Genomic DNA, 56118 nt, shown 5'->3' with positions numbered 1-56118 from the left:
CCGACCGCCGCCAGCGCCTGCTCACCCTGACGCCGGAGGGGGAGACGCTTGTCCGTTCCATCTCCGAGGCGCAGAATGCGAGGATGCGCAGGGTGTTCATGGAGGCGGGGGCCGAGGCCGTGCAGGGGTTCAAGACCGTGCTGGCGGGCATGGTCGACGAAGGCGGGCGCGATGCGGTGCTGGCGCTGGTCAACGACCAGGGGCAGACGTGAGCGACCGGGAGAACATCGCGGATCCCGAGGTTCCCGCGCCCGTCGTCCCGCCCGCTCCCGCACCGTCCGAGGGGCCGAACGCCCATATTCTCGTGGTCGACGACGACGAGCGGATCCGCACCCTTCTGAAACGCTACCTCACCCGTTCCGGCTTCTACGTCACCGCGGCGCGCGACGCGGCGCAGGCGCGCCGCCTGCTGGCCGGGCTTGAATTCGACCTGCTGGTGGTCGACGTGATGATGCCGGGCGAGGACGGCCTCAGCTTCACCCGCGACGTGCGCCCCCGGATCCCCACCCCGATCCTGCTGCTCACCGCGCGCGGCGAGGCCGAGGACCGCATCGCCGGGCTTGAACAGGGGGCCGACGACTATCTCGCCAAACCGTTCGAGCCGCGGGAGCTGCTGCTGCGCATCGGCGCCATCCTGCGCCGCACCCAGCCCCCCGCGCCACGGCCCGAGGGGCCGCGCAGCCTCAGCCTCGGCGCGGTGCGTTATGACGTGACCCGGGGGGAGCTGTGGCGCGGCGACGCGCCGATCCGCCTGACGTCGACCGAGGCGGCGCTGATGCGGATCTTCGCCCGCACGCCCCACATGCCGGTGGACCGCCTGACCCTGCTGGCCGAGATGGACGACGCGCAGGAACGCGCCGTGGACGTGCAGGTCACCCGCCTGCGCCGCAAGATCGAGGCCGATCCCCGCGCGCCGCGCTATCTGCAGACGGTGCGCGGCTCCGGCTACATGCTGGCGCCCGACTGACGCTCGAGAGAGGACGGGAGAGAGAGTGGGGGCCGGGGCAGGTTCCTCTCTCCGATGTCCGACCCCAGTCGAGGACATCGGAGAGAGACCTGACCCGGGGGGGTCGACGACACGCATCTCCAACACGGAGACTTTCCGCCGAGCCCGGGCAATCCGGAGCCTGGGGCGCAAGCGCCGCGCACAGCTCCGAACTGACGCCGCCACTGATCCGATGGCCGCGATCCGAAAAGGACAGGAGGCGACGAATCGGGCGACAGTGGGGCGCGATCCGTTCATCCGGCCTGATCCAGGCCGAAACCCTCGCGCCGCGACGGCTTGTCGCCCGACCCGCGGGGCGAACGGTGGGCGTCGCGGCCAAGTGGAAACAATCCGTCTCGAATGGCGACCCAAACCGGACGCCGCGGCGCCCGCCGCCGCCTCCCGAATCCGAAACGCCCCGGCCGCTGCGCACCGGCCTCCGGGTCGCCGAAACCCGGCCCGCTCCGCCGCTATTTTTCGCTGGCGCCGCGAATCATCTTCAGTCACCATATCTCGTAGTGGGGACGCCCAACCCCCCCACCACAACGCATCCTCTCAGCCCCTTGCGGGGCAATCCCGCCAGGGGCTCCACAATTCGGAGGAGCACGAGGCATGGACGCGCTCGAGCACGATCTTTCCACGGAAGACCTGCATCCGATCGACCTGATCGAGACCCTGGCGGAGCGCCGGGACTGGGATTTCGACCGGGTGGCCGACGACCAGATCGCCATGGCCGTAGAGGGCAACTGGCGAACCTATTCCCTGTCTCTGGCCTGGTCGGCCCATGACGACATGCTGCGGCTTGTCTCGACCTTCGACATGGACCCGCCCGAGGCGCGCCTGCCGGAGCTCTACAAGATCCTCGACAAGGCCAATGACCAGCTCTGGGGCGGGGCGTTCTCGTTCTGGGCCGAACACAAGCTGATGGTCTATCGCTACGGCCTGGTCATGGCCGGCGGCGGCTGCGCCACGGCGGGGCAGGTGGAGGCGATGATGAAGGCGGCCATCGACGCCTCGGAACGCTTCTACCCGGCGTTCCAGCTGGTGTGCTGGGGCGACAGTCCGGCGGAGGAGGCGCTGGAAATCGCCATCTCCGGGGCCTACGGTCGCGCCTGACCGGCCCCCGTCCCATCGCCGCCCGGGCGGAGGCCCGATCCATCCGGCCGGGCGGCAAGGGGAACCACCGAATGACCGACGCCGACGCGCCCGACCTCTCATCCCGCCTGCCCAAGGGGCTCGTCCTGCTCGGCTGCGGCAAGATGGGCGGGGCGATGCTGGACGGCTGGCTCGCCGGCGGCCTCGCGCCCGCCGCCGTGACCGTGATCGACCCCAACCCCTCGGACCGTCTGAAGGCGCTGGAAGCGCAGGGGCTGAAGCTGAACCCGGCCTCGATCCCCGAAGCCTCCGTCTGCCTGCTCGCGGTGAAGCCGCAGATGATGGAGGCGGCCGCGCCCCAGGTCGCGGCGCTCGCCTCGGGAGGAACCCTCTACATCTCCATCGCGGCCGGCACCCCGATCCGGACCTTCGAAAAGATGTTCGGCGCGGTCCCGATCGTGCGCGCGATGCCCAACACCCCCGCCGCCGTCGGCCGCGGCATCACCGCGGTGATCGGCAACGCCCACGCCTCGTCCTCCGACGTGGACCTGGCCGAGGCCCTGCTGTCGGCCATCGGCGTCACCGTGCGGCTCACGGAAGAGGGCCAGATCGACGCCGTCACCGGCGTCTCCGGCTCCGGCCCCGCCTATGTCTTCCACATGATCGAGGCGATGGCCGCCGCCGGCGTCGCGCAAGGGTTGCCGGAGGCGCTGGCCATGCAGCTCGCCCGCGCCACCGTCTGCGGGGCCGGCGAACTCGCCTTCCAGTCGGACGAGACCGCCGCCCAGCTGCGCATCAACGTCACCTCCCCCAACGGCACCACCGCCGCGGCGCTGGCGGTGCTGATGGACGAAACCACCGGCATGACCCAGCTGATGACCCGCGGCGTCGCCGCCGCCGCCGACCGGTCCCGCGAACTCGCGGGCTGAGCACCTTGTCCCTGCGCCCCCCCTCCCCGATATGCCGAGGGGGGGGCGTTTCGAAGGGGCGAGGACATGAGCGAGCACGACGCGCCGAGCCGGACCGAGGCCGAGGAAGCCGCCCTGCGTGCGGCGATCGAGACCGCCGCGCGCGCCTATTTCGACAGCCGCCGCGCCCGCGTCGACCCGTTCGTCGCCCGCTGGTTCCACCTGCGCGGCACGCTCCGCCTGCACCGCGCGGCGCTGGGCTGGGACATCGCCCGCGCCCCCGCCAACATCGCGCTCGCCCCGATCCACGTGCTCGCCCGTCTGGGCGGCGGCGGCCTCCGCCGCCTCGGCGCGCGGCGCGCGGGCGACTGGCTGGGCTCGCGCAACCTCGCGCTGCGCACCGACGTCGCCCGGGCGGTGGAGCGCGCGGTGATCGCCGACCTCCTGGAACTTCCCTGGCAAGGCGACGCCGCCGCGCCCTCACGGCGCGACGCGCTCGCCGAAGCGATCCTCGCCGATCCGGACGTCCGCGCCGCGCTGCCCGCGCTCGCCGTCGCCAGGGCCGCACGCGGGGGCGACGACCTCGACGAATATGTCGGGACCCGGTCCGCGGTGGCCGAGATGACCGCCGCCCTCACCACCATGGGCGCCGGCGCCGCCGTCTTCTCCAAGCTCACCCCCGGCGCGATCTCGCTGGGCCCGGCCCTCGCCGCCACCCTCGCCCATAACGCCGCCGTCGCCGCCTTCCCGCTCGGCGGGGCCGCGGGGTCGCTGTGGTATTCCGCCTTCCCCGCCGCCGCGTCCCCGGCGCTGGTCGGCGCCTCCACCGTCGCGCTCGCCGGGGCGGGGGCGCTGCTCGCCGCCTTCGCCGGCGTCGTCGCCGACCCGGTCCAGTCCAAGCTCGGCATCCATCGCCGCCGCCTGCTGCGCCTGATCGACTCCATGGAATCCGAGTTCCTGGCCAAGTCCGGTCCCGGCTTCGCGGCCCGCGAACATTACCTCGCCCGGCTCTTCGACCTGTCGGACGCTGCGGCCGCCGCGCTCCGCCTCGCGCGAGGCTGACGCAAGGTCAGAAATTTATGGTGCACTGCACAAAACTCTTGACGTGCGTGTTGCGTTGCACCATATGTCGGTCATGCCAAGGGGCGCGAGGAACAGCGCCCGACCGCGCAGGAAACACCTCAAGGAGCGACCCTCATGTTCGACAAGTTTTATGGTTTCGACGCCGACAAGATGTCCGAGATGTTCAAGACCGCCGACTTCACCAAGTTCTTCGAATCCGCCAAGATGCCCGTCTTCGACATGAAGTCGGTGGCCGAGGCGCAGAAGAAGAACATGGAAGCGCTCGTGGAGGCCAACAAGGCCGCCGCCGCCGGCTACCAGGAGATCTTCAAGCGCCAGGTCGCCATGTTCGAAGAGAACATGTCCGCCGTGCAGGCGCAGTTCACCGACCTGAAGATGGAGCAGCCGACCCCGGAGAGCTTCAAGTCCCAGGTCGAGCAGATGAAGACCGGCTACGAGAAGGCGCTCGCCTCGCTGACCGAGCTGACCGACACCGCCAAGAAAGCCAACACCGAGGCCTTCGAGATCATCAAGACCCGTATCGAAGACTCGATCGAAGAGCTCAAGGCGATGGCCGCCAAGGCCGAATGACCCCTCCGGCGCAGGCCTGATCGCCCGCGCCGACGCCCATCCGAAGACCGTCGGGCGGGAGCGCTCCGCCTCCCCGTGAGCCCCCGCCCGGCCTGGCCGCCTGCGTCCTCCCTCGCAGGCGGCCTCTTCGACTCAAGGCCCGGCCCGCGGGGTCCTCGCAGACCGCGACGGCCGGTGGGCGACGCCGCCGCGGCTTGCCCGCGCGCGCTCCGTCCCGGCATAAGGGTCTCCCGAACGTTCCCACGGGAGATCCTTATGTCCGACGCCGCCAGCCCCGAGATCAGCTTCGACGATTTCATGAAGATCGACATCCGCGTCGGCCGCATCACCCGCGCCGAGCCGTTTCCGGAGGCGCGCAAGCCCGCGATAAAGCTCTGGGTCGATTTCGGACCCGAGATCGGGGAGCGCAAAAGCTCCGCCCAGATCACCGCGCATTACACGCCCGAAGGGTTGGTCGGCCGCCAGGTGATGGGCGTGGTCAATTTTCCGCCCCGCCAGATCGGCCCGGTGCGGTCCGAGGTTCTGATCCTCGGCGCCCATGACGCCGCCGGCGTGGTCCTGATCGCCCCCGACCACGAGGTCCCGCTCGGCGCCCGCATGTCGTAGGGCGGGTGCAAACCCGCCTTCCCGGGCGCCCCCGCCCTCAATCCTCGCCCAGATACGCCCGCCGCACTTCCGGATCCGCCCGGATCTCCGCCACCGGCCCCGAGGCGATCACCCGCCCCGCGACCAGCACCGACACCCGGTCGGCCAGCCGGAACACCGCGTCCATGTCGTGTTCCACAAGCAGGATCGGAGCCTCGGCCTTCAGCGTCTCCAGCAGGTCGGCCAGCGCGCCGGAGCCCTCGGCGCCCAGTCCCGCCATCGGCTCGTCGAGCAGCAGCGCGCGCGGCCCCAGCGCCAGCGCGCAGGCGACCTCGACCAGCCGGCGTTCCCCGTGGGAGAGCTCCGCGGTCGGAACTTCGCCCCGCGCGCCCATGCCGACCCGCGCCAGCGCCGCATCCGCCGCCGCGATCAGCCCCCGGTCGCGGCCCACCTGACGCCAGAAGCGGAAGGACGACCCCTGCCGCGCCTGCGCCGCCAGCATCACGTTGCGCCGCGCCGACAGCGGCGGGGCCAGCGACGAGACCTGGAACGACCGCCCCAATCCCAGTCGCGCCCGCTCGGCCACGCCCAAGCCCGTCACATCCCGCCCGCCCAGCCGCACCCGTCCCGCATCCGGGGCGATCCAGCCGGCGATCTGGCCGATCAGCGTGGATTTGCCGGCCCCGTTCGGCCCGATCAGCGCATGGATCTCTCCGGGGCGAAGATCCAGGCTCACGCCGTCCGTGGCGGTCAGCCCGCCGAACGCCTTGCAAAGCCCCTCGACCGCGAGCGCCGGCTCACCCATGCCGCGCCCTCCCGGCCAGCGCGCCCATGATCCCGCCGCGGGCGAACAGCACCACGCCCAGCAGGGCGAGGCCCAGAATCAACGGCCACCGCTCCGTCGCCCCGCCCACGAAGGTCTCCAGCGCCACATAGGCCGCGGCTCCCGCCACCGGCCCGACCAGCCGCCCGACGCCGCCGAGGATGACGAAGACGATCAGCTCCCCCGACAGGTGCCAGGACAGCATCGAGGGGCTCACGAACCCGTTCAGGTCCGCATAAAGCGCCCCTGCCCAGCCGGTGATCACCGCCGAGATCACGAAGGCCGTCAGCCGCACCGGAAACGGGTCGATCCCCGCGGTCGCCAGCCGCACCGGGTTCAGCCGCGCCATGGTCAGCGCCGCCCCGAACCGGGACCCGAGCAGCCGCCCCGAGACCCCCAGCGCGATCAGCAGCGCCCCGAAAGCCAGCCCGAAGAAGCTGAGCGGGTCATAGGGATCCAGCCCCGGAAACCCGTTCTTGACGTAGATCGAAAGCCCGTCGGCCCCGCCATAAGCCGGCCAGGAGATCGCGAACCAGAAGATCATCTGCGCGAAGGCCAGCGTGATCATGATGAAATAGACGCCTGAGGTCCGCAGACTCAGCGCCCCGATCCCCGCGGCGACCACCCCGCTGACCCCGGCGGCCACCGCCCAGATCGGCAGCATCCGGTCCGTCCCCTCCATCCCGAAGGGCCAGGTCAGGATCGGCTCGTAGTTCCCCGCATGCCAGGCGATGATCCCGCAGGCGTAGCCGCCGATCCCGAAGAACGCCGCATGCCCGAAGCTCACCATCCCCCCGAACCCCAGCGCCAGGTTCAGCCCCACCCCCGCCAGCCCGAGGATCGCGATCCGCGAGGCGAGGTTGACGTAATACGGCTCCCCCGCCGCCGCCGCCCAGACCGCGACCCCCGCCAGCGCCGCCAGCAGCGCGAGGCTCACGAAAATCTCGCGACGGTCAGCCATTCGCGGGAAACAGCCCCTGCGGCCGCCACACCAGCACGCCCGCCATCAGCACGTAGATCAGCATCGAGGCGAGCGCCGCACCGACCCCCGACGCCTCCGACGGCGGCATGACATGCGAAAACCCCATCGGCAGCAGCACCCGTCCCATCGTGTCCACGACGCCCACCAGCAGCGCCCCCACGAAGGCGCCTTTCACCGAGCCGATGCCCCCGATCACGATCACCACGAAGGCGAGGATCAGCACCGGCTCGCCCATTCCCACCTGCACCGACTGCAACGCCCCGACCATGGCGCCGGCGAACCCCGCCAGCCCCGCGCCCAGCGCGAAGACCAGCGTGTAGAGCGTGCGGATATCGACGCCGAGCGCCCCGATCATCTCCCGGTCGCTCTCCCCCGCCCGGATCCGCATGCCGAGCCTTGTGCGCGAGATCAGCCCCCACAGCAGCACCGCCGCCCCGATCCCCGCCCCGATGATCGCCAGCCGGTAAACCGGGTAGGCCGCCCCGCCCGGCAGCGCCACGGCGCCCGACAGCGCCGCCGGCGCGTCCAGCCACATCGGCTGCGGCCCGAAGATCCAGCGCGCACCTTCCGAAAACACCAGAATCAGCGCGAAGGTCGCCAGCACCTGATCGAGATGATCGCGGTCATAGAGCCGGCGCAGCACCAGCACCTCGACCACCGCCCCGGCCGCCGCCGCCGCCAGCGCCCCGACGCCGAGCCCCAGCCAGAACGACCCCGTCGTTCCCGCCACCCAGGCGCAGACGAACGCCCCGGTCATGTACAACGACCCATGGGCGAGGTTGATCAGCCCCATCACCCCGAAGACCAGCGTCAGCCCGGCAGCGGTCAGGAACAGCATCACGCCCAGCTGCACGCCGTTGAGTATCTGCTCCACCAGCAGCGCCAGCGTCATTCGGGCCTCATCGGAAAGGTTGGAGGGTCGTCAGGCGGGTCCCGCCCGCGCGTCCCCGCGAAGGGGGGGGTGGGGAGCGCCCGGCCGAAGCCGGCCGCCCCCGGTTCAGCTCACATCTGGCACTCGGCCGCGTAGGCGTCGCCATGGTCCTTCAGCGCCACGCCCAGCAGCTTGTTGGTCGGCTTGCCGTTCGGCCCGGCCACCACCTCGCGCACGTAAATATCCTGGATCGGGTGATGGTTCGGCCCGAACTTGAAGGTTCCGCGGATCGAGTCGAACTCCGCCGCCTCCAGCGCCGCCCGGAACCCGTCCGGATCCGTCGCCGGGTCGGCCTTGTCCAGCGCCGCCAGGATCAGCCGCGCGGTGTCGTAGCCCTGACCCGCATAGATCGTCGGCACCCGGCCGAACTTCTCCTCGAACGCCGCCACGAAGGATTTGGAGGCCGGCACGTCCAGGTCATGCGTCCACTCGGCGGTGTTCTTCACCCCGATCGCCGCATCGCCGACCGCGCCCAGAATGATCTCGTCGAAGGAGAAGGCCGGGCCGTAGACCGGGATGTCCACCCCCGCCGCCGCGTACTGCTTCATGAAGGCGATGCCCATGCCGCCCGGCAGGAAGAAGAACACCGAGTCGGCGCCCGAGGCGCGGATCTGCGCGATCTCCGCCGCGTAGTCGGTCTGGCCGAGCTGGGTGTAGACCTCCGCCGCCGGCTCGCCTTCGTAGAGGCGCTTGAACCCGGTCAGGCTGTCCTTGCCCGCGGGATAGTTGGGCGCGAGGATGAAGGGCGCCTTCAGCCCCTGCTCCTTCATGTAGGCGCCCATCGCCTCGTGCAGGTTGTCGTTCTGGTAGGCGACGTTGAAATAGTTCTCATGGCAGCCCTTGCCGGCCAGCGCCGACGGGCCGGCGTTCGGCGAGATGTAGAACACCCCCTGCCGCACCGCACCGGGCGCCACCGCCATGGCGAGGTTGGACCAGATGATCCCGGTCAGGATCTGCACCTTGTCCTTCTGGATCAGCTCGTCGGAAAGGCTCTTGGCCACGTCCGGCTTCTGCGCGTCGTCCTTCTCGATCACCGTCACGTCGTCGCGCCCGGCCTGCTCGATGGCCAGCATGAAGGCGTCGCGGGTGTCGATGCCCAGATGCGAGCCGCCCCCGGTCAGCGTGGTGATCAGGCCGATCCTGGTTTCCGCGAGCGCCGGAGCGGCGGCGAGGATGGCCGCGACGGCGGCGGCGACGAGCGTTTTCATGAGGTGCGGCTCCCTGCAGCGATGGTTCATGGGAGATGACACCAAAAATCGGGGCGGGGAAAGCCGGGGTCGCGCGCTTGTCGCGGCGCGAGGCCCAACTCTTTCGCACGGCGCCCGACGCGTCGTAGGGCGGGTGCGAACCCGCCGCCCTCCCTCGCCTCCCGCCGCCACCCCTTACGCCCTGGGATGCGCCGCCGCATGCACCTCGATCAACCGTGCCTCGTCGAGCCCCGCATAGACCTGGGTGGTGGAGAGCGAAGCATGCCCCAGCAGTTCCTGAATCGCCCTCAGATCCCCGCCCGCCGCCAGCAGATGGGTGGCGAAGGAGTGGCGCAGGGCATGGGGCGTGGCGCTCGCCGGCAGGCCCAATCGGGCGCGGGCGGAGGCCATGCGAAGCTGCAGCAACCGCGGCGAAAGCGGCCCGCCGCGCGCGCCTCGGAACAGCGCGTCCCCCGGCTCCAGCCCCCACGGGCACAGCGCCAGATAGGCGTCGACGGCGGCCCGCGCGACCGGCAGCACCGGGACCAGACGTTCCTTGCCGCCCTTGCCGGTGATCCGCAGAACCTCGGCCAAAGGCGCGTCGCGACGGGTCAGCGACAGCGCCTCCGAAATCCGCAGCCCCGATCCGTAAAGCAAGGTCAGCGCAGCGGAATCCCGCGCCGCGATCCAGTCCGGCGCGTCCGCGGCCTCCGCCTCGCCGATCACGGCGCGGGCCTCGTCGGCGGTGATCGGGCGGGGCAGGCGGCGCGGGGCGCGCGGGCCGCGGGCGGCGAAAACGGCGGTGTTCTCCAGCCCCTCCGCCTCCGCCAACCATTTGAAAAAGCTGCGAACCGCGGAGAGCTCGCGTTTCAGCGAGCGCGCCGACAGCCCCCGCCCGCGTTCGCCCGCCATCCAGGATCGCAGGTCGGAATGCGCCGTCGCGCCCAGCGATTTCGGGGTGACCTCGCCGCCATGATGGCGCGACAGAAACCCGAGGAACCCCGAGACATCGCGCCGATAGGCGTCCAGCGTCGCCGCCGCCGCCCCCTCCGCCGCCGACAGATGCGCCAGCCACCGGCCCATCAGCGCCAGCACCGCGGGGGGCGCGTGCTCCGCCCCCTCGCCGGGGGCGCGTGGGACGGTCAGACCGGCAGCCACGGCCGCACGGCATGGGCCACCACGCCGCCGAAGAATTCCAGCAGGTCGCCCGCCTGGTCCGGCCCGAACCGGTCGGGATCGAGCGAGCCGAAGGCGATCATCCCCGCCGGCCGCCCCGCGCCGAATTCGAGCCGCACCAGGGCTTCCGAGCCCAGGCGCTCGCCCTCGTCCCCAAACACCTCCGCGGCCTCGGGTCCGGTGCGGCGCAGGACCACGGCGCGCTCCGGCCCGTCCTCCTCCGCGCCCTGGCCCAGATGCCGGGCGAGGTAGCTCGCCACGCCGCCATGCGGCAGCCTGGCGAAGGGTGCGGGCAGGGCCGGATGGTCGGGCCCCTCTTCGCCTTCCACCACGATCCGCAGCGTCTCGACGCCCAGGATCATCGGCACATAGCGCCCAAGCGCCTCGCACAGATGCGGAAAATCCTCGGGCTCCAGCACCGCGAGCGCGGCCCGCTGGATCATCACCGTCACCGCCTGGTTGTCATAGGCGGCCGAAACGACCGAACGATGCGTCTCTTCCAGCCGCCCGAGCCGGTGTTCCAGTCGGTCGACCAGCGCGCCGCGCAGGTCGACGATGTTGCGCCCCTCCGGCGCCCGCTGGCCATGGGCCTGAAGCAGCGCGCGCGCCACCTCGGCGTCGTCGAGCACCGATTCCGGCGCGGCCAGGATCGCCGCCCGCAACGCCTCGGGGCTCAGCGCAGGGGCGTCCGCGGCGTCGGCCGGGCTGGGTGCGGTGGTCATGCGAACCTCCTGGATGGCGTGAGGGCGTGGCGGGCGAGAGCGCCCCGGGTTCAGAGCGTCTGGCCGGTCTTCGCCCAGTCTGCGGTGAAGGTGGCGACCCCGGCGTCGGTCAGCGGGTGCTTGGCCAGCAGCTTCATCACCGAGGGCGGCATCGTCGCCACATCCGCGCCGATCTTGGCCGCGTCCTTGATGTGGTTCATGGTGCGGATCGACGCGGCCAGGATCTCGGTCTCGTAGCCGTAATTGTCGTAGATCTGGCGGATGTCGGCGATCAGCTCGAGCCCGTCGAGCCCGATGTCGTCCAGGCGGCCGATGAAGGGGCTGATGAAGGTCGCGCCGGCCTTGGCCGCCAGCAGCGCCTGGGCGGCGGAGAAGCACAGGGTGACATTGACCATGTGCCCGTCATCGGACAGAGCCTTGCAGGCGCGCAGCCCATCCCAGGTGAGAGGCACCTTGACCGCGATGTTGTCGGCGATCTTCACCAGCTTCTTGCCCTGGGAAATCATCTCGGCGAAGTCCGTCGCGGTGACCTCGGCGCTGACCGGACCGTCGACGATGTCGCAGATCTCCTTGGTCACTTCGATGATGTCACGGCCGGATTTGGCGATCAGCGACGGGTTGGTGGTGACGCCGTCCACGAGCCCGGTGGCGGCGAGCTCGCGGATGTCGGCCGTGTCGGCGGTATCGACGAAGAATTTCATGCTTTTGCGTCCGATCCCTGAAGGGTTTTTCGCGAGGAGGGGCGGCGCACGCCTGGCAGCGTTGGGGCGCCCGGCCCGGATCGAGCGCGACCTTAGCCCAAGGCGGGCGCCTTCGCCATGGCGCCCGCGCGAAGCGGCGTCGGTCGGACGGGGCGGCGTTGCATGACGGACTCAGGTCTCTTCGGCTGGGCGGACGATGGCGCGGGGGTCGAGCCCGGGCCCGACGGCCGCTATCCGCCCGGCGCGCCGGTGGCGGTGCTGGCCCCGGTGCCGCTCGACCGGACGCTGGATTATCTCGCGCCCTCCGGCGGTTGCGGGCCGGGCGACTGGCTGGAGATCATGGTGGGGCCCCGCGCCATGCTGGGCATCTGCTGGGGGCCGGGCTCGGGCGACTATCCGGTTGAAAAGCTGCGCCCCGCCCTGCGCCGGCTCGATCTGCCGCCGCTGGGCGCGCCGACCCGCGCGTTCCTGCAGAAGGCCGCCGACTACACGCTGACCGAGTTCGGCATGATGGGCCGCCTCGCCTCCCGCGCCCCTGGCCTGCGCACGCCCCCGGGCATGCGCCGGGTCTACCGGCGCGGCGATGGCGCGCCCGCGAAAATGACCCCCGCCCGCGCCCGGGTGCTCGACGTGCTCGACGCCCATGGCGGGCTCCCCTTCGCCCCGATGGAGCTGGCGCGCGAGGCGGGGGTCACCTCCTCCGTCCTCAAGGGGCTCGAAACCTGCGGCGCGATCGTGGCGGAGGCTGAGGCCCGCGACGCCCCCTATGCGCGCCTCGACCCCGAAACCCCCGGCCCCGATCTGTCGGAAGGGCAGGAGGCGGCCGCCGCCGCGCTCCGCGCCTCCGTCGCCTCCGGGGCCTATTCCACCACCCTGCTGCGCGGCGTCACCGGCTCCGGCAAGACCGAGGTCTACCTCGAGGCGGTGGCCGAATGCCTGCGGCAGGGGCGCCAGGCGCTGGTGCTGCTGCCCGAGATCGCGCTGACCGCCGCCTTCCTCGCCCGGTTCCAGGTCCGCTTCGGCGCGACTCCCTCCGAATGGCACTCGGCGGTGACGGAGGGCGAGCGGCGGCGCTGCTGGCGGGCCGCGGCCTCCGGCGAGGCGCAGGTGGTCGTCGGCGCCCGCTCGGCCCTGTTCCTGCCCTTCGCCGATCTCGGGCTGATCATCGTCGATGAGGAGCATGACGGCGCCTACAAGCAGGAGGACGGCGCGCTCTACCATGCCCGCGACATGGGGGTGCTCCGCGCCAGCCTGAACGGGGCGACGGTGGTGCTGGCTTCGGCCACGCCCTCGCTGGAGACCTGGGCCAATGCCGAGGCCGGCAAATACGCCCGCCTCGACCTGCCCGAGCGCTTCGGCGTCGCGGTCCTGCCCACCATCCGCACCATCGACATGCGCGAGCATGCGCCCGCCACCGGCCACTGGATCTCCGACCCGCTGGCGGCTGCGGTGGATCTGCGGCTGGCGCGCGGCGAGCAGGCGCTGCTGTTCCTGAACCGCCGCGGCTACGCGCCCCTGACCCTCTGCCGGGCCTGCGGGGAGCCGGTGAGCTGCCCGCATTGCGACGCCTGGCTTGTGGAGCACCGCTGGCGGGACCGCCTGATCTGCCACCAATGCGGATTTGACGCGCCGGTGCCCAAGGAATGCCCGTCCTGCAAGGTCGAGGGAAAGCTGGCCCTGATCGGTCCCGGGGTGGAGCGGCTGGCGGAGGAGGCGGCGGCGCGTTTCCCCAAGGCCCGCATCGCCATCCTCAGCTCCGACATGATGGAGAGCGCGGCGGCCCTGAAGGCCCGCGTGGCGGCGGTGGCGGCGGGGGAGGCGGATCTGGTGATCGGCACCCAGCTGGTCGCCAAGGGCCACAATTTCCCGCTGCTGACATTGGTGGGGGTGGTGGACGCCGACCTCGGCCTGCGGGGCGGCGATCTGCGGGCCGGCGAGCGGACGTTTCAGCTGATGCGCCAGGTGTCGGGGCGTGCGGGCCGCGCGGACCTGCCGGGCGAGGCGTTGCTGCAGACCTACGCGCCCGAGCATCCGGCGATCGAGGCCATCGTCTCGGGCGAGGAGGAGACTTTTTTGCGCGAGGAGGCGGCGCGGCGCCGCGACGCCGGCGCGCCGCCCTACGGGCGCTATGCGGCGGCGATCATCTCGGGGCCGGACGAGGGCCGGGTCTGGCGCACGGCCGAGGCGCTGGCCCGCGAGGCGGCGCTGCTGAATGCGGCGGGGGCCGAGCTGCTGGGCCCGGCGCCCTCGCCGATCTACCGGATCCGCGGGAAGTTCCGCGTGCGGCTGCTGGCCAAGGCGCCCCGAGGGCCCGCTCTGCAACCGGCCCTGCGCGCCTGGCGCGCCTCGGTCCGTCCCGAGGCCGGGGTGATGGTCCGCATCGACATGGATCCGCAGAGCTTTTTGTAGCCGCCCCGCCTCGCCCCGGCGCGCCGTCCCCGCGCGCGTGTCGCGCGCCCGCGGCTGCGCCGCGAAGATGATCTGCGATCATCGGGACGGCTTGGCGCCCGGTTGCGCCGTCGCATCGCAACCGAGCGGCGGCGCGGGTCGGAACGTCCGCGGCCAGGCCTCTCGGGTTTCGCCCTCGACCCCGGTTCAGCGCCGCGCCGGCGGACGGCCGCCACGCTCGCGCGGGTCGGGGCGCGGCTCCCGTCCCCAGGGCGCGGAGCGCTGCGCGAGGACCAGGGCGCAAACGAAAGAGGCCGCCCGAAGGCGGCCCCGTGGGTCTCGTCCGATGCGGCCCAAAGGCCGGAAAAATCAGTGCAGCTTGGCGCCGACCGTCTTGATGCCGGCGTCGATCAGACCGGCCTGCTTCTCGGCGGTCATCGACTTGGCGATGGCCTCGCCCGCCGCTTCGGTCGCCACCTTGATCGCCTCGTCGCGCACCGCGCGCACCGCGCCGTCCTCGGCCGCCTGGATCTGCTCCTCGGCGCCGCGCAGGCGACGCTGGATCGCCAGCTCCAGATCCCGGTGCGCCTGCTCCGCGGCCTCTTCGGCCTCGGTCCGGGCATGGGCCACGATCTCGGCGACCTGGGCCTCTGCCTCTTTCTGCTTGCGCTCGTAGGAGGCGAGCAGGGTCTGCGCCTCCTCTCGCAGGCGGCGGGCCTCGTCCAGCTCGGACTTGATCCGCACCGCGCGCTTGTCGAGCGACGCGGCGATCTTCTTGTGCGCGCCCGCGTACCAGAGCACGCCGAGGAAGACGATGAAGGCGATGCCGACGACGAAGTTGGAATTCTCGAGCATGGATCAGTTCCCCGTGCGGGCGGCGACGGCGGCGTCCACCGCGGCGGCGTCGGCCACGCCCGGCGCCACGGCGTCGGCCAGGGCATGGGCGGTGGAGAGCGCCACTTCGCGGACCGCGACCGTGGCTTCGGCGCGGATCTCGGCGATGCGCGTTTCGGACTCGGCCGTCTTGGCGGCGATCTGGGCGTCGGCCTTGGCGATGGCCGCGTCGATGTCCTTCTGGATCTCGGCGCGGGTGGCGTCGCCGATCCGCTGGGCTTCGGCGCGGGCCTCGGCGAGCGCGGCCTGGTAGGCCTTCTCGGCGTCCTCGGCCCGGCGCTTGAACTCCGCGGCCCGGTCGAGATCATCCTCGATCGCGTCATGCCGCTCTTCGATCACGCCGCCGATGCGCGGCAGCACGATCTTGGAGAACAGCATGTAGAGCACGACGATCGCCACCACGAACCAGAAGATCTGGCTGGGGAAGGTGCTGAAGTCGACCTGCGGCAGGCCGGCGGACCCGTGGTCCCCGCCATGCTCGACGCCCTCGACGATATGAACTTCCTCGGCGGCCTGGGCGGCGCTGATGAACAGACCCATCGGTCTCTCCTGGGCTCAGGCGCCGCGCGCGTCGCGCAAGGGCGCGGGATGCGGCGCGGAGCGGAAACTGGCGCCGCGCGGCCGGAGGGTCCGGCCGCGCGGTGGTTTTCTGGCGGCGCGGCTCGCCCCCGGGACCAGGGTCCCGGCCGGCGGCGCGCCGATCCCGATCAGACCGCGAACAGCAGGAGCAGCGCGACGAGGAACGAGAAGATGCCGAGGGCCTCGGCGAAGGCCATGCCGACGAAGAGCATCGCCTGCTGCTCGGCGGCCGCGGCCGGGTTGCGCAGGGCGCCAGCGAGATAGTTGCTGGCCACCATGCCGACGCCGATGCCGGCGCCGCCGAGGCCGATGGTGGCGAGGCCCGCGCCGATGTACTGGCCCATGTTCGCGATATCGCCTTCCATAGTCCTAAGCTCCTTCGTGGTCTGGAAGTCGTTGAGACCGGGGACGAAAGGCCGCCCGGCCGGTCGTGGAGGAGGCGCCCCGCCTCAGTGCATGTGCAGGGCGTCGTTCAGGTAGACGCAGGTCAGGATCGTGAAGATGTAGGCCTGCACGAAGGCCACCAGCAGCTCCAGCGCGAAGATGCCGGTCATGGCCCCGATGGGGATGATGCCGAAGATGCCCATCGCCGGCACGAAGGCCGCGAACACCTTGAGCACCGCGTGGCCGGCCATCATGTTGCCCGCAAGACGGACGGAATGGCTGAGCGGCCGCACGAAATAGGAGGTGAGCTCGATCGCGAACAGAATCACGCGCAGCACCACGGTCGGCGCGGCGGGGATCCAGAACAGGGTGATGAACTTCGGCCCGTTCTTGACGAAGCCGAGCACGGTGACGGTGGTGAACACCATCAGCGCCAGCACCCCGGTGATCGCGATATGCGAGGTCACGGTGAACGAGGCCGGGATCAGACCCGACACGTTCGAGACCAGGATGAAGACGAACAGCGTGAAGAGGTAAGGGAAGAACTTCAGCCCCTCCTCGCCCAGCACGTCCACCGCCATCTTGCGGATGAAGATGTAGAGGCTTTCGGCCACCGACTGCATCCGGCCCGGCACGATCGTCGCGTTGCGGGTCGGCAGGGCGAGCAGCGCGAACGCGATCAGCACCCCGATGGCCAGCCACAGCGTCTGGTTGGTGACCGTGAACAGGCCCATCCCCTCGTCGCCGAACAGCGGACGAATGACGAACTGGTCCATCGGATGAGCTTGAATACCGCCCGAGCTTGTTTCGCCTGCCACCGTCAGCGTCCCTCGTCCTCTGGCGCCGCGGCGCCGTCGTTCACGTCGGATCCGGCGGCGCCCTGCGGCGCGCCGGCCTTGTTTCGGCGCTGCATGTCCTTGGCGGACTGCAGCATGACCCTGACCCCGGCCGCGAAGCCGAGAAGGACGAACGCGAGCAGGAAGAGGGGTTTCGTCCCGAACAAGCTGTCCAGGCCCCATCCTATCGCGAACCCCACCGCAACGCCTGCGGTCAGGTCGATGACCATGCGCCACGCGAACTCGGCGCCCTGCCACTTTCCCCCGCCTGCACGTCGAGGCCGCGTCTCGGCCGTTCGCCGGGAGCGGATCGCCTGCAGTCGGGCGTCGATGTCAGCCAGATCGGACCGGTTCGGGTCGCCGGGACCGGCGGCGTCGTCGTCGGACGTGCCGGTCATCCCAGTTGCACCCCTCCGCGGCCCATCCCGCCTGTTGCGCGGCCCCTTGGCCGGTCGCAGCGGACACTAGAAAGGGGGTCACAAGCTGTCAAGCTAGGTTGGTATCAGATGAATAGGGGTCATGCCATTGAAAGTGTTGAAAAATCCGCCTTGTGCGACGGGACGGCGCAGCGTCCCGAGGGTCGGTCCGGAGTCGCGCCGGCCGACGGAGGCGGATTCGAGCCCGATCCGGGGCTTGCGCGGTCGCATCCCGGCCCTCCGCCGGGCCCTCGCGAAATCGTCGCGATCGCGCGCGTCAGGCGCCCCGGCGCGCCGCCGAGCGCGGCGCGGACCGCGCCTCGGGCTTCGATGATCGGCAGGCGCATGGCGGTCTCCCTCGCGACGTCGTTTCCGTCACGACGCGGGGCGGGGATTCCGTCGCGGATCGCGGCGAAAAAGCGTTCGAGGCGATCAGTGGGGCGATCACGCCTGCGTCCGCCGCAGCTCCCTCGGCAGCTCCCGCGCGATCACCCGCCCCGCGATCAGCCAGGACAGCACGACCCCGAGCACCACCGAACTGACGATGGTCCACCACACCCCCTCGACGCCCAGCTCGAGCTTCACCACGAACAGCCACCCGAAGCCGAGCTGGCAGAGCGACTGCCGGAACACCCCCACCGCCACCGGCCAGAACGGTTTCCGCAGGCCCTGCAGCAGCGCGGTCGCGGCGAACATCGCGAAGACGGCGGGCATGGTGAAGCGGGCGAAGGCGAAATAGCGCACGCCCTGGGCGATGACCGCGGGGTCGTCGGCGAACAGCCCCACCGCCCATTCCCCCACCAGCGTCAGCGCCACCCCGGCCAGCGCCATCATGCCGAGCCCGATCAGCAGGCCCAGCTTCACCGTCTCGCGCACCCGGTCGTAGCGCTTCGCCCCATGATTGCGCGCCACCAGCGGCAGCAGCGCGCCCGAGAGGCCGAGCGCCGGCAGCAGCAGGATCTGCTCGATCCTCAGCGCCGCGCCATAGCCCGCCAGCGCCGCGCCGCCGAAGCGCTGCAGCCAGTGCAGCACCATGAACATGCCGACGGTCGCCACCAGCATGTTGAGGCTGGCGGGGAAGGCCTGGCGGGCGATCTCTCCGATCACCCGCGCATCCGGCCGGAACGCCCGCCACGGGATCGGGCGCAACAGGCCCGAGCGCAGCGCCCGGCGCAGCATCCAGGCGCAGACCCCGGCCTGGGCGAGCACGGTGGCGACCCCGATCCCGGTCACCCCCCAGCCGAAGCCCCAGACGAACAGCGGATCGAGCAGCAGGTTCGCACCCGCCGCCCCCATCTGCGCGCGCTGGAAAGACTTCGCGTCGCCCTGCGTCGCCAGCGCCCCGTAGGCCGCGTAGGCCAGCACGAAGAACAACGCCCCGCCGACCACGGTCAGCAGATAGTCGCGGGCCGCCTCCCTCGGCCCTCCGGTCGCGCCCATCAGGTCCAGCAGCTCCGGCGCCAGCACGAAGCCGCCCCCGGTCAGAACCAACGAGATCAGAATTCCGAAACTCATCCCCTGGGCGGCGAAGGCGGCGGCGCGGTCGCGCTCCCCCGCCCCCATCGCCGCGCCGGCCAGCGCATTGACCCCGGCGCCGATTCCAAAACCCATGGACAGGATCAGGAAGAACACCGCCGTCGCCATCGAGAGGCCTGCCAGCGCGTCCGGTCCGATGCGCCCGGCATACCAGGCGTCGGTGACGCTCTGCAGGGTGTGGAACAGCATCGCCAGCGCCGCCGGCAGGGCGAGCGCCACGATATGGCCGAGCACCGGCCCCTCGGTCAGATCCCGCTCGTTGGACGCCTCGGAGGTCGGGGTCGGCGGCAGCGGCGCGCGGGCCGAGGGGTGGCCGGGAAGCTCCGGCGTGGGCTTGGAGGGGGCGTTCATCACGGGCTCGTCGGCTGCGGGCGGGGAGGGCGGAGGCCAACGACGCGGCGCAGCGACTCAGGCGGCGGGTTCAGGCCGGACATGGTTGCCGGGATCGCCTCCGGCGCCTAGATGGAGCGACCGCGCGGCCGCGTGGCATTCGCGCCGAGGGCGCACAGGCGGCGCGGAGGCGGCGCGCCCGGAGGCCGATACCTCCGGGATCGTGCTGAAAATGACGTAAACAGGTTGTTGAAGAGCTGCGGGGCAATCTGCTCCGCGGCGTCCGAACGCGTCGGCGACGGAGATGGCGGAACGGTGGCGGGACGGGGCGGGACGGCTATGACCATGAGCAAGGACCGGCTGGCGGCTTCGGCCAGCGTCGCGGCGGTGGCCGTGGCGCTGAGCCTCGCCGCGCTGAAATTCTGGGCGATGCAGGCGACCGGCTCGCTGACCGTCGCCGCCAGTCTCGCCGACAGCGCCATCGACGCGGTGGCCTCGATGACCGGGCTCGCCGCCATCCTCTACGCCTCCAAGCCCGCCGATGACGACCACGCCTTCGGCCATGGCTCGGCCGAGGATCTGGCCGCGCTCGGTCAGGCGGCGCTGATCCTGCTCTCGGCCGGGGCCATCGCCTGGCGCGCCGCGGTGCGGCTGTCGGACCCGGCGCCGGTCAGCCTGGAGGCCGAGGGCCTCGGCATCGCCATCATGACCGTCTCGGTGGTCCTGACCGTCGCGCTGGTGGCCTGGCAGCGGCACGTGGCGCGGGTCACCGGCAGCCGGGTGGTGGCGGCGGATGCGCTGCACTACCTGTCGGACCTGCTGCCCAACGCCGGCGCGATCGCGGCGCTGGTCGCCTCGCAATGGTTCGCGCTGCCCTGGGTGGATTCGGTGCTGGGCCTCGCCGCGGCCGCGATCCTAGCGCGCGGCGCGATCATCATCTCCCGCGGGGCCTGGGACGCGCTGATGGACCGCGGGGCGGATGCGAAGACCCTCGCCCGCCTGCACGACATCGCCGGCCAGCATCCCGGCCTGCAAGGCTACCATGACCTCAAGACCCGCACCGCCGGTCGCCGCCTGTTCGTGCAGATCCATGTGGAGGTCGACGGCGCCCTGACCTTGAAGGAGGCGCACGACATCGGCGCGGGCCTCCGCCACAAGATGCTCGACGCCTTCCCCGACGCCGAGGTGATCGTGCACAAGGATCCGGCCTGAGCCTGCCGTCGCGGCCGGCTGGCGCGAGCCCTGGCGGTGGTGTCTGATGCCCGCAAACGGGAGGATCAGACATGCCGTTCGCGCCCCGCGCCGATCTCGCCACCCATGAGGTGACCAACCAGCCCCCCGCCCCGGCGGGGCTCGACCTATGGACCCCCGACGCCGCCCTGCGCGCTGCGGCGGCACGTGACGCGCCGGGGGATCTCGCGGCTCTGGAACGCTTCGCGGCGGCGATCGGGTCCGCTCAGGCGATGGAGGACGCCGACGCCGCCCGCCGTTCGAAGCCCGAATTGATTCTCTTCGACCGCGGCGGGCGGCGGCTGGACGAGGTCCGCTTCCACCCCGGCTACCATGCGATGATGACCCGCGGGGCGGAGGGGGGCTATGCCGCCCGCGCCTGGGAGGGTGCTCCCGGCGGCCACGCCGCCCATGCGCTGATGGTCTACATGCTGTCGCAGGTCGAACCCGGCGTCTGCTGCCCGCTGACCATGACCTACGCCGCGGTCCCGGCGCTCGCCGCCGCCGCCCCCGACCTCGCCGCCGCCTGGGTCCCGAAAGCGCGGGCGCGGGCCTATGACGGGCGCGTCGCCCCCGCCTCGGCCAAGACGGCGGTCACCCTCGGCATGGCGATGACCGAGAAGCAGGGCGGCTCCGACGTCCGCGCCAACGCCACCACCGCCGAGAAGGTGGAGGGCGGCTACCGGCTGACCGGCCACAAGTGGTTCTGCTCCGCGCCGATGTCCGACGCCTTCCTGACGCTCGCCTACCTGAATGGCGGCCTGACCTGTTTCCTCGTTCCCCGCTGGCTGGAGGACGGGACCCGCAACCCCATCCAGCTGCAGCGGCTCAAGGACAAGCTGGGCAACCACGCCAACGCCTCGGCCGAAATCGAGTATCACGGCGCGCTCGCCCAGCTGGTCGGGGAGCCCGGCCGCGGCGTCCCCGCCATCATCGAGATGGTCCACCACACCCGCCTCGACGCGGCCACCGCCCCCGTGGGCTTCATGCGCCGCGCGCTGGAGGAGGCGGCGCACTGGACCCGGAACCGCTCCGCCTTCCAGCGCCGGCTCGCGGATCAGCCGCTGATGCAGGCGGTGCTGGGCGATCTGGCGCTGGACTGGCTGGGGTCGCTGGCGCTGGTCGCCCGCGCCGCACGGGCGTTCGACGGGGCGGGGGAGGAGACCCGCGCGCTCGCCCGCCTCATCGTCGCGGTCGCGAAATACTGGACCAACAAGCGGGCGCCGGCGGTGGTGGTCGAGGCGATGGAGTGCCTCGGCGGCGCGGGCTATGTGGAGGAATCCCCGCTGCCGATGCTCTACCGCGAAGCGCCGCTGAACGGGATCTGGGAGGGGTCGGGCAACGTCATCTGCCTCGACGTCCTGCGCACGCTGGCCCGCGAGCCCCGCGCGGCGGAGGCTTTGGCCGCCGATCTCGCCGCCGCCCGCGGGGCCGACCGGCGCTTCGATGTCGCGCTGGACGCCGCGATGAGCGGGCTCGCCCGTCCGGAGGAGGCGCAGGCCCGCGCCCTGGTCGAACGGCTGGCTTTGCTGATCCAGGCGGCGGAGCTGATGCGGACCGGCCCGCAACTCGCGGCGGACGCCTTCCTCGCCACCCGTCTGGCGGGGGACTGGGGACGCACGCCGGGGACCTTGCCGCGGGGAACCGACGCCGCGGGGCTCGCGGCGATGATCTGAAGCGCCCCGAGTCCGCCCCATTTCCGCGTCTCGCATGAAGGCGATTTCCCGTGCCAAGCCCCTGCGTAGAAAGGTTTTTTCTGGCAGCCTACCCCTTGCCTCAATCATGGCGATTCCGGACCCATTTGGAGGAAGGCATGGACGATCCGCCGACGGAGCTTAGTTGGTTTGACGACACGAAGCGGACACCCGGTCTTCCAAGTCCGCGCTTCCAAAGAGCGCGACGCCGGACCCGCCTAGAGATGCAGGAGACGCACCCATGAAGCGCCTTATCGCCACCACCGCCCTGGCCCTGATCGTCGCCGCGCCGGTTTACGCCGCCGGAACGAACACCGAGACCAAGACCGACACCATGACGCCGGCCGCCTCCGCGCAGAACTCCGAGTCGACGCTGGAGCGCAAGACCGACGCCGCCGGCAACGCCGTCGGCGACGCCGCCGACAAGACGGGCGCGGCGATGTCCGCCGCCGGCAGCCGGATGGAAGCCCGATTCAACGACATGACCACCGAGGAAGGCTGGGTCGACGTCAATGCCGAAACGGTGACCGCCGAGCAGCTTGAAGGCGTCGATGTCTACGACACCAACAACGACGACATCGGCGACGTGGCCGACCTCGTGCTCGAGGAGGACGGCAAGACCGTGAAGGGCGCGATTGTCGACGTGGGCGGCTTCCTGGGCATGGGCGAACATCGCGTGATGATCCCGATGGACGAGCTGAAGATCATGTCCCAGGCCGACGACTCGGACGACTTCCGCGTCTATATCGGCGCCACGCGCGAAGAGCTCGAGGCGATGCCCGAATACGAGATCTGAGCCGGCCCGCGGCCGAGGCCGCGATCCAGCGCTCAAAAGGAGGGGCCGCCCGTCGGGCGGCCCTTTCGCATGTCGGCCTCCCCGCCCTTTGCCCGAGCGGACCTCGCCGGAGGCGACCGATCCACCTGCGCGGCCTGGCGGACCTCGATGCCGCCCCCCGGGGATCCATCCTGCGCTCGACATCGGGGCGCACGCGCCCATCATTCGCGTTGAACGATGACTTCGACCTGCGGCGGATCGCGGAAAATCCGCCGCAATGTCGAAGCATGGTCCCCCCTCGGCCGCGGCGCGGCCGAACCCGAAACAGCCCGCCGCGTCGCGGGCCACAAGAGGATTTCGCATATGGAAGGTGTTGGTTGGCTGTCGTTCCTGGTGATCGGCCTGATCGCCGGATGGCTGGCGGAGAAGATCATGCGCCGGGACCACGGCCTGATCACCAACCTGGTGGTCGGCGTCATCGGCGCCTATCTGGGCGCGTTCCTGTTCCAGTTCTTCGGGCTTGCCACGGCGGGCTTCTGGGGCGCGCTGATCACCGCGACCGTCGGGGCCATCGCGCTGCTGGCGCTGGTCGGCCTGATCCGCGGGCGGAGCTGAGCGCCGCACGCCTTCGTTCCCGGCCGGGAACGCGCATGAAAAACGGGGCCGCGCGATCCGCGCGGCCCCGTTCGTGTTTCGACCCATGAGGCCGGCTGAGATGGTCTCGCTTTCCCAGCCCCCCGAGGGGGGCCGGGAGGCGGATCACATCATGCCGCCCATGCCGCCCATGCCGCCCATGTCGGGCATGCCGCCGCCGGCGCCCTTGGGCTCCGGACGATCGGCGACCATCGCCTCGGTGGTGATGAGCAGGCCGGAGACCGACGCCGCATCCTCGAGCGCGGTGCGCACGACCTTCGCGGGGTCGATCACGCCGAACTTGAACATGTCGCCATATTCTTCGGTCTGGGCGTTGAAGCCGAAGGCGCGGTCCGAGGACTCCATCACCTTGCCGGCGACGACGGCGCCGTCGAGGCCCGCGTTCTGGGCGATCTGACGGATCGGAGCCTGCAGGGCGCGGCGAACGATGCCGATGCCGGCGTTCTGATCGGAGTTGTCGCCGGTCAGACCGTCAAGCGCCTTGGAGGCCCAGAGCAGCGCCACGCCGCCGCCGGGGACGACGCCTTCCTGAACCGCGGCGCGGGTCGCGTTGAGCGCGTCGTCGACGCGGTCCTTGCGCTCCTTCACCTCGATCTCGGTGGCGCCGCCGACGCGGATCACGGCAACGCCGCCCGCCAGCTTCGCGAGACGCTCCTGGAGCTTCTCCTTGTCGTAGTCCGAGGTGGTCTCCTCGATCTGCTGACGGATCTGCAGAACGCGGGCCTCGATCTCGGTCTTCTCGCCATGGCCGTCGACGATGGTCGTCTCGTCCTTGGTGATCCGGATCTTCTTGGCGGTGCCGAGCATGTCGATGCCGACGGACTCGAGCTTCATGCCGAGATCATCGGACACAACCTGGCCGCCGGTCAGGATCGCGATGTCCTGCAGCATGGCCTTGCGGCGGTCGCCGAAGCCGGGGGCCTTGACGGCGGCGATCTTCAGGCCGCCGCGCAGCTTGTTGACGACGAGCGTGGCCAGGGCCTCGCCCTCGACGTCCTCGGCGATGATCAGCAGGGGCTTGCCCGACTGGATCACGGTCTCGAGCAGGGGAACCATCGGCTGCAGCGACGACAGCTTCTTCTCGTGCAGCAGGACGTAGCAGTCCTCCAGCTCGGCGATCATCTTGTCGGCGTTGGTGATGAAGTAGGGCGAGAGGTAGCCGCGGTCGAACTGCATGCCCTCGACGACTTCGGTCTCGGTGTCGAGGCCCTTGTTCTCCTCGACGGTGATGACGCCCTCGTTGCCGACCTTCTGCATCGCGTCGGCGATCTGCCGGCCGATCTCGGTCTCGCCGTTGGCGGAGATGGCGCCGACCTGGGCGACTTCATCGGTGTCGTTCACCGGGCGGGAGGCGGCCTTGATCGCCTCGACGGCCTTGGCGACGGCCTTGTCGATGCCGCGCTTCAGATCCATCGGGTTCATGCCGGCGGCGACCGACTTCATGCCTTCCTTGACGATGGCCTGGGCCAGCACCGTCGCGGTGGTGGTGCCGTCGCCGGCCTCGTCATTGGTGCGCGAAGCGACTTCGCGGACCATCTGGGCGCCCATGTTCTCGAACTTGTCCTCGAGCTCGATCTCCTTGGCGACGGTGACGCCGTCCTTGGTGATGCGCGGGGCGCCGAAGGACTTGTCGATGACCACGTTGCGGCCCTTCGGCCCCAGGGTCACCTTCACGGCGTCGGCGAGAATGTTCACGCCCTTGAGCATGCGGTCACGGGCGTCGGTGCTGAAGCGAACGTCTTTGGCAGCCATGTGTCAGGCTCCTATTTTATTCGGTTGCGGGACTGGGAATCGACGACGATCAGCTCAGGCCAGCAGGCCGAGGATGTCGGATTCCTTCATGATCAGCAGGTCCTTGCCGTCGAGCTTGACCTCGGTGCCGGACCACTTGCCGAACAGGATGCGGTCGCCGGCCTTCACCGACATGGCGATCAGCTCGCCGGAATCCTTGCGGGCGCCTTCGCCGACGGCGATCACTTCGCCCTCGGAGGGCTTCTCCTTGGCGGAATCGGGGATGATCAGACCGCCCTTGGTCTTCTCTTCGCCTTCGATGCGGCGCACCAGCACTCGGTCGTGAAGCGGGGTGAAGTTCATGTCGTGGCTCCTTGTTTTGCGGCTTCCACGGTTAATCTCGCGTCCGGTCTCCGTCGCAGACGGACCGGAGATCCGGCTGTTAGCACTCGATGCATGAGAGTGCTGACGGCTGCGGAGGTAAGCGTGCAGGTGGATTCTGTCAAGCGTTCCGTGCAAGGCCGCCTTGCATTCGGCGCCGCAGCGGAACCGGCCCGGAGGGGCGGGGTCCCCTCGCTCAGATAAGGTCGGAGACCCGTCGGCGAAAGGGGGTCAGGCGAGCGCGCCGGCCACCAGGCTCAGGCCCGCGACCCCGGTCAGCGGCAGGCGCAGCCCCGGCCACCAGGCCGGGGCGCCGCCGGCGCGGGTCAGCGACACGTCGGCTGCGAACAGCGCCACGAGGCCGAGCGCGAGGATCCACAGCGCCTCCTCATTGCCGATGACCAGCGCGGCGAAAGCCAGAAGCGCGGGGGTGACGGAGACGCCCAGCGGCCACCAGGTCGCGCCCTCGCCCATGCCCGCCGACGCGAAGCCCCAGCGGCAGCCGCCCATGAAGCCGAGGATCGTCGCGCCGTAGGCCGCCAGCGAATATTGCGCGCGCAGCGCCATGTCGACCGGCGCCGCATGGGCCAGCACCGCCAGGCCGACGAAGGGGATCAGCCCGGCGAAACCCAGCGCGACCGCGGGGCGGGGCGCCGCCGACAGGCCGAAAAGGGGGGGGCGAGGGCTGGTCATGGCGCGGGTTCTCCGGCTTGGGGTCCGGCTCGGGGGGCCGGAGGGGGCATGGGGCCCGGCCGCGCGGCCGGGAAAAAGACGTTCGCTTCCCTCCAATTGACCCGGACCGCGCCCGCGCGCAACCGTGACGAGCGCGCAGGGGCGCCGCCATGATTCTCGCGACGGGCGCCGCGTCGCCCTGTCCGTTGCCACCGCCGCCCGGCCTTGGCAGGACCAACCGGCCTCGCCTTGATGTCCCACCCCCGACGCCGAGCCCGCGCCCGACAGGGCCGCGCGGCGGAGAACGGAGCTCCCGATGACCCAGATCCTCGAATCGCTGGCCGAGCTCGACGGCCGCTACGACGTCCTGTTCTGCGACCTGTGGGGCTGCGTGCATGACGGCCGCCAGGTCTACCCCGCGGCCATCGAGGCCCTGCGCGCCTTCCGCGGCCAGGGCGGCGTCGTGGTGCTGATGACCAACGCGCCTCGTCCCAGCGACTCCGTCGCCCGCCACCTGGAGCGGCTCGGCGCACCTGAGGACAGTTTCGACGCCATCGTCTCCTCCGGCGACAGCGCGCTGCTTTCGGTCAACGCCGGCGACTGGGGGCGGCGCGTCTATCATATCGGCGCAGAGAAGGACGAAGCCTTCTTCGACGCCGCCCAGGTCGAGCGCGTGTCGCTGGCCGAGGCCGACAGCGTCATCGTCACCGGCCTGGTGGACGACTCGGTCGAGACCCCGGACGACTACGCCGACGATCTCGCCGCCGCGCGCGCCCGCGGGCTGCGCCTGCTGTCGGCCAATCCCGACATCCATGTCGACGTGGGCGAGCGTCGGCTGTGGTGCGCCGGCGGGCTCGCGCTCGCCTATGAGGCGCTGGGCGGCGAGACCGCGAGCTACGGCAAGCCGCATCCGCCGATCTACGCGCTGGGCCGCAAGCTCGCGGCGGCGGCGGCCGGGCGGGCGATCGACGATTCGCGAATCCTCTGCGTGGGCGACGGGGTGGGCACCGATATCGCGGGCGCCGCGGCGCAGGGGCTCGACGCGCTCTTCGTCAGCGGCGGTCTCGCGGCTGCCGCATGCGGCGAAGACCCGGAGCATCCCGACCCCCTTCGGTTGCAGGCGTTTCTCGACGCGCACCATGCTGCGCCGCAATATTCGATTGGTCGCTTGAGATAGGTGTTCATAATCAATATATTAACAAGGGTTCACTTGGTTGCGGCGCAGCAAGGGAGTAGGATCTTCGGTACACGTCAGTAGTAGCGTAATCTGTGTACCGGAGATCGACATGTCCTATCTGCCCAAGCTCGCCGCCGCGCTTGCGATCGCCCTCGGACCCGTGATGGTTCACGCCGCCGAGCTCCCCCAGGACGCAAGATCGAGCGACGCCACGTCGAATCCGCAAACCGCCCTGCGCGGGGTCGGCATGTCGCAGACCCTCGAAGCCCTGCCCGGCACCGCGATCCCCGCGGTGCTGGCCGGGACCGGGGGCGCCGCGCTCTTCGCCGGCGTGGCGCTGGGCGTGAGTTCGACCACCACCACCTCGACCACCGGCACCAACTGATCGGGAGGCGACGGCGGAGCCGGCGGCCCGGTCCCCGCGACGCCACGTTCCGCCTCGCCATGCCGTGAAACCGCGCCTCGCGGCCATGCCGCCGCGGGGCTGCGCGTCATGCGCGGCGCCCGCCCCAAAGGGCCGCGCCATCCAGGATGCCGCCTCGCCGGGCCCCGGTCTCGGCGATTTCGCCAGCGCCTCCCCGGGGGTGCGACGCCATTTCTGCGTCGCGCCCTCCAAGCCTTGTTGCCATGCGGCGCGATTCTTAGTAACTTTCCGTTAGTGGATGTTTGGAGGGTGCTATGAAATTCGTGATGACGACGCTTGCCGCTCTGGGCCTGATGGCTGGCCCGGCGTTCTCGCAGACCGTGACCCTGCCGCCGAATACCGCCGATGCGGCGTCCGGCACGGCGGCCAGCGCGACCGAAGACCCGAACGCGCTGGCCGCCGTGCCCGTGCTCGGCATTCCCGCCGGCGTTCTCGCGCTCGGCGGCGTTGTCGTGGTCGGCGCCGCCGTGGCTGTTGCCGCGTCGAACTCGTCCAGCGGAACCAACTGACAAGGCGGCGATCCTCAGGATCGCGACTTGCCGGAGTTGGTCGGGGGATCCTCCGGCTGAAGATCCAGGAGAACGGCGGCGCTTCATGCGCCGCCGTTTTTCGTTTCGGACCGGCTTTCGGACCGGCCTGGATGCGTGGGGCTGAGGGGCGGCGGGACGGGGCGCGCGTCGCGTGCTGAACGACGCGCCCCGAAGGACGCGCCCGGCCGCATCGTCGCCTTCGCCGAAAGAACTCAGCGGGCGAAGCCGACCAGGACCTTGATGTCCAGCCCGCCACGCTCGGGCGAGATGAACTGTCGGGACTTCCAGACGTAGCCCGACGCCTCGTCCACCCAGTAGCGGTTGATCATCGACCGCTGGGGGGAGCGGCAGATCTCCTCGACCTGGATCAGGTCGTAGGCGATCTCGAAGATCTCGACGTTCTCCGGCCCGATCCGGCGCAGCGCACATTCGAAGGTCCGGCTGAACAGGCCGCCCAGCGCGTCGTGATAGCGGTAGATCCGGGTGACCTGCGCCGGCCATTCGTGCAGCGGGCGTTGGGTGATCAGCGGATCGGCGTCGCGATCCGACTTGTAGCCGGCGAGGTCCACGCCCAGCCCGTGGGTGGAGGCGAGGGCCATGCCGTCGAAGGTCAGGCTCTGCCGGGTCGGGGTCACATAGGTCACCCGCGGCCCGTTCCGCGCCAGCGCCACGAAGAACGCTTCGGGCGACCCGTCGATCGACGCGGTGACCATCGCCGCGCTCACGCCGGCGATCTGTTCGCGGGTCATGGTCGGAGGCGGGCCGGTCTCGGCGTCGTCGGAGAACAGGCCGGACACCTGGTTGGAGAGCAGGCCGCCGACCTGGCTCAGCACCGCCGCCCCGGCGTCGCCGCCTGCGCCGCCGCTGCAGCCCGCGAGCCCGGCGCAGACCAGCGCCGCCAGCGCCGCGGACCGAAGGCAAGGAGAGATCCCGGTCATCGCCAGAAATTCCCCCAGTCTTTGTGCAGGTCGGTGCGGTCGGCCTCGCGCACGATGGGATAGAGCCGGTTGAAGATCTCCAGCCGCGCGCCGCCGTCGCGGGTCAGCGGACGGATGGTGATCGGCACCCGTTCTCGCGTTTCGAACGGCAGGCCCCAGCGCAGCGGGATGGTCAGGAACAGGCCCTTGTCGAAGCTGCCCTCGCCGTAGTCGTCGAAGGGCACGTCGGTCAGGGTGAAGAAGCCGCCGACCTCCCAGCCGTTGGAGAAGCGGCGCGACAGGCTGAAGGTGGCGCCGTAGTCGCCGGCGAGATAGCGGCCGGCGTCCAGCTGGAATTCCAGGTCATGCCAGTTGGTGTCCCAGTAGAACGAGCCGTGCCCGGTGATGACGTCGTAATCCTGGAAGCCGCTCAACATGTCGAAGTCGCGCTGGCGGGCGTAGTTCAGCTCCACCCCCAGGCCCCAGTCGCGGTCCACCGATTTCCACAGAAGCTCGCCCGAGACGCCGCCGAACATCCGCTCCAGCATGCCGGCGGAGACGCGGCCGTAGACGTCGGGGGCGACCTTGAACAGGTAGTCGGCGGTCAGCCGCTCCACCCCCGGATCGCCTTCCTTCAGGTAGAAGCGGTAGTCGGAGCGCACGCGCGGCAGCACCGAGTCCGAGGGCCGGTCGATGTCGTCGAACGCCCCGAACAGCGACTTGATCACGGTGCCGGAGACCGAGGCCCCCCGCGCCAGCTCCAGCCGCGCGCCGAGGCGCAGGCTGGGATCGGCGCGCAAAGGCTGATCGGGGTCGAACAGGCTGACCGGCAGGGCCGGGGTCAGGAACCAGGAATAGCGCGGATAGCCGGTGAACTCGGGCAACGGGGAGCCGGGGCGGGGGGGCGTGTCGCGGATCTCCGCCCCCAGCCAGCTGTCGCGCTCCTCGTCCGCGGTCTCGGCCACCGCCTCCAGCCTGGCGCGGCGCAGGATCACGGTGACCACGGGCAGGGTTTGCTCGACCAGCGTGATCTCCAGATCCTCGACCGAATGCGGCAGGGCGTTGGCCAGCGTCACCGCCGCGCGGCCGATGGCCTGGGGCGGGGCGTTGTAGGTCGGGTTGGCGATCTCGAGCCGAACGCGCTGCGGCTCCAGCGAGAACGACACCAGGTCGATGCCGTCGGCGCGCAAGGCGGCGCGGACCTTGTCGCGCGTCGCCTCGTGCACGGACGGATCGGCGAACCAGCCGGTGTCGTAGCCGCCGCGGCGCAGGCGCCTGGTCTCGACATAGCGCTGCCCCTCGGGGCGCAGCACCACCGAGCAGATCGGCGCGCCGGCCGCGTCGCGGAAGGTGACCCCGTCGACCACGCCCAGCTGCGCGTCGATGTCGAAGGCCGACGCCTCCGGGCAGGTTCCGTCGGCGACGGCGCCCGGCGGCAGTTGCGCGATGGCCCAGCGCGCGCCTTCGGTGGCCGCTTCCAGCTCCAGCCTCGCCAGCGACAGATCGGTGCCGGGGGCCGGCGCCGGGCCGATCCGCTCCACCACCGGGCCGAGGCCGGGGGGCGGGCCGGCTTCGGCAGGCGGCCGCGGCCGCAGCGGCATCGGGCCCGCGCCGAGATCCTGGGGGGCGATGTCGCGCCCGGGATTGACCGAGACCGTCGCCCGCACCCCGAAGGTGGTCCCGTACATGGCGTAGGCGCCGAGCGAGATCAGGTCGGTGGCCTGCCAGTCGATGCCGAAGTTGAACGGGATCTCCTGGTCGAAATCGCTGAAGTTGGAGTCTCGGCGATAGTCGAAGGGCGAATATTCGGCCTTGATCGCCAGCCCGTCCACGAAGCTCGGCCGCCATTCCAGGCCGCCGAACAGACCCATGTCCGGGCCGCGGAAGAACTGGCCGAAGCGCACCGTGCCGGTGCGCAGCCCGACCGTGTCGCGGTCGTCGAAACCGTCGCTGACATAGGTGAACGGGTTGCGCAGGTTGCCGGTCCCCGCGAGCCGGCCCCAGCCGATGCCGCCGGTCAGCGTCAGGTCCGGGCGGACCTGCTTGGACGCGACGACGTATTCGCCGGAATAAATGCCGGTGCCGAGAAAGTCCTGCAGCCCGATGGCGATGGCGGGGAAATTCCGGGTCTCGTCCGACAGCAGGATCTTGATGTCGAAGGACCGGTCGAAGAGGTCGAGATCGGGCGAGAAGAACTGGTCGAGCACCGAGTAGCGGAATGCGCCCTCGATCCGCGGCAGAAGCTGAAAGTTGAGCGTGTTGCGCAGGAAGCCGCCGAAATAGCCGGTGGTGAAGCTGAGCTGGCCGTCCGGCTGCACCCGCGCGGTCGGGGTGTCGATCAGGCCGGTCATGCCGAACAGGTTCATGGTCTCGGCGCGCGGCGGCTGCGGCTCCTGCGCCGCGGCGGGGCTGACGAGCATCGGCGTGGCCACGGGCAAGGCCGCCGCGCAGGCCGAAGCCAGCGCACCGCGGATCACCCGGCTGCGGCTTCTGGAGCCGGCCCCTACCCTCATCCTCACGCCGCCTCTTGTTCAGACTTGTTCAAGGTTTCCAGAGCTTTCTTGGCATGCGCCGGCGTCTCTGTCGACGTCGCGACGTGGGCTGCGGCCACATGGCCGGGCCTCCTGTCGCTATCGCACCACATTTCGCGCGCGCGAAATCACCGCGCGCAGGGCGTCGCGCAGCCGGCCGCGGCGGGTGCGGGAATAGGTCCGCTCGCCGTCGAGCCAGTCCAGCGCCCGTTCCGGCGGGGCGGGCAGGCCGGTGCGCGGGTCGACGTAGCGGGGGTAGAGGATCAGCGCCGCGGCGATCAGTTCGTCGAGGGTCAGGCGGCGCGCGCGATGGAAAGGCGTCGGGCTCGCGGCCTCGGTCAGGCCCCAGCCGTGGTAGAAGGGGCGGCCGTGGCAGGCGACGGCCTTGCCGCGCAGAAGCGCCTCGAACCCCATCAGCGAGGTCATCGTCTCCACCCCGTCGGCCCAGTCGAGACAGGCTTCGGCCGAGACGTCCACTGCCACCGCGTCGGCGCAGGCGAGCGTTCCCGCGTCCACCGCGCCGGGGCGCAGGCCGGTCAGCACGTCGGGATGGGGTTTGTAAAGGAGGAAGGCGTCGGGGTTGCGCGCCCGGGCCGCGCGCAGCAGGTCGGCGTTGACCGACACGTCGGGAGAGCCGAAGCGCAGCGAGGCGTCGCCCTCCACCTGCCCCGGCACCAGCAGCTTGAAACGGTCCCCGGCCTCGGGCGGCTTCGCGCCGCGATGCAGGTTGTATTTGGTGATGCGCAGCGCCACCAGCCGGGCGCGCAGGGCGCGGGCGCGGGCGAGCAGCGCCGGATCGAACTCCGCCTCCACCGCCAGCCGCTCGAAATCCGTGGGGCGGGTCGCGTCGAAATAAAGCGCCTCGCGGTCGATGGCGAGCGAGGCCGGCGGGGCGTGGCGCAGGCCGAGCCCGACCGAGCGGACGAAGCCGTCCTCCATATGCACCAGCTCGAAGGCGTCGCCGACTTCCGCGCGCGCCGCGTCCTGCACCCCCCAGACCGCGATCCGCCCGCCCTCGATCCGGGCGAGCGCGAGGGCGCCTTCCAGCCGGGCGCGATGCTGGGCGGGCCCGGCGGGACCGGCGAGGAACGGGGCGACGTTGCGGCGTTTCCAGCCCGAGAGCCCGGCGGTGATCGCGCGCCGGTCGTTGCGCTGGGCGGCCTCGCGCAGGAAGGCGAGCGCGGCCAGTCCCTCTTCGGCCGACACCGGCGACCCGGTCCAGGGATCGACATAGCGCAGCCGGCGCGCCCAGGGCAGCGGGTCCACCGGCGCGCCTGAGGCATCGAGCCCGCGCAAGCCCACCAGCGCCGCGCGCCAGGGCAGGGGGCCGGCGCCGGCGATCACCAGCTCCAGCGCCGCGGGATCCACCTGGGTGATGCGCGGCGCGGTGACGATCCCGCGCGCGCGGGCGGCGGTCCAGCCGGGGGTGCCCGGCTCGGCCAGGGCGAGCCCGCCGTCATGGGCGCCGGGCGCCATCCCCGCCTCCGTCTCCAGCAGGTCGAGCAGCAGCTCGGATTCGGTCAGCCGCCGGCCGCGCAGGTCCACCAGCGCCCGCGGCGTGGGCGCGCCGGCGGCGATGGCGGACCACCAGGTGCCGTCGCGGCGCAGCGTGGCGACCAGCGCGGCGAGCACGGTCTGGTCGCAAGCCGCCTGCGCCCCCCAACCCACCGCCACCGGCGGCTGGCCGGGCAAAGCCGGGGGCAGCAGCCACGGCAACGCCATGCCGGGCGCCGGCGTCCGGTCCCAGTGCACCGGCCGCGGCCGCGCGCCCACCGGACCCCGGAGGGCCCGCAGCGCGCGCTTGAGCCCGTGCCGGTCGGCATCTTTGGGGATCATCGGCCTCGTCATCCTCCGCGCGACCGGGGCGATGTCTCGCCCGCCCCTTCATCGCGCCTTCCGCTTGATCGTCGCGCGCGGATCCGCCTAGACCGCCGTGCCGAAGGGCAGCTTGCGGCCGCGCACCGTGTCCAGCGCCTCGGCCACGATCTCCACCGCCCGGTCGATCTGGGCGTCCTCGTGATCCGAGGTCAGGAAGAAGCGCAGCCGCGCCTGCTTTTCCGGCACCGCTGGGAAGGTGATCGGCAGCGCGTTAAGCCCGGCCTTGTAGCACAGGTCCGACAGCATCGCCGCCCGGGCGCTGTCGCCCACGATCACCGGCAGGATGGCCGAGCCCTTGGCCTCGCCCACATCGAGCCCCGCCGCCTGCGCGCGGGCCAGCAGCCGGCGGCCGTTCGCCTGAAGCTTGGTCACGCGCCAGGTCTCGGATTCGAGCACCTCCAGCGCGGTCAGGGACGCGGCGGCCAGCGGCGCCGCCATCCCCACCGAAAACACGAAGCCCGCGGCGTTGGCTTTCAGCAGCTCCACCAGCGCCGCGGATCCGCAGACATAGCCGCCGCAGCCCGCGAAGGTCTTCGAGAGCGTGCCCATCCAGATCTCGACCGAGGACGGATCGACACCCTGCGCCTCCCAGATCCCGCGGCCGGTCTCGCCCAGCACGCCGACTGAATGCGCCTCGTCCATCATCAGCCAGGCGTCGTGACGGGCCTTGATCTCCACCAGCCGGGCGAGATCGGGCCAGTCGCCGTCCATGGAATAGAGCCCCTCGGCCACGATCAGCGCACGCTCGTAGCGGCCCCGGTTGCGGTCCAGAAAATCCTCCACCCAGTCGAAATCATTGTGCGGGTAGGTGACACGGGCGGCGCCCGACAGGCGCGCGCCCTCGACGATGGAGTTGTGGATGTAGCTGTCGGTCAGCACCACGTCCTTGGGCCCCAGCAGCGTGCCGATCACCGCCATGTTGGTGGCGTGGCCCGAGACGAGCGTGATGCAGTCCTCGGTCCCGTAGAACCGCGCGAGCCCCGCCTCCAGCTTGCCATGCAGGTCGCGCTCGCCGGCCACCACGCGGGAGGCGGAGACCGAGATGCCGTATTTGTCGATGGCGTCCTTGGCGGCCTGGCGCACGGCCGGATGCCCGTTGAGGCCGAGATAGTTGTAGGAGCTGAAATTCAGCAGTTCGCGCCCCTCGATCACGCAGGTGGAGCCGGCATAGCCCGACTGCTCCCGGAAATAGGGCACCTCGATCTCCAGCATCTCGGCGGCCGAGTGCTGCAGGCGGATCTGCTTGTGCCCCGAAAGCTGGGAGAAATCGAACGCCGGCGGCGCCGGGCGCGGGGCGCCGGTGCGGGCCGTGGGGCGTTCGGACGGCGTGCGACGAGACCGCTTCTCGCGCAGCTCCTCCAGCAATGCCGATCGCTTCGCGGCGCCGAAGCGCCCTTCGCCGTTCCTGCCGGGCATGGTCCCGGGCTCCTTCCGTCAGGCTGGCGCGCCGACCCCATCGGGGCCGACGCCGTGGAGCCGGCGCCGCATGGGCGCCGGTCGAGGCCGGGTCAGCGCGCGGCGTCTTCGGTCTTTTCGGCGCGGCGGCGGATCTCGGTCAGCATTTCCGCATCCATGCCTTCGGCCATGCCGCCCTGGACATGGCGCGCGATCAGCGTGTCCACCGCCGCGTCGCCGGTCACGTTGGCGTCGTCGGAGAGGGCGTCCTCCAGTCCGATGCGCTTGTACACCCGCGCCGCGATGTCGAGCAATGTGGCGCCGCCGGCGAGGCTCATCAGCGGGATGTCGACGCCCAGCTTCTCCTCCGCCGCCATGCGCAGGTCGACGGCCATCAGGCTGTCGAAGCCCATTTCGGTGAGCGGCTGCATCGGGTCGATCTCTTCCGCCGGCAGGCGGAGGATGCGGCAGGTCTCGCCGGCGAGCAGCGCCGCGATGGTCTTCAGCGCCTCCGGCTCCGACATGCCCGAGACCAGCGCCACCAGGTCCATCGCCCCCTCGCCGCCCATGCCCGCTTCCGGCATCTCGAGGCGGGAGAAGAGCGGCGTCCGGGTCAGCGCCAGTTCGCGCGCGGCCGATCCCCAGTCGATCTGGGCATAGGAAAGCGCGGAGGCGTCGGCCGGATCCGCCGCCGCCAGCGCGAGGCCGAGCCCGCGGAACGCCTCGCGCGCCGTGATCGCCGATGCGCCGAGCCGGGTCGCCAGCAGCGCCTCCGTCTCCTTGTCGCGGGTCAGGTAGCCGGCGTCGGAGATCGCGCCCCACGCCACCGCGAGCCCGGGCAGCCCGAGGCGGCGGCGTTCGGCCGCCATCGCCTCCAGCACGCAGTTGGCGGCGACATAGGCGGACTGGCCCGGGTTGCCGATCAGCGTGGTGGCCGAGGAGAACATCACGAAGATGTCCAGCTTCAGCCCGCGGGTCAGTTTGTCGAGCACCGCCGCCCCGGCCACCTTGGGCCTGAGCACGGTGCGCATCCGGTCCGCATCCAGATTGGCGAACAGCGCGTCGTCGAGCGTCATCGCGGTGTGCAGGACGGAGCGCAGGCGGGCCGGCCCGGCCTCGATCTCGTCGATCAGGGCGCGCATCGCCGGTTCGTCGGCGGCGTCGCAGGCGCGGGTCTGCACCTTGGCGCCCATCGCCTCCATCCGCCGGATCGCGGCGCGCGCGGGCTCCGTCACCCGGCCGGACCGCGAGGTCAGCCAGATATGCCTCGCCCCCTGCTCCACCATCCAGGCGGCGGTTTCCGCCCCGAACCCGCCGAGCCCGCCGGCCACGAGGCAAGCGCCCCGCGGGTCGATTTTCGGCGCTCGCGTGGCGGAGGGCGCGACCGCAGGGGGCGCCTTCACCAGGATCTTGCCGACATGGCCGGACTTCTGCATCAGCCGGAAGGCGTCCACCACCTCTGCCGCATCGAAGACGATATGCGGCAGCGGGATGAAGTCGCCCGAGGCGAAACCGTCGCCCATCGCCTCGAACACCTTGGCGGCGAGATCGGGGCGGTAGACCAGCAGCTGGTCCGCATCCACGCCGAAATAGGTCAGGTTGCGCCGGAACGGGCGCAGGCCGATCTGCGAGTTGGCGTAGTAGTCGCGCTTGCCGAGCTCGATGAAGCGGCCGAAGGGCTTGAGGCACTCGATGGAAAGCTCCATCGCCTCGCCGAACAGCGAGTTCAGCACCACGTCGACCCCGGCCCCGCCGGTGACGTCGCGCACCTGGTCGGCGAAATCGAGCGAGCGGCTGTCGAAGACATGCGCGGCCCCCAGCTGCGCCAGCAGTTCGCGCTTGGCCGGCGAGCCGGCGGTGGCGATCACCGCCGCGCCCCGCGCCGCGGCGATCTGCAGGGCGGCGAGGCCGACGCCCCCCGCCCCGCCATGGATCAGCACGGTTTCGCCCGGCGCGAGCGCCGCCAGCTCCACCAGCCCGTACCAGGCGGTGAGGAAAGTGGTGGGGATGGTCGCCGCGGCGGTCAGGTCGACGCCTTCGGGCAGCGGCGCCACCGCGCCTTCGGCCACCAGCACATGCGTCGCGAAGCAGGCGGGGGCGAAGGCGATGACCTTGTCGCCCGGCCGGAAGCGGGTGCAGCCGGCCCCGGTCCGGGTCACCACGCCCGAGCATTCCATGCCCAGCGTCGGCCCGGCGAAACCGTCCTCCAGCGCCTCTTCCGGCAGCAGGCCCTGGGCCCACATGATGTCGCGGAAGTTCAGCCCGGTGGCGGTCACCTCGATCTCGATCTGGCCGGCGGCGGGCTCCCCGCGGGGCTCCACCTGCCATTCCAGGCTGTCGATCATGCCCTGCTGACCCAGCGCCAGCCGACGCGCGGCGGGGCCTTTCAGCCTTGCGGCGCGGGCCCGGTCCTCGAGGTCGTCGACCCGCTCCGCCCGCACCCCGGCGCGGCCGGCGCGGTCATGGACCGTCTCGCGATCTTCCGCCGGGTCGAGCAGTTCGGCGACGATGCGGGCGGCCAGCGCGTCGGCGGGGATGTCGAGGCCGAAATCGGCCAGGCGCAGGTCGATGTCGGGGAATTCGTTGGCCAGCACGCGGCTGAGGCCCCAGGCCGCGGCCTCCGCCGGGATCAGCGGGCGCAGCGGCCCGGCGGCGACCGCGCCGCGGGCGATGAGCCAAAGCCGGGTCAGCGCGTCGGGGCGGCCCAGCGCGCCGCGGGCCGACAGCATCCGGCGATGGGCGGCGTCGAGCGGCGCGCCCTCGCCGCCGAACCCGGCGAGCAGCACCGCCTCGACGCTTTCGAGCCCTTCCAGCGTGGCGGGCAGGTCGGTTTCCGCCACCGCCAGCGCCGGGCGGCCGGCGGCCTCCGCAAGCGCGGCGATCTCGGCGGCCAGCATCGCCTCGGCCGGGCCATGAACCAGCAGCAGCGTGTCGGAGGCGGCCCTGGCGGGCGCCGCGCAGGACGACGCGCCGGCGGGGGCCGCGGCCAGCAGCAGGGCCGCGGGCGCTTCGGCATCTGCCAGCGGCACGGCCTGGACCCGGTCGAAACCGGCGCCGGTCAGCGCCTCGGCCCATTCGGCGGCGTAGCGCAGGCGGCCGACCGGCAAGGCCGGGTCGAGCGTCTCGGCCCACCAATGGGCGTCGCCGCCCTCGGTCAGGTCGGCGGTGAGGCTCGGCGCCTCCTCCACCGCAGCGATGCCGGCGCCGGGCGCAAGTCGCTGGCGCAGATCGGTGATCTGGGAGGCGGACATCCGGTGAAGGGCGTCGCCGGCGAGCACGAGGTCGAAGCGCACCGTCTCGGCGATCTCGTCCAGCGCGGCATGGGCGACGCCCGCCCGCTCCGGATCGCCGACTTCCAGGGATCGCGCGCGGCGCGGGTCGGGATCGGCCACGGTGACGCCGGAAACCTGGGCCGCCTTCGCCGCCCGGTCGATCAGCGCGGAAGGCGCCGCCCCGAGGATCAGCACCTCAAGCCGCGCATCGGAGCGCGCCCGGCCCAAGGCCGCCTCCAGCACGCCCATCAACGCGCCCCAACGCCCTTCGCCCGCCGGTCCGGAGGCGGCGAGGCGCAGCTGCGCCGCGGTCATCGGACCTTCGGCGGCCTCGCCGGGTCCCTTTTCCAGCAGGCGCGGCAGGGCGGTCGGCAGCGCCATCAGCCGCGAAATTTCCACGATGCGCCGCGGCGCTTCGGCGAACAGCGCCTCGACCAGCGCCGGCAGCGGCGGGTAGGGCGGCTCGGGGTCGAGCAGGGCGCGCCCGTCCTCGGCGCGGCCGACAGCCTCGTCCTCTTCCAGCGCCATCAGCATCCGCTCGAACAACGGGCGGGCCGACGCGGCGAGCCGCCCCTCGGCGATCAGCGCTTCGGCGTCGAGCACCTGGCTTTCGCTGGCCAGCCCCGCCAGCGCATCGCGCGCGATGCGCCGTGCCGTGGTGTCGATCAGCAGCGCCCCGGCGGAGGGCTCGGGCGCTTCCGGCGCGGTCAGCGCCGCGGTCATTTCGGCCAGGCGTGCGCCCAGCTCGCCGCGCGTGCCGGAGGCCGGCGTCAGCCGCACCAGCGCGTTGCGATAGGTCAGTTCGGACGGGCGGCGGGCGCGGGAGATCCGCACCGCCTTGAACCGCACCGAGGTCAGGCTGGCGATGGCGCCGCCGGCGGCGTCGACCAGGGTGAACGACGCCTCGATGGAGCGGTCGGAGGCGCGTGTGACCTCCACCCACGCCCCGGCGGGCGCGGCGCCGGCGGCGTGCAGCACCAGGCTGCCGATGCGCACCGGCAGGAAGGACCGCGAGCCGTCCTGTTCGCGTTCGGCGATCAGGCCGAAGAGCCCGTGGAAGGCGGCGTCCAGAAGCGCCGGATGCAGCGCGTGGCGCGCAGGCTCGATCAGGTCGAGGCCCGGGTCCAGCGTCACGAAGCAGGTCCGCTCGTCCACCATCCGCACGTTCAGCGCGCGGCGGAAGGCCGGCCCGTAGGCCAGCCCGAAGCGGGCGGTCAGGTGATAGAGCGCGTCGGCCCCGAGGCTGCGGGTCGGGTCGGGAACGGGGGGCGTGCGCGGCGCGGGGCTGGGCACGGCGGGGCGGCGCAGGCGGCCGCGGGCGTGCAGGGCGAAATCCTCGCCCGAAAGCCGCCGGCGGCTGTCGATGTCGACCACGCGGCGGTCGCCCTGGATGCGGACGCGCAGCTCGTAGCCCGCGCCATCCTCCATCGCCAGCGGCCGCAGGATGTCGAGGTCGGCGAGCTCCACCGGCCCGTCGCCCATGTCGGCGATCCCGGCGGCGAGCGCCATGTCGGCATAGGCCGCGGCCGGCAGGACGATCGCGTCCTCGACCTTGTGGTCCACGGTCCAGTCCGGCGTCCTGCCGTCCACGGTCGCGCGCCAGTCGCGCCCGCCCTGCAGCATCCGCACGCCCAGCAGCGGATTGCGGTCGGCCACGTCGAAGAGGTTCAGCGCCTCGTCCGAGCGCGGCGCCAGGTAGTTCTGATTGCGCCAGGGATAGAGCGGCAGGTCGACCTCGGCCCGCGCGTCGCGCCCGAAGAAGCGGTTTTCGACCAAAGGCGCGCCCTCGGCCGCGGCCTGCGCCACGACGCGGCGCAGGTCGACGTCGCGGTCCTTCTCGTCCAGCGCGCCCAGCACCGAGGCGGGACGGGACCGGTCGGCGGCGGTGTCGCGGACATAAGAGGTCAGCACGGGACGCGGCCCGATCTCCACGAAGCTGGCGCAGCCGAGCTCCAGCAGCGCCTCCAGCCCCTGACGGAACTTCACCGGCTGGCGGATGTTGGTCCACCAGTAATGCGGCCCCAGCGCCTCGCCGTCCGCCGCCTCTCCGAAAGTGGCGGAGACGAAGGTGCAGCGCGCCTCCTGCGGACGCAGCCAGTCGAGGTCGGTCAGCAGATCGTCCTTCAGCGCCTCCGCGGCGGGGGCGTGGAACGGGTAGTCGAGATCGAGCGCCTTCACCGCGATCTTGCGCTTGCGCGCCGCCTTGGCGAAGGCGGCGAGCTGGGTCGCGTCGCCCGACAGCGTGACGGAGCGGGGCGAATTCTCCGCCGCCACCACCACACTGTCGAAGCCGCCTTCGCGCAGCGCCTGCTCGGCGGTCACGGCGCCGGTCAGCGCGGCCGCCATCGAGCCGCGGCCCTTGATCTTCTCCTGATTGCGGGAGCGCACGTAGATCAGGCGCACCGCGTCGGGCAGATCGAAGGCGCCCGCGGCCCAGGCGGCGGCGACTTCGCCCACCGAATGGCCGATGACGGCGTCGGGTTTCAGGCCCTTCACCGACAGGCTTTCGACCGTCGCCACCTGCACCGCGAAGATCAGCGGCTGGGCGAGCGATGTGTAGGGCAGGCGCGCGTCGAGATCCTCGGCCTGCATCGCCTCGACGAGCGACACCCCGGCGAGCTTCTCGAAGATGGTCGACACCGCGTCGAAGGTGGCGCGGAAGATGGGGTCGGCGGCGTAGGCGGCCCGGCCCATGCCCACATATTGCGAGCCGTTGCCCGAGAACACGAAGGCCACCCCGCCCTGGCGCGCAGGCGCGCGGCCGGAGGCGAGCAACGGGTGTTTCGAACCGGCCAGATGCGCGTCCAGCGCGGCGATCTGGGCGGCGGGCGCGTCGCCGAAGGCGATCAGACGATGGGGCAGACGCTCCCGCTGATAGGCGGCGGCGTTGGCGATGCGCGCGGCCTCGGCCGCCGGCGCGCCGGCGAGGCGGGCGCGGTAGGATCCGGCCAGCGCGGCGAGGCTTTCCTCCGAGCGGGCGGAGATGAACAGCGGCCCGGGCTCGACCGTCTCCGGCTCGGCCCGGCGTTCTTCCGCCCGGGGCTGGCGCAGCACGGCATGGGCGTTGGCCCCGCCGAAGCCGAAGGAGTTCACGCCTGCGTAATGCGGGGCGTCCTGCTTGGGCAGCGGCGTCGCCTCGGTGGCGACCGCGAGGTTCCAGTCGTCGAACTTGATGTCGGGGTTCGGCTCGTTGAAATGCAGCGAGGCGGGCAGCAGGTCATGCTCCAGCGCCAGCTGCGCCTTGAGCAGGCCGACGAGGCCCGACCCGGCCTCCAGATGCCCGACATTGGTCTTGGCGGATCCGATGGGCAGCGGCGTGGTCCGGCGCCGACCCAGCGCCTGGCCCAGCGCCCAGGTCTCGATCGGGTCGCCGGCGCGGGTGCCGGTGCCATGCGCCTCGACGAAGGCGAGCTTGGCCGGGTTGATGGCGAATCGCTGGTAGACGTCCTCGAGCAGCGCCTGCTGCTGCGCGGCGGAGGGCAGGGAGACCCCGGTGGTGCGCCCGTCGGAATTGATTCCGGCGCCCGAGATCACGCCCAGCACCCGGTCATTGTTGGCGATGGCGCTTTCGAGGCTTCGCAACACGAAGACCACCGCGCCCTCGGACCGCACATAGCCGTCGCCCTTGGCGTCGAAGGCCTGGCAAAGCCCGACCTTCGACAGCATCGTCGCCGCCGAGAAGCCGATGAACGGATAGGGCGAAAGCAGCATGTTGACCGCGCCGACGATGGCGGTGTCGATCAGCCCGGCCTGCATCGCCATGAACGCCTCGTGGAGCGCGTAGAGCCCCGACGAACAGGCGGTGTCGACCGTGTAGCTCGGCCCGTTGATGTCGAGCATGTAGCTGATGCGGTTGGAGATCAGCGACAGCGTGTTGCCGGTCATGAACTGGCTGTCGATGGCCGCCGGGTCCGCGTAGAAGCGGTTGGAATAGTCGTTGGACGACGCGCCGACGAAGACGCCGGTGGTGGCTTTGGGCAGGTCGGAGGGACGCAGCCCGGATTTCTCCAGCGCCTCCCAGGTCACCTGCAGAAGCACCCGCTGCTGGGGGTCGAGCTGCTCGGCCTCGCGCGGGGAGATTCCGAAGAAGCCCGCGTCGAAGGCGAAGGGCGCGTCGAGCTGGCCGGCGGCGAACGTGTAGCTGCGCCCGGCGGCGCCGGCGGCGTGGCCGAAGCGTTCGCGCGACCATCGGTCGTCCTGGATCGTGGTGACCGAGCATCTGCCGTCGCGCAGGAGATCCCAGAACGCGTCCGCATCCGGGGCGCCGGGAAGCCGGCAGCCGTATCCCACGATGGCGATTTCGCCCGGTTTGGTGGATTTAAGCACCGCCTGCCCCTTGCCCATCAACGTCCCGGTCGGCATCGCCGCCGGGCGTCTTGTTCTTCGGTCCCGCATCGAAATCGGTCGCGTCGTTGCGCTCCGGGACCAAGGTTCATGTTCCTCGCGTAGCCGATGAAAAACAGATCGGCAACGTGGGGGCCGTTCTACGCGTGCTGCGTGCCGCCGGCGCGGCGCCTGCGCCACGTCGTAATCTTCTGAACATTATCTGCACGATAGCGTCGAAAATAAAGCGAACCAATGGAATTCTGACGTCTCTATGCTGCGCTGCGTCAGTCGGGGGGCCCCAACTGCCGCAGCACCCAGCCGGCGAGGTAGAGCGATCCGCAGATCAGCACCCGGGGCGCGGGGGCGCCTTCCGCGGCGGCGACCCTGCGGCCGGTATCGGCCAGCGCCGCGCCGAAATCCGCGGCCGGATCGGCGGGGATCCCGCCGGCTTCGGCGGCCCTGACGATGGCGGAGGCAGGCAGGCTCGCGGCCGCGTCGGGAATGGCGACGGCGGCGACGTGATCGGCCAGGCCCTTGAAATGCTGGAGAAAGGTCGACGGATCCTTGGTCTCCAGCATCCCGCAGATCAGGTGCAGCGGCGCCGGGCGCGCGGCGTTCAGCGCGGTCATGTGGGCGGCCAGCGCCTCGCCCGCCGCCTCGTTATGGCCGCCGTCGAGCAGCACCTCGGCGTCCGCGGGCAGGCCCGGCAGGCGCGCCGGGTCGAGCCGTTGCAGCCGCGCGGGCCATTGCACCCGGGCGAGCCCGCCGGCGCAGGCCGCGTCGTCGGCCCCGAGCGCGCGCAGGGCGGCGATGGCGGCGCCGGCGTTCTGCACCTGATGGGCGCCGGCCAGCGCCGGCAGGTCGAGGTCGAGCAGACCGCGCTCGTCCTGGAACGTCAGCCGCCCCCGCTCCGCCCAGGCCTGCCAGTCGCGGCCCGAGACGATCAGCGGCGCGCCGATGGCCTCGGCACGCGCCTCGATCACCGCCAGCGCGTCGTCGGTCTGCGGGCCCACCACGCAGGGCACGCCAGGCTTCAGGATCCCGGCCTTTTCGGCGGCGATCAGCGCCACCGTCTCGCCGAGATAGTACTGGTGGTCGAGCGACACCGGCGTGATCACGCACAGCGCCGGGCGTTCCACCACATTGGTCGCGTCGAGCCGCCCGCCGAGCCCCGTCTCCAGCAGCGTGAAATCCGCCGGCCGGCGCGCGAAGGCGAGCAGGGCCGCGCAGGTGGTGATCTCGAAGAAGGTGATCGACCGTCCGCCGTTCAGCCGCTCGCAATCGTCGAGCAGGGCGGCGAAGGCGTCCTCCTCGATCAGCTTGCCATGCAGGCGGATCCGCTCGTGGAAGCGCGCCAGATGGGGGGAGGTGTAGACATTGGTCGTGCGCCCCCACGCCTCCAGCCCCGCCCGGATCATGGCCAGCGTCGAGCCCTTGCCGTTGGTCCCCGCGATATGCACCACGCCGGGCAGCGACCGCTCCGGATGGCCGAGCGCGGCCAGCAGGTCCCACATCCGGTCGAGCGTCAGGTCGATGATCTTGGGATGCAGGCTCATCAGCCGGTCGAGGATCATGTCCGAGCCGGCGGACGCGCCGCCATGCCCGGCCGCGCCGAGCACGCTGGCCCGGAACGCCGCATCGGCCGCCTGCGCGCCGGAGCGCGGCAGGTCGGGGCCTCGGTCGGTTTCGAGGGGTCGGGCTGCGCTCAAGATCCGCCGGGCTCCTTGCCGGGAAGCGTCGGGGGGATGGCGGCGGAGGCGGTTTTTGCCGGCGGCGGGGCCGGAACCGGGGGCACGGTCGGAACCGGGGCGGCTGTCGCGGCCCCGGCCGGCGCGCCCTCGGGCTCCGCCGCCGGAACCGGCGCCATCAGGTCGCCGTGGACCCGCGGCTCGGCCTTCATCAGCAGGCGCAGGATCTGGGCCAGCTCCTCGCGCATGTCGCGGCGGTTGATCACCCGGTCGAGCATTCCGTGCTCCAGCAGGTATTCGGCGCGCTGGAAGCCTTCGGGCAGGGTCTCGCGGATGGTCTGCTCGATCACGCGGGGGCCGGCGAAGCAGATCAGGGCCTGGGGCTCGGCGATCTGGATGTCGCCCAGCATGGCGTAGGAGGCGGTGACGCCGCCGGTGGTGGGGTTGGTCAGCACCACCACATAGGGCAGCCCGGCTTCCTTCACCATCTGGGTGGCCACGGTGGTGCGCGGCATCTGCATCAGGGACAGGATCCCCTCCTGCATCCGCGCGCCGCCGGCCGCGGCGAAGACCACCAGCGGGGCCCGGCGCTTCACCGCGCGTTCGGCGGCGGCGATCATCGCGTTGCCCACCGCCATGCCCATCGACCCGCCCATGAAGGCGAAGTCCTGGCCCAGCGCCACCACCGGAAGCTTGAAGATCTCGCCTTCCGCGATCAGGCAGGCCTCATGCTCGCCGGTCTTGCGGCGGGCGTCGCGCATGCGGTCGGGATAGCGTTTCTCGTCGCGGAACTGCAACGGGTCGGCCAGCGCCTCGGGCGCTTCGACCTCGAGGAAGATCCCGCCGTCGAACAGCGCCTCGAACCGGTCGCGAGGGCTGATCGCCATGTGGTGCTGGCAGTTCGGGCAGACGTTGAGCGCTTCGCGCAATTCGCGATGGAACAGCATCGAGCCGCAGGAATCGCACTTGCGCCAGAGGTTCTCCGGCATCTCGCGGCGCGAGAACAGCGAGTTGATCCGCGGACGGACGTAGTCGTTGATCCAGTTCATGCCCTGTCCCTGGAGCGTGGGGGCCGGGTCGCGGGCCCTTGCTGCGGGGAAGTAGCCGCGCGCGGCCCGGATTGCAATGCGGGGGCGGAGGCGCGGTCGCGGAACCCCGGCGCGAGGTGGGCGAACCGCCGCGGTCGGGGCCCTTCGTCCCCTTGGCGAATCGCCGTCCCGTCGCGCCGCCATCGCCGCGAAAGCGACGCGCCCCTGTCCCGAACCGCCGAGATGGCGGCTTGCGGGCTGCGTTGCAGCGGCACAGACTGAACCCGCAGCGGATGGCGGAGGGTGAATTCATGGCGATGGGCGCCGGCGAAATCTGGACCTGGACCGAAGGCGCCTGGCATCACGGCGATGTGAGGGTCGCGGGGGCGGCGGACCACGGGCTCTGGCAAGGGACCTGCGTGTTCGACGGGGCGCGGGGGTTCGAGGGCGTGGCCCCCGACCTCGACCTGCACTGCGCGCGGGTCAACGCGTCCGCCCGCATCATGGGGCTGAAGCCGGACCATGCGGACGGCGCGCTGACCGAGCTGGCGCGCGAGGGCCTGGGAAAATTCGCGTCGGGCGCCGCGGTCTATGTGCGGCCGATGTACTGGTCGCGCGGCTCCGACGCCTCGCTGATCAATGCGGATCCTGAGACGACGGCCTTCGCGCTCTGCCTCGAGGCGCTGCCGCTCGCCGACCCCGCCGCGATGCCCGAGGGCGGGATTCGCATCACCACCACGCAATTCCGCCGGCCGCTGCATTCGATGGCGACGACGGATGCGAAGGCCGCCGCGCTTTACCCCAACAACGCCCGCATGGTGCGCGAGGCGAAATCGAAGGGGTTCGACAACGCGCTGGTGCAGGATGCGCTGGGCAATGTGGCGGAGCTGGCGACCTCCAACGTGTTTCTGGTCAAGGACGGCGTGGTGGCGACGCCGGTTCCCAACGGCACGTTCCTCGACGGGATCACCCGACAGCGGGTGATCGCGCTGCTGCGCGGGGCAGGCCATGAGGTGGTGGAGACGGTGCTGACGCTCGACGATTTCCGGGAAGCCGACGAGGTGTTTTCGACCGGCAACGCCAACAAGGTCGTCCCCGTGGCCCGGTTCGACGACCGGAGCTACGGGCCCGGGCCGGTCGCGGCCGAGGCGCGGGCGCGCTACTGGGATTTCGCCCACGCCTGAACCGGACCGAAGCGCCGCGCGGACCGTCCAAGGGCCGACGCCGGGCGCCCGCGGCGCGCTTGGCCGGGGGCGCCGACGCGACCGTCTCGCGCCGCGAAACGTCAAAAAAATCAGTCGGCGGCGCCGGTGGTGAGGCGGCGCAGCATCGCGCCGATGCGGGGCACGGTGGTGTCGCGATGCGGCGGCACCAGCAGGCGCGAGGCGTATTCGTTGAGCATGCCGGGCCGCGTCGCCATCTCCCACGCCGCGCGGCGGAAGTCGGCGCGCCGCCAGGCCTCGCCCCGGGCGGGGTCGGAGAGGGCGGCGAGCGCCTCCTGCGGCCAGTCGCCGACGCCCGTGGTCAGGCGGGACGGCAGGTCCTCCTCCCAGATCCGGCCCATCAGCGCGGCGAAGCCCCGAAACGCGAGGTCGTCGCCCAGCCGCGAGAACCGCGCCGCGACCGCGTCGAGGTCGGGGTCGTCGCGGTCGCGCAGCACCCGCCAGTCGCAGGCGTCGCGCAGTTCGAACGAGCGGCGACGCCAGCCGCGGCCCATGATCTGGCTGTGATGGATCATGTGGGCGAGGCGGTCTTCGGGCGTCGGGATGCGGATGCCGGGCAGGGCGGAGGGGATGGCGCGCTCGGCCATCCCCTCCAGCGCGCCATGGGCCTCGTAGGAACAGCGGACATGCACCTCGAGCCCGCCCGAGACGCCGCCGCGGATCAGGGTGGGATGGGCGTAGCAGCCCCAGATATGGGTGCGCACCTGACCGTCCGGGCCGGCCCAGCCGTCGTCGCGCAGGGCGGCCAGCGCGTCGGCGAAGCGGGCCTGGGGGACGAGGATGTCCACGTCGACCATCCGCCGCCAGGCCTGGGCGCGGCCCTCGCGCGCCGCGAAGGCGACGCCTTTCAGCGCCACCGGCTCGATCCCGACCGCATTCAGCGGCGCGGCGGCGAGGCGGAGGTCGTCGAGCCGCGCCTCGGCCATCGCCTCCGCCGCGCTCAGCGCCCGGTCGGTCAGCAGGCGGGCGGCGGGGCCGGGGAGGACGGCGGCGAGCGTCGCGCAGAACGGCTGGCCGACCTTCTGGGCGTCGGCGAAGTCGATCAGCGGCAGGACGGCGGTGCGCGGCGCGGCCTTGGGCGGGGTCCCCGCCGCCCAGGCGCGCAGCAGGGCGATGACCTCGGCCACCTGCGCCTCAGTCACCGCCAGGGCGGCCTGGGCCGGGGTTTCGGACCGCGTCCGCCGCCCCGTCGGGCCCGCGCCGACCGGCCCGGAGGCCGCGTCCTGGCCGCCGGTCCGGCTCATGCGGTTCCCGGCCAGGCCGGCTTGCGACGGGCGAAGAAGGCGTCGATGCCCTCGCCCGCGTCCGTCGTCTCCCACGCATCGGCCAGCGCCTCGGCGGTCATGCGGGTCACCGTGGCGTCGATGGGCGCGCCCAGCCGGCGCAGCAGCGCCTTGGAGGCGGCGACGGCCTGCGGCGACGCCGAGAGATAGGGCGCGACCTCGAATTCTACGGCGTCGTCGAGCGCGTCGGCCGGCACGGCGCGGGCCAGCAGATCGAGGCGCACCGCCTCCGTGGCGTCGAAGAGGCGGGCCGAGAAGAACACCTCGCGCGCCTTCGCCTCCCCCATCCGGGCGAAGACGAAGGGCGAGATCGTGGCCGGGATCAGCCCCAGCCGCGTTTCGGTGAAGCCGAAGAGCGCGCCTTCGGCCCCCACCGCCACGTCGCAGACCGACATCATGCCCATGCCTCCGCCGAACGCCTGGCCATTGACCCTGCCGATCAGAGGTTTCGGAAGCGTGTTCAGCGCGTCGAGCATGCGGGCGAGGCCCATCGCCTCCTCGATCCGGGTCGCGCGGTCCGCCGCCATCTGCTCGCGCATCCAGCCGAGATCGCCGCCGGCGCAGAAGCTCTTGCCCTCGCCGGTCATCACCACGACGCGGACCGCGGGGTCGGCGCCGAGCGTCGCGGCGGCCTCGGTCAGCTCGGCGATCATCCGCGCGTTGAGCGCATTGTGCTTCTCCGGACGCGCCAGGGTCAGGGTGGCGACGCCGCGGTCGTCGGTCTCGATCCGGATGGTCTCAGGCATTCTCGCTCTCCCTCAGGGTCCGGGCGTAGGCGGCGGCGCGGGCGAGCGCGGCACGGTCGATCCCGGTTTCCAGCCCGCGGGCGGCGAGGAAATCCACCACCGCCAGCGTGTCCACATTGCCCTTGGCGCCCGGCGCGTAGGGACAGCCGCCGAGTCCGCCGACCGAGGCGTCGAAGGTGCGCACCCCCGCCTCGAGCCCGACCGCGATATTCTCCAGCGCGCGCCCCTGCGTGTCGTGAAAATGCAGCGCCACCCGGTCCGCGGGCAGCACGTCCAGCACGGCGGCGAGCAGGGCGGCGGTGCTTTCGGGCGTCGCCGCCCCGAGGGTGTCGCCGAGCGAGACCTCGTAGCATCCCATCGCCTCCAGCGCCTTCGCCACCGCCGCGACAGCGCCCGGATCCACCCGCCCGTCATAGGGGCAGTCGGTGACGCAGGACACATAGCCCCGCACCGGGATCCCGTCCGCCTTCGCCGCGGCGAGCACGGGGGCGAAGCGCTCCAGGCTCTCGGCCACGGTGCAGTTGATGTTGGCCTTCGAGAACCCCTCGGAGGCGGAGGCGAAGACCGCGGCCTCGTCGGCTTTCGCCTCGCGCGCCGCCTCGTAGCCCTTCAGGTTCGGGGTCAGCGCGGTGTAGGCGACGCCGGGGCGACGCGCGATGCCGGCCATCACCTCGGCCGAGCCCGCCATCTGCGGCACCCATTTCGGGCTGACGAAGCTCGCGGTCTCGATCTTGGCGAGGCCCGCGGCGCTCAGCAGGTCCACCAGCCGGATCTTGTCGCCGGCCGGGATCGGACGCGGCTCGTTCTGAAGGCCGTCCCGCGGGCCCATCTCGAACAGCGTCACGTCTCGGAATATGTCTTCGGTCATGCGCGTCTCCCCTGCGTCGGCGCCTTTCGGGCATGACGCATCACGCGGATTTAGTCCACCGGCCCGGGGGCGCCAGCGGTTTCAGTCGGGGTTGGCGCCGCCGCCCGCTGGGCTATGCTCAACCCTCAGACGGCAAATTCCGCCCCCTCCGCCACGTCGCCGCCCGCATGGGTCGCCGTCGGGCCTGCAGGAGCCTTCATGACCCTGGCGCTGATCACCCACGCCTCCAGCCTCGACCATGTCACCCCGCCGGGTCACCCCGAGCGTGTGGACCGCATCCGCGCCGTGGCCGCGGCGCTGGAGGATGAGCGGTTCGCGCTGCTCGACCGGCGCGAGGCGATGGCCGCCGACGACGCGCTGCTGCGGCTGGCGCATCCGCAGGCCCATATCGACCGGCTGCGCGCCGCGACCCCGACCGAAGGCTTCGCGCAGCTCGACGGCGACACCGTGCTGTCGCCTGGTTCCTTCAACGCAGCCCTGCACGCCGCCGGGGCCTGCGCGCAGGCGGTGGACATGGTGCTGTCGGGGGAGCGTCGGGCCGCCTTCGTCGCCTGCCGTCCGCCGGGCCACCATGCCGAGCCCTCCACCCCGATGGGGTTTTGCCTGTTCTCCAACGCCGCCATCGCCGCCCTGCACGCGCTGGAGCGTCACGGCCTTTCCCGCGTGGCGGTGCTCGATTTCGACGTGCATCACGGCAACGGCACCCAGGCGGTGCTGTGGGAGGAGCCGCGCGCGGCCTTCGCCTCCTCCCACCAGATGCCGCTTTATCCGGGCACCGGGGCGGCGTCGGAAACCGGGGCCGGCAACATCTTCAACGCGCCGCTGCGCCCCGGCGCCGGCGGACCCGAGTTCCGCGCGGCCTGGGAGGAGCATCTCCTGCCCGCCATCGCCGCGCATGCGCCGGAGCTTATCATCGTCTCCGCCGGTTTCGACGCCCATCGCCGCGATCCGCTGGCGGAGATGGAGCTGGTCGAGGCCGATTTCGCCTGGATCACCCACCGCATCTGCGACCTGGCCGAAACCGCCTGCGAGGGGCGGGTCGTCTCGACGCTCGAAGGCGGTTATGACCTCGTGGGACTGGCCGCCTCGGCCGCCGCCCACGCGCAGGTTCTGATGGAGCGCAGCCTATGACCGCCAAAACCGATCCCAAACCCGTCGAGACCCTGAGCTTCGAAGAGGCGATGCGGGAGCTGGAGGCGGTCGTCGACCAGCTGGAGCGCGGCGATGCGGCGCTGGAGGCGGCGATCGCGCTTTATGAGCGGGGCGCAAAGCTGAAGGCGCATTGCGAGGGGCGGCTGTCGGAGGCGCAGCTGAAGGTCGACCAGATCGCCGCAGGCTCCGGCCCCGACGGCGTGACGGCGAAGCCGATGGATCTGGGATGACCCGGGCCGACGGCGCATCCGAGCCCCTGGATTTCGCCGAGCGTCTGGCCACCGCCGCGGCCCTGACCGAGGCGGCGCTGGAGGCGCTGCTGCCGCCCGCAAACCAGCTCGGCCCCCGCGCCCCGGTGGCGGCGGCGATGCGCCATGCGTGCCTGAACGGGGGCAAGCGGCTGCGGGCGTATCTGGCGCTCGAATCCGCCGCGCTCTTCGGCGTGGACCCGGCCCAGGCGGAACGCGTCGCGGCGGCGATCGAATGCCTGCACGCCTATTCGCTGGTCCATGACGATCTGCCCTGCATGGACGACGACGCGCTGCGGCGCGGCCAGCCCACGGTGCATGTGAAATGGGACGAGGCGACGGCGGTGCTGGCCGGCGACGCGCTGCAGACGCTGGCCTTCGAGATCCTGGCCAACCCCGCCACCCATGCCGACGGCGCGGTGCGCGCGGGGCTCTGCCTCGGGCTCGCCCGGGCCGCGGGGGCGGCGGGCATGGTCGGGGGCCAGGCGCTGGACATCGCCGCCGAGACCGCGCCCGCCCCCCTGACCCTGGCCGAGATCGAGCGGCTGCAAAACCTCAAGACCGGCGCGCTGATCGTCTTCGCCGCCGAATCGGGGGCCATTCTGGGCCGGGCGGACCCCGCCGCCCGCGCCGCGCTCAGGGCCTATGCCGAAGCGATGGGCCTCGCCTTCCAGATCCAGGACGACGTGCTGGACGTGGAAGGCGACGCCGCGGCGCTGGGCAAGGCCGCGGGCAAGGATGCGGCGGCCGGCAAGGCGACCTTCGTCTCCCTGCTCGGCCTCGACGGCGCGCGGGCCCGGGCCGTGGCGCTCGTGGCGGAGGCCGAGGCCCGCCTCGCCCCCTTCGGTCCCCGCGCCCGCCCGCTGGCCATGGCCGCCCGCTTCGCCGCGTCGCGCCGCGTCTGAGCTCAAGCGGACCCTGACCCATCCGTGCATTGTGCGGGCGGGCCCGATCCCATAAACCCCGATCCGATCCATCGCACGTCCACGCAACGTCCCGCGAACCGAGCCCGCCGCAAGGGGAGACGCCTTGACCGATCAGCCGCAGGACCGCCCGCGCACCCCGCTTCTCGACCGGGTCTCCAGCCCGAGCGACTTGAAGGGGATGACCGATTCCGAGCTGACGCGGCTCGCCGACGAGCTGCGCGCCGAGACGATTTCGGCCGTGTCCGTAACCGGCGGCCATCTGGGCGCGGGGCTGGGCGTGGTGGAGCTGACGGTCGGCATCCACGCCGTCTTCGACACCCCGCGCGACAAGCTGGTCTGGGATGTCGGCCATCAGGCCTATCCCCACAAGATCCTCACCGGGCGTCGCGACCGGATCCGCACGCTGCGTCAGGGCGGGGGCCTCTCGGGCTTCACCAAGCGGTCCGAAAGCCCCTACGACCCGTTCGGCGCGGCGCATTCGTCGACCTCGATCTCGGCGGCGCTGGGCTTCGCCGCGGCGCGGGATCTGGGCTATGGCGAAGGTCGGCACGCCATCGCGGTGATCGGCGACGGGGCGCTGTCGGCGGGCATGGCCTATGAGGCGATGAACAATGCAGGCCACCTCGGCGCGCGCCTCATCGTCATCCTCAACGACAACGAGATGTCGATCGCGCCGCCGGTGGGGGCGATGTCGCGCTACCTGACGTCTTTGTGGATGGGCGCGCCCTTCCAGGACTTCGCCGCCGCAGCCAAGGGGGCCGCGAGCCTCCTGCCCGGGCCATTCCGCGAAGGCGCGAAGCGGGCGAAGGAGATGCTCAAGGGCCTCGCGGTCGGGGGCACGCTGTTCGAGTCGCTGGGATTCTCCTATGTCGGGCCCATCGACGGGCATGACCTGAGCCAGATCCTGCCGGTGCTGCGCACGGTGAAGGCGCGGGCCGACGGGCCGGTGCTGATCCATGCGATCACCAAGAAGGGCAAGGGCTACGGCCCGGCCGAGCGGGCGGCGGACAAGTATCACGGCGTGTCGAAATTCGACGTCGCCACCGGGACCCAGAAGAAAGCGCCGAGCAATGCGCCGAGCTACACCGGCGTCTTCGCCGAAGCGCTGATCGCGGCGGCGGAGCGGGACGACCGGGTCGTCGCCATCACCGCGGCGATGCCCGACGGCACCGGGCTCGACAAGTTCGGCAAGCGGTTCCCGAAGCGGACCTTCGACGTGGGCATCGCCGAGCAGCACGCGGTGACTTTCGCGGCCGGGATGGCCGCGTCGGGGATGAAGCCGTTCTGCGCGATCTACTCGACGTTTTTGCAGCGGGCCTATGACCAGGTGGTGCATGACGTGGCGCTGCAGGGACTGCCGGTGCGCTTCGCCATCGACCGGGCCGGGCTGGTCGGCGCCGATGGCGCGACCCATGCCGGGTCGTTCGACGTCGGCTACCTCGCCAATCTGCCGGGCATGGTGGTGATGGCGGCGGCGGACGAGGCGGAGCTGGTGCGCATGGTCGCCACCGCCACGGCCCATGACGACGGGCCCTCGGCCTTCCGCTATCCCCGCGGCGAGGGCGCCGGCGTCGAGCTGCCGCCCTGGGACGAGGTGTTGGAGATCGGCCGCGGCCGGGTGATGCGCGAAGGCGGCGCCGTGGCGATCCTCAGCTTCGGCGCGCGGCTGGCGGAATGCCTGGCGGCGGCGGAGGATCTCGACGCGCGGGGTCTCTCGGCCACGGTGGTCGACGCGCGCTTCGCGAAACCGCTCGACCGGGAACTGATCCTGCGGCTGGCGCGCGAGCATCGGGCGCTGATCACGGTCGAGGAAGGGGCGGCGGGCGGTTTCGGCGCCCAGGTGCTGCATCTGCTCGCGACCGAGGGCGCGCTGGATCGCGGGCTGGCGGTGCGGCCGATGACGCTGCCGGACGCGTTCCTCGACCATGACGCGCCGGCGAAGATGTATGCGCAGGCCGGGCTCGACGCGCGGTCCATCGCCGCGACCGCGCTGAAGGCGCTGGGGGTGACCGCGCTGGACCGCGCCGGCCGCGCCTGAAGGCCGTCGGGGGACGCCGTCCGGGCCTCGCGTCCCGCCTCGCGGCGGTCCCGCATCGTCCCGCCCGCCGTCCCCCCGACGCGCGCGCCGATTGACGCGCCGCGCGCTCCGGGTCATGGAGCGGGCATGTCCCCCATTCCAGAGCCCGAACCCGACGCCGCCGCATCCGTCCCCTCCGCCGCGCCCCGGCGGCTGGATCAGGCTTTGGTCGCCCGCGGCCTCGCGCCGTCCCGCGCCCGCGCCCAGGCGCTGATCGACGCCGGCGCGGTGGAGATCGACGGCGTGGTCGCCACCCGCGCCTCGATCCGGGTGGCCCAGGCGGCGGAGGTGCGGCTCACCGCCGATCCCTGCCCCTGGGTGTCGCGGGCGGCGCTGAAGCTGGTGCATGCGCTCGACGCCTTCGGGTTGACGCCGGAGGGGCAGGCGCTGGATCTGGGCGCCTCCACCGGCGGGTTTTCGGAGGTGCTGCTGGCGCGGGGGGCCGCGCATGTGCACGCGCTCGATGTGGGCCACGGGCAGCTGCATCCGAGCCTCGAAGCCGACCCGCGCATCACTTCCCACGAAGGGATCAACGTCCGCGCGCTGCCCGAGGGGTTGGTCCCGGCGCCGGACTGGATCGTGGCCGACCTCTCCTTCATCGGACTGGAGAAGGCGCTGCCCCCGGCGCTGTCGCTCGCCCGGCCCGGCGCGGTGCTGGTCTCGCTGATCAAGCCGCAATTCGAGGCGGGGCCCAAGGCCGTCGGCCGCGGCGGGCTGGTGCGCGACCCGGAGATCCATGCGGAAGTCCGCGCCCGCATCCGGGCTTTCCTCGAGACCTCCGGCTGGATCGTCACCCACGAAGACGCCAGCCCCATCGAAGGCGGCGACGGCAACCGCGAATTCCTGATCGCCGCGAGGAAACCCGCATGACCGAGCCCCACGCCGCCGCCCCGCATCCGGAAGTCGAATTCCAGGTGGCCCGCCTCGGCCGCCACGGCGACGGGATCGACGCCGAGGGCGGGCTCTTCGCCCCCCTGACCCTGCCGGGCGAGCGCGTCGCCGGCCGCCCCGACGCCGACGGCCGCATCGAGGGGGCGCGCGTCCTGATCCCCTCGCCCGAGCGGGTCGAGGCCGCCTGCCCGCATTTCGGCGCCTGCGGGGGGTGCTCGCTGCTGCATGCCTCCGACCGGTTCGTGGCGGACTGGAAGCGGGAGCGGATCGTCACCGCGCTCGCCGCCCGCGGGTTGGATGCGGAGGTCGCGCCGACCGTCACGTCGCCGATGGCGGCCCGCCGCCGCGCCGTGCTGTCGGCCAAGCGAACCCGGACCGGCGCCACGATCGGCTTTCACGGGCGGCGCGAGACGCGGATCGAGGAGATCCCGGGCTGCCTCGTGCTCGACCCCGCGATCCTCGCCGGCTTCGACGCGCTGCGGGTGATCGCGACGTTGGGCGGCTCGCGCAAGGGCGAGATGAAGCTGTCGGTGACGGTGACCGAGGGCGGGCTCGATGTGGACGTCTCGGGCGGCAAGCCGCTCGACGGCCCGCTGCGCGCCCGGCTGGCGGCGGCGGCCGGCGAGACCGGGCTCGCGAGGCTGAGCTGGGAGGGGGAGACGGTGTCGGCCCCGCGCACGCCGTCGCTGGTCTTCGGGCTGGCGAAAGTGGTTCCGCCGCCGGGCGCTTTCCTGCAGGCGACGCGGGAAGGGGAGGCGGCGCTGCTCGCCGCAGCGCGCGAGGCGGTGGGGGATGCGGGGCATATCGCCGACCTCTTCGCCGGGCTCGGCACCTTCGCCCTGCCGCTGGCCGAAGGGGCGGAAGTGGTGGCCTATGAGGCGGAGGCGGGCATGGTCGGCTCGCTCCTCGCCGGGTGGCGGGGGACCGGCGGGCGACTGAAGAAGGTCGAGGCGAAGGCCCGCGATCTGTTTCGACAGGCGCTGACGGTGGGCGAGCTGAAGGGCTTCGACGCGGTGGTGATCGACCCGCCGCGGGCGGGCGCCCCGGCGCAGTCGGAGGCGCTGGCGGGCTCCGCGGTCGCCCGCATCGCCTCGCTCAGCTGCAACCCCGAGACCTTCGCCCGCGACGCGCGGATTCTGGTCGACGGCGGCTACCGGCTGAACTGGGTGCGCCCGGTGGACCAGTTCCGCGGCTCGGCCCATGTCGAGCTCGCGTCCGGTTTTTCGCGGCCCTGACCGCCCGGGGCGGCCCCGCCCGCGCCCCCGGTCCAGCGCCGGCGCAGGCCGCGCG

General features: G+C 71.8%; 48 protein-coding genes (1 of these 48 only partly in view). 22 read left to right on the top strand and 26 right to left on the bottom strand.

From position 1 onward, the window contains the following. The 7 genes from ACTB72_RS02420 to ACTB72_RS02390 form a co-directional block, all read left to right on the top strand. Positions 1-212, top strand: partial view of a MarR family winged helix-turn-helix transcriptional regulator gene (locus tag ACTB72_RS02420; RefSeq protein WP_463035384.1) — the final stretch only. The gene continues 388 nt to the left of window position 1, outside the view; the window shows 212 of its 600 coding nt (coding positions 389-600); its start codon lies beyond the left edge, outside the window; it ends in the stop codon at positions 210-212. Between the two features lie 86 nt (positions 213-298). Beyond that, positions 299-967, top strand: coding sequence for a response regulator (locus ACTB72_RS02415; protein ID WP_463035397.1), 669 nt, complete (start codon positions 299-301; stop codon positions 965-967). 630 nt (positions 968-1597) lie between these two features. Beyond that, a complete protein-coding gene (locus ACTB72_RS02410) occupies positions 1598-2101 on the top strand; it encodes a type III secretion system chaperone family protein (protein ID WP_463035383.1) in 504 nt (167 codons plus the stop codon). A gap of 71 nt (positions 2102-2172) precedes the next feature. Continuing rightward, positions 2173-3009: a pyrroline-5-carboxylate reductase gene (gene proC / locus ACTB72_RS02405; protein WP_463035382.1), complete on the top strand. Its 837-nt coding sequence runs from the start codon at positions 2173-2175 to the stop codon at positions 3007-3009. Between the two features lie 66 nt (positions 3010-3075). Further along, complete coding sequence (locus tag ACTB72_RS02400; RefSeq protein WP_463035381.1) at positions 3076-4050, top strand: DUF6635 family protein; 975 nt, start codon at positions 3076-3078, stop codon at positions 4048-4050. A gap of 135 nt (positions 4051-4185) precedes the next feature. Next, the gene (locus ACTB72_RS02395) at positions 4186-4641 is read left to right on the top strand and encodes a phasin family protein (protein ID WP_463035380.1); all 456 of its coding nucleotides are present in this window, start codon (positions 4186-4188) and stop codon (positions 4639-4641) included. Positions 4642-4896: 255 nt separating this feature from the next. Beyond that, positions 4897-5247 carry a tRNA-binding protein gene (locus ACTB72_RS02390; RefSeq protein WP_463035379.1) on the top strand — a complete coding sequence of 117 codons (351 nt, stop codon included), beginning with the start codon at positions 4897-4899 and terminating at the stop codon, positions 5245-5247. Positions 5248-5284: 37 nt separating this feature from the next. On the opposite strand, the gene ACTB72_RS02385 is transcribed toward ACTB72_RS02390, so the two are convergent. From ACTB72_RS02385 to fsa, 7 genes are all read right to left on the bottom strand, one after another. Beyond that, positions 5285-6031, bottom strand: a complete 747-nt coding sequence (locus ACTB72_RS02385; RefSeq protein ID WP_463035378.1) for an ABC transporter ATP-binding protein — start codon at positions 6029-6031, stop codon at positions 5285-5287. Further along, positions 6024-7010, bottom strand: coding sequence for a branched-chain amino acid ABC transporter permease (locus tag ACTB72_RS02380; protein ID WP_463035377.1), 987 nt, complete (start codon positions 7008-7010; stop codon positions 6024-6026). The genes ACTB72_RS02385 and ACTB72_RS02380 overlap by 8 nt, the downstream gene beginning before the upstream one ends. Further along, on the bottom strand, positions 7003-7923 hold the full coding sequence (locus ACTB72_RS02375) for a branched-chain amino acid ABC transporter permease (RefSeq protein WP_463035376.1): 921 nt from the start codon (positions 7921-7923) through the stop codon (positions 7003-7005). The genes ACTB72_RS02380 and ACTB72_RS02375 overlap by 8 nt, the downstream gene beginning before the upstream one ends. A 110-nt stretch (positions 7924-8033) precedes the next feature. After that, the gene (locus ACTB72_RS02370) at positions 8034-9170 is read right to left on the bottom strand and encodes an ABC transporter substrate-binding protein (RefSeq protein WP_463035375.1); all 1137 of its coding nucleotides are present in this window, start codon (positions 9168-9170) and stop codon (positions 8034-8036) included. 174 nt (positions 9171-9344) lie between these two features. Continuing rightward, positions 9345-10232, bottom strand: a complete 888-nt coding sequence (locus ACTB72_RS02365) for a tyrosine recombinase XerC (RefSeq protein WP_463035396.1) — start codon at positions 10230-10232, stop codon at positions 9345-9347. Between the two features lie 59 nt (positions 10233-10291). Beyond that, positions 10292-11047: a DUF484 family protein gene (locus tag ACTB72_RS02360; RefSeq protein WP_463035374.1), complete on the bottom strand. Its 756-nt coding sequence runs from the start codon at positions 11045-11047 to the stop codon at positions 10292-10294. A 50-nt stretch (positions 11048-11097) separates the two neighbouring features. Beyond that, positions 11098-11748, bottom strand: coding sequence for a fructose-6-phosphate aldolase (gene fsa, locus ACTB72_RS02355; RefSeq protein WP_463035373.1), 651 nt, complete (start codon positions 11746-11748; stop codon positions 11098-11100). Positions 11749-11910: 162 nt separating this feature from the next. On the opposite strand from fsa, the gene ACTB72_RS02350 reads away from it, so the two are divergent. After that, positions 11911-14157: a primosomal protein N' gene (locus ACTB72_RS02350; RefSeq protein ID WP_463035372.1), complete on the top strand. Its 2247-nt coding sequence runs from the start codon at positions 11911-11913 to the stop codon at positions 14155-14157. A 348-nt stretch (positions 14158-14505) separates the two neighbouring features. On the opposite strand, the gene ACTB72_RS02345 is transcribed toward ACTB72_RS02350, so the two are convergent. The 6 genes from ACTB72_RS02345 to ACTB72_RS02320 form a co-directional block, all read right to left on the bottom strand. Then, positions 14506-14991 carry a F0F1 ATP synthase subunit B family protein gene (locus ACTB72_RS02345; protein ID WP_463035371.1) on the bottom strand — a complete coding sequence of 162 codons (486 nt, stop codon included), beginning with the start codon at positions 14989-14991 and terminating at the stop codon, positions 14506-14508. 3 nt (positions 14992-14994) lie between these two features. Further along, positions 14995-15570: a F0F1 ATP synthase subunit B' gene (locus ACTB72_RS02340; RefSeq protein ID WP_463035370.1), complete on the bottom strand. Its 576-nt coding sequence runs from the start codon at positions 15568-15570 to the stop codon at positions 14995-14997. 167 nt (positions 15571-15737) lie between these two features. Continuing rightward, entirely contained in the window at positions 15738-15974 is a 237-nt protein-coding gene (locus tag ACTB72_RS02335) for a F0F1 ATP synthase subunit C (protein WP_463035369.1), read from the bottom strand. Positions 15975-16058: 84 nt separating this feature from the next. After that, on the bottom strand, positions 16059-16769 hold the full coding sequence (locus tag ACTB72_RS02330) for a F0F1 ATP synthase subunit A (RefSeq protein ID WP_463035368.1): 711 nt from the start codon (positions 16767-16769) through the stop codon (positions 16059-16061). A 44-nt stretch (positions 16770-16813) separates the two neighbouring features. Further along, on the bottom strand, positions 16814-17227 hold the full coding sequence (locus ACTB72_RS02325; RefSeq protein WP_463035367.1) for an AtpZ/AtpI family protein: 414 nt from the start codon (positions 17225-17227) through the stop codon (positions 16814-16816). A gap of 462 nt (positions 17228-17689) precedes the next feature. Further along, on the bottom strand, positions 17690-19132 hold the full coding sequence (locus ACTB72_RS02320) for an MATE family efflux transporter (protein ID WP_463035366.1): 1443 nt from the start codon (positions 19130-19132) through the stop codon (positions 17690-17692). Positions 19133-19450: 318 nt separating this feature from the next. On the opposite strand from ACTB72_RS02320, the gene ACTB72_RS02315 reads away from it, so the two are divergent. The 4 genes from ACTB72_RS02315 (at position 19451) to ACTB72_RS02300 (ending at position 23425) form a co-directional block, all read left to right on the top strand. Beyond that, positions 19451-20323, top strand: a complete 873-nt coding sequence (locus ACTB72_RS02315; RefSeq protein ID WP_463035365.1) for a cation diffusion facilitator family transporter — start codon at positions 19451-19453, stop codon at positions 20321-20323. A 71-nt stretch (positions 20324-20394) separates the two neighbouring features. Then, the gene (locus ACTB72_RS02310) at positions 20395-22017 is read left to right on the top strand and encodes an acyl-CoA dehydrogenase family protein (RefSeq protein ID WP_463035364.1); all 1623 of its coding nucleotides are present in this window, start codon (positions 20395-20397) and stop codon (positions 22015-22017) included. Positions 22018-22276: 259 nt separating this feature from the next. Continuing rightward, the gene (locus tag ACTB72_RS02305) at positions 22277-22831 is read left to right on the top strand and encodes a PRC-barrel domain-containing protein (RefSeq protein WP_463035363.1); all 555 of its coding nucleotides are present in this window, start codon (positions 22277-22279) and stop codon (positions 22829-22831) included. 342 nt (positions 22832-23173) lie between these two features. Next, on the top strand, positions 23174-23425 hold the full coding sequence (locus tag ACTB72_RS02300) for a GlsB/YeaQ/YmgE family stress response membrane protein (RefSeq protein WP_463035362.1): 252 nt from the start codon (positions 23174-23176) through the stop codon (positions 23423-23425). Positions 23426-23569: 144 nt separating this feature from the next. Here the strand turns inward: ACTB72_RS02300 and groL are convergent, their stop codons facing one another. The 3 genes from groL to ACTB72_RS02285 form a co-directional block, all read right to left on the bottom strand. Then, positions 23570-25216, bottom strand: a complete 1647-nt coding sequence (groL, locus tag ACTB72_RS02295; RefSeq protein ID WP_463035361.1) for a chaperonin GroEL — start codon at positions 25214-25216, stop codon at positions 23570-23572. Between the two features lie 54 nt (positions 25217-25270). Then, a complete protein-coding gene (locus ACTB72_RS02290) occupies positions 25271-25558 on the bottom strand; it encodes a co-chaperone GroES (RefSeq protein WP_463035360.1) in 288 nt (95 codons plus the stop codon). 249 nt (positions 25559-25807) lie between these two features. Continuing rightward, positions 25808-26269 (bottom strand): DUF3429 domain-containing protein, encoded by a 462-nt coding sequence (locus ACTB72_RS02285; RefSeq protein ID WP_463035359.1) that lies wholly within the window; start codon positions 26267-26269, stop codon positions 25808-25810. A gap of 295 nt (positions 26270-26564) precedes the next feature. Between ACTB72_RS02285 and ACTB72_RS02280 the strand changes: the two genes are divergently transcribed. The 3 genes from ACTB72_RS02280 to ACTB72_RS02270 all read left to right on the top strand — a co-directional run bounded on the left by ACTB72_RS02280 (position 26565) and on the right by ACTB72_RS02270 (position 28358). Beyond that, the gene (locus ACTB72_RS02280) at positions 26565-27425 is read left to right on the top strand and encodes a TIGR01459 family HAD-type hydrolase (protein WP_463035358.1); all 861 of its coding nucleotides are present in this window, start codon (positions 26565-26567) and stop codon (positions 27423-27425) included. A gap of 109 nt (positions 27426-27534) precedes the next feature. Then, positions 27535-27810: a hypothetical protein gene (locus ACTB72_RS02275; protein ID WP_463035357.1), complete on the top strand. Its 276-nt coding sequence runs from the start codon at positions 27535-27537 to the stop codon at positions 27808-27810. A gap of 293 nt (positions 27811-28103) precedes the next feature. Further along, positions 28104-28358: a hypothetical protein gene (locus tag ACTB72_RS02270; protein WP_463035356.1), complete on the top strand. Its 255-nt coding sequence runs from the start codon at positions 28104-28106 to the stop codon at positions 28356-28358. Between the two features lie 233 nt (positions 28359-28591). On the opposite strand, the gene ACTB72_RS02265 is transcribed toward ACTB72_RS02270, so the two are convergent. The 7 genes from ACTB72_RS02265 to accD form a co-directional block, all read right to left on the bottom strand. Then, on the bottom strand, positions 28592-29317 hold the full coding sequence (locus tag ACTB72_RS02265) for a YjbF family lipoprotein (protein WP_463035355.1): 726 nt from the start codon (positions 29315-29317) through the stop codon (positions 28592-28594). Further along, positions 29314-31809, bottom strand: a complete 2496-nt coding sequence (locus ACTB72_RS02260; RefSeq protein WP_463035395.1) for a YjbH domain-containing protein — start codon at positions 31807-31809, stop codon at positions 29314-29316. Before ACTB72_RS02260 ends, ACTB72_RS02265 begins: the two co-directional genes overlap by 4 nt. Positions 31810-31926: 117 nt before the next feature. Then, entirely contained in the window at positions 31927-33663 is a 1737-nt protein-coding gene (locus ACTB72_RS02255) for a capsular polysaccharide export protein, LipB/KpsS family (RefSeq protein WP_463035354.1), read from the bottom strand. A gap of 87 nt (positions 33664-33750) precedes the next feature. Further along, on the bottom strand, positions 33751-35121 hold the full coding sequence (locus ACTB72_RS02250; protein ID WP_463035353.1) for an aminotransferase class I/II-fold pyridoxal phosphate-dependent enzyme: 1371 nt from the start codon (positions 35119-35121) through the stop codon (positions 33751-33753). Positions 35122-35213: 92 nt separating this feature from the next. Further along, positions 35214-42716: an SDR family NAD(P)-dependent oxidoreductase gene (locus ACTB72_RS02245; protein ID WP_463035352.1), complete on the bottom strand. Its 7503-nt coding sequence runs from the start codon at positions 42714-42716 to the stop codon at positions 35214-35216. Between the two features lie 266 nt (positions 42717-42982). Next, on the bottom strand, positions 42983-44272 hold the full coding sequence (locus ACTB72_RS02240) for a bifunctional folylpolyglutamate synthase/dihydrofolate synthase (RefSeq protein ID WP_463035394.1): 1290 nt from the start codon (positions 44270-44272) through the stop codon (positions 42983-42985). Between the two features lie 131 nt (positions 44273-44403). After that, the gene (gene accD, locus ACTB72_RS02235; protein ID WP_463035351.1) at positions 44404-45435 is read right to left on the bottom strand and encodes an acetyl-CoA carboxylase, carboxyltransferase subunit beta; all 1032 of its coding nucleotides are present in this window, start codon (positions 45433-45435) and stop codon (positions 44404-44406) included. A 290-nt stretch (positions 45436-45725) separates the two neighbouring features. Here accD and ACTB72_RS02230 point away from each other — a divergent pair, with 290 nt between their 5' ends. Beyond that, complete coding sequence (locus tag ACTB72_RS02230; protein ID WP_463035350.1) at positions 45726-46598, top strand: branched-chain amino acid aminotransferase; 873 nt, start codon at positions 45726-45728, stop codon at positions 46596-46598. 110 nt (positions 46599-46708) lie between these two features. On the opposite strand, the gene ACTB72_RS02225 is transcribed toward ACTB72_RS02230, so the two are convergent. From ACTB72_RS02225 to ACTB72_RS02215, 3 genes are read right to left on the bottom strand one after another with little or no spacing between them, the layout of a single operon-like run. After that, entirely contained in the window at positions 46709-47881 is a 1173-nt protein-coding gene (locus tag ACTB72_RS02225; RefSeq protein WP_463035349.1) for a nucleotidyltransferase family protein, read from the bottom strand. After that, positions 47878-48666 carry a crotonase/enoyl-CoA hydratase family protein gene (locus ACTB72_RS02220; RefSeq protein WP_463035348.1) on the bottom strand — a complete coding sequence of 263 codons (789 nt, stop codon included), beginning with the start codon at positions 48664-48666 and terminating at the stop codon, positions 47878-47880. The genes ACTB72_RS02225 and ACTB72_RS02220 overlap by 4 nt, the downstream gene beginning before the upstream one ends. Next, on the bottom strand, positions 48659-49534 hold the full coding sequence (locus ACTB72_RS02215; RefSeq protein ID WP_463035347.1) for a hydroxymethylglutaryl-CoA lyase: 876 nt from the start codon (positions 49532-49534) through the stop codon (positions 48659-48661). Before ACTB72_RS02215 ends, ACTB72_RS02220 begins: the two co-directional genes overlap by 8 nt. A 198-nt stretch (positions 49535-49732) precedes the next feature. Here ACTB72_RS02215 and ACTB72_RS02210 point away from each other — a divergent pair, with 198 nt between their 5' ends. From ACTB72_RS02210 to ACTB72_RS02185, 6 genes are all read left to right on the top strand, one after another. Then, positions 49733-50665, top strand: coding sequence for a histone deacetylase family protein (locus ACTB72_RS02210; protein WP_463035346.1), 933 nt, complete (start codon positions 49733-49735; stop codon positions 50663-50665). After that, positions 50662-50916, top strand: coding sequence for an exodeoxyribonuclease VII small subunit (locus ACTB72_RS02205; protein ID WP_463035345.1), 255 nt, complete (start codon positions 50662-50664; stop codon positions 50914-50916). Before ACTB72_RS02210 ends, ACTB72_RS02205 begins: the two co-directional genes overlap by 4 nt. Beyond that, complete coding sequence (locus tag ACTB72_RS02200; protein ID WP_463035344.1) at positions 50913-51839, top strand: polyprenyl synthetase family protein; 927 nt, start codon at positions 50913-50915, stop codon at positions 51837-51839. The genes ACTB72_RS02205 and ACTB72_RS02200 overlap by 4 nt, the downstream gene beginning before the upstream one ends. Positions 51840-51963: 124 nt before the next feature. Further along, entirely contained in the window at positions 51964-53898 is a 1935-nt protein-coding gene (dxs, locus tag ACTB72_RS02195) for a 1-deoxy-D-xylulose-5-phosphate synthase (protein ID WP_463035343.1), read from the top strand. A 126-nt stretch (positions 53899-54024) separates the two neighbouring features. Then, a complete protein-coding gene (locus ACTB72_RS02190) occupies positions 54025-54807 on the top strand; it encodes a TlyA family RNA methyltransferase (protein ID WP_463035342.1) in 783 nt (260 codons plus the stop codon). Then, complete coding sequence (locus tag ACTB72_RS02185; RefSeq protein ID WP_463035341.1) at positions 54804-56063, top strand: class I SAM-dependent RNA methyltransferase; 1260 nt, start codon at positions 54804-54806, stop codon at positions 56061-56063. The genes ACTB72_RS02190 and ACTB72_RS02185 overlap by 4 nt, the downstream gene beginning before the upstream one ends. The last annotated feature ends 55 nt before the right edge of the window (positions 56064-56118 follow it).

The organism is Albimonas sp., from assembly GCF_055129145.1.
The sequence above is the reverse complement of the archived record's forward strand: the minus strand, read 5'-3'. Positions and strand labels throughout refer to the sequence as shown.

What these genes read in the sequence shown, in the direction of transcription:
- ACTB72_RS02210 (WP_463035346.1), top strand. Translation starts at nt 49,733, where the DNA reads ATGACCCTGGCGCTGATCACCCACGCCTCCAGCCTCGACCATGTCACC.
- ACTB72_RS02265 (WP_463035355.1), bottom strand. Translation starts at nt 29,317, where the DNA reads ATGACCGGGATCTCTCCTTGCCTTCGGTCCGCGGCGCTGGCGGCGCTG.
- ACTB72_RS02255 (WP_463035354.1), bottom strand. Translation starts at nt 33,663, where the DNA reads ATGATCCCCAAAGATGCCGACCGGCACGGGCTCAAGCGCGCGCTGCGG.
- ACTB72_RS02330 (WP_463035368.1), bottom strand. Translation starts at nt 16,769, where the DNA reads ATGGACCAGTTCGTCATTCGTCCGCTGTTCGGCGACGAGGGGATGGGC.
- ACTB72_RS02215 (WP_463035347.1), bottom strand. Translation starts at nt 49,534, where the DNA reads ATGACCGAAGACATATTCCGAGACGTGACGCTGTTCGAGATGGGCCCG.
- ACTB72_RS02345 (WP_463035371.1), bottom strand. Translation starts at nt 14,991, where the DNA reads ATGCTCGAGAATTCCAACTTCGTCGTCGGCATCGCCTTCATCGTCTTC.
- ACTB72_RS02185 (WP_463035341.1), top strand. Translation starts at nt 54,804, where the DNA reads ATGACCGAGCCCCACGCCGCCGCCCCGCATCCGGAAGTCGAATTCCAG.
- accD (WP_463035351.1), bottom strand. Translation starts at nt 45,435, where the DNA reads ATGAACTGGATCAACGACTACGTCCGTCCGCGGATCAACTCGCTGTTC.
- ACTB72_RS02230 (WP_463035350.1), top strand. Translation starts at nt 45,726, where the DNA reads ATGGCGATGGGCGCCGGCGAAATCTGGACCTGGACCGAAGGCGCCTGG.
- ACTB72_RS02400 (WP_463035381.1), top strand. Translation starts at nt 3,076, where the DNA reads ATGAGCGAGCACGACGCGCCGAGCCGGACCGAGGCCGAGGAAGCCGCC.
- ACTB72_RS02250 (WP_463035353.1), bottom strand. Translation starts at nt 35,121, where the DNA reads ATGCCCGGCAGGAACGGCGAAGGGCGCTTCGGCGCCGCGAAGCGATCG.
- ACTB72_RS02365 (WP_463035396.1), bottom strand. Translation starts at nt 10,232, where the DNA reads ATGGGCCGGTGGCTGGCGCATCTGTCGGCGGCGGAGGGGGCGGCGGCG.
- ACTB72_RS02300 (WP_463035362.1), top strand. Translation starts at nt 23,174, where the DNA reads ATGGAAGGTGTTGGTTGGCTGTCGTTCCTGGTGATCGGCCTGATCGCC.
- ACTB72_RS02260 (WP_463035395.1), bottom strand. Translation starts at nt 31,809, where the DNA reads ATGAGGGTAGGGGCCGGCTCCAGAAGCCGCAGCCGGGTGATCCGCGGT.
- ACTB72_RS02315 (WP_463035365.1), top strand. Translation starts at nt 19,451, where the DNA reads ATGACCATGAGCAAGGACCGGCTGGCGGCTTCGGCCAGCGTCGCGGCG.
- ACTB72_RS02240 (WP_463035394.1), bottom strand. Translation starts at nt 44,272, where the DNA reads ATGATCCTCGACCGGCTGATGAGCCTGCATCCCAAGATCATCGACCTG.
- ACTB72_RS02285 (WP_463035359.1), bottom strand. Translation starts at nt 26,269, where the DNA reads ATGACCAGCCCTCGCCCCCCCCTTTTCGGCCTGTCGGCGGCGCCCCGC.
- ACTB72_RS02290 (WP_463035360.1), bottom strand. Translation starts at nt 25,558, where the DNA reads ATGAACTTCACCCCGCTTCACGACCGAGTGCTGGTGCGCCGCATCGAA.
- ACTB72_RS02410 (WP_463035383.1), top strand. Translation starts at nt 1,598, where the DNA reads ATGGACGCGCTCGAGCACGATCTTTCCACGGAAGACCTGCATCCGATC.
- ACTB72_RS02270 (WP_463035356.1), top strand. Translation starts at nt 28,104, where the DNA reads ATGAAATTCGTGATGACGACGCTTGCCGCTCTGGGCCTGATGGCTGGC.
- ACTB72_RS02280 (WP_463035358.1), top strand. Translation starts at nt 26,565, where the DNA reads ATGACCCAGATCCTCGAATCGCTGGCCGAGCTCGACGGCCGCTACGAC.
- ACTB72_RS02310 (WP_463035364.1), top strand. Translation starts at nt 20,395, where the DNA reads ATGCCGTTCGCGCCCCGCGCCGATCTCGCCACCCATGAGGTGACCAAC.
- ACTB72_RS02205 (WP_463035345.1), top strand. Translation starts at nt 50,662, where the DNA reads ATGACCGCCAAAACCGATCCCAAACCCGTCGAGACCCTGAGCTTCGAA.
- ACTB72_RS02370 (WP_463035375.1), bottom strand. Translation starts at nt 9,170, where the DNA reads ATGAAAACGCTCGTCGCCGCCGCCGTCGCGGCCATCCTCGCCGCCGCT.
- ACTB72_RS02340 (WP_463035370.1), bottom strand. Translation starts at nt 15,570, where the DNA reads ATGGGTCTGTTCATCAGCGCCGCCCAGGCCGCCGAGGAAGTTCATATC.
- ACTB72_RS02335 (WP_463035369.1), bottom strand. Translation starts at nt 15,974, where the DNA reads ATGGAAGGCGATATCGCGAACATGGGCCAGTACATCGGCGCGGGCCTC.
- groL (WP_463035361.1), bottom strand. Translation starts at nt 25,216, where the DNA reads ATGGCTGCCAAAGACGTTCGCTTCAGCACCGACGCCCGTGACCGCATG.
- ACTB72_RS02305 (WP_463035363.1), top strand. Translation starts at nt 22,277, where the DNA reads ATGAAGCGCCTTATCGCCACCACCGCCCTGGCCCTGATCGTCGCCGCG.
- ACTB72_RS02225 (WP_463035349.1), bottom strand. Translation starts at nt 47,881, where the DNA reads ATGAGCCGGACCGGCGGCCAGGACGCGGCCTCCGGGCCGGTCGGCGCG.
- ACTB72_RS02200 (WP_463035344.1), top strand. Translation starts at nt 50,913, where the DNA reads ATGACCCGGGCCGACGGCGCATCCGAGCCCCTGGATTTCGCCGAGCGT.
- ACTB72_RS02395 (WP_463035380.1), top strand. Translation starts at nt 4,186, where the DNA reads ATGTTCGACAAGTTTTATGGTTTCGACGCCGACAAGATGTCCGAGATG.
- ACTB72_RS02350 (WP_463035372.1), top strand. Translation starts at nt 11,911, where the DNA reads ATGACGGACTCAGGTCTCTTCGGCTGGGCGGACGATGGCGCGGGGGTC.
- fsa (WP_463035373.1), bottom strand. Translation starts at nt 11,748, where the DNA reads ATGAAATTCTTCGTCGATACCGCCGACACGGCCGACATCCGCGAGCTC.
- ACTB72_RS02385 (WP_463035378.1), bottom strand. Translation starts at nt 6,031, where the DNA reads ATGGGTGAGCCGGCGCTCGCGGTCGAGGGGCTTTGCAAGGCGTTCGGC.
- ACTB72_RS02325 (WP_463035367.1), bottom strand. Translation starts at nt 17,227, where the DNA reads ATGACCGGCACGTCCGACGACGACGCCGCCGGTCCCGGCGACCCGAAC.
- ACTB72_RS02220 (WP_463035348.1), bottom strand. Translation starts at nt 48,666, where the DNA reads ATGCCTGAGACCATCCGGATCGAGACCGACGACCGCGGCGTCGCCACC.
- ACTB72_RS02245 (WP_463035352.1), bottom strand. Translation starts at nt 42,716, where the DNA reads ATGGGCAAGGGGCAGGCGGTGCTTAAATCCACCAAACCGGGCGAAATC.
- ACTB72_RS02380 (WP_463035377.1), bottom strand. Translation starts at nt 7,010, where the DNA reads ATGGCTGACCGTCGCGAGATTTTCGTGAGCCTCGCGCTGCTGGCGGCG.
- proC (WP_463035382.1), top strand. Translation starts at nt 2,173, where the DNA reads ATGACCGACGCCGACGCGCCCGACCTCTCATCCCGCCTGCCCAAGGGG.
- ACTB72_RS02375 (WP_463035376.1), bottom strand. Translation starts at nt 7,923, where the DNA reads ATGACGCTGGCGCTGCTGGTGGAGCAGATACTCAACGGCGTGCAGCTG.
- ACTB72_RS02360 (WP_463035374.1), bottom strand. Translation starts at nt 11,047, where the DNA reads ATGACCACCGCACCCAGCCCGGCCGACGCCGCGGACGCCCCTGCGCTG.
- ACTB72_RS02275 (WP_463035357.1), top strand. Translation starts at nt 27,535, where the DNA reads ATGTCCTATCTGCCCAAGCTCGCCGCCGCGCTTGCGATCGCCCTCGGA.
- ACTB72_RS02320 (WP_463035366.1), bottom strand. Translation starts at nt 19,132, where the DNA reads ATGAACGCCCCCTCCAAGCCCACGCCGGAGCTTCCCGGCCACCCCTCG.
- ACTB72_RS02190 (WP_463035342.1), top strand. Translation starts at nt 54,025, where the DNA reads ATGTCCCCCATTCCAGAGCCCGAACCCGACGCCGCCGCATCCGTCCCC.
- ACTB72_RS02390 (WP_463035379.1), top strand. Translation starts at nt 4,897, where the DNA reads ATGTCCGACGCCGCCAGCCCCGAGATCAGCTTCGACGATTTCATGAAG.